Raw genomic sequence first — 40,454 nt, 5'->3', positions numbered from 1 at the left:
CGTGCAAGGACGGGGCCACCCCCACACGGCCGACACATCCCACAGCAGGACAGCAAGGCGTCGGTCAGGCGGAGAGTCAGACCACCAGGGGTGACCCCGTCCCCTCACATCCTCACTGTCAGGCGGGGTGGCGGCGTCGCGTGCGTGGGCGGGGGCGTCAGGGGACGACGCGGTGCAGGCGCCACCACGTCCGCACGGCGGACGCGAGGGCGAACCGGCTCGGCGCGGCGAGGGGGAGCAGGAACACCGTCCGGCCGGCGAGCCGACCCATGACGGCGCCCCGTCCCTCGAGGCCGGTGGTGAGGACGACGGACACCCCGGCGCTCGGGCTCCACCCCGGCGCCCATGCCGACGCCGATGCAGGCCAGCACGGGACCGAGGTGGACCAGCACCTGGAGCAGCGGTCCCTCGCCGGACAGCGACGGCGGTGCCCGGAGGCGAGTTGCACGCCCCAGCCGTGGGGCCGTTCGAGTATCGCGAGCACCGTCGGCGCGACTCCGCCGGCCCGGGCCGGCGGCCATGGCGGAGGGCGTCAGTCGGGTGAACACCTCGCCGGTCGCGCGGCAAGCCCTACGGTGACCGGTGTGGCCGACCGTGCGCTCCGCCCGTTCCGGATCGAGGTTCCCGAGGCCGATGTGGCGGACCTGCGGCGCCGGCTGGAGGCCACCCGGTGGCCGGAGCCGGCCACCGTCGACGACTGGTCCCAGGGGGTGCCGCTGCGCGCGCTGCAGGACCTCTGCGCGCACTGGGCCACGGGCTACGACTGGCCCGCCCGCGTCGGGCTGCTCGGCGCTCACCCGCAGTTCCTCACCGAGGTCGACGGCCTGCCCGTCCACCTGCTGCACGTCCGGTCGCCGCACGAGGATGCGCTCCCCCTGGTGCTCACGCACGGCTGGCCGGGGTCGGTGTTCGAGTTCCTCGACGTCCTCGGCCCGCTGACCGAGCCCGAGGACCCGGCCGACGCCTTCCACCTCGTCGTCCCCTCGCTGCCCGGGTTCGGGTGGAGCGGCAAGCCGTCCGCTCCCGGCTGGGGCCTGGCCCGGACCGCCGACGCGTGGGCCGAGGTGATGGCCCGCCTGGGGTACGGGCGGTTCGGGGCGCAGGGCGGCGACATCGGCGCCCTGGTCGCGGCCAACCTCGGCGCCCGGCACCCGGACCGCGTGGTGGGCCTGCACGTGAACATGGCGGTCAACCCGGCACCGGCGGGCCTGGCCGACCCGGACCCGCGCGAGCAGCGGGCGCTGGACCGCGAGCGGCACTACCGGACCGTGGACTCCGCCTACAACCAGCAGCAGCGGACCCGTCCGCAGACCCTCGGCTACGGGCTGACCGACTCCCCCGCCGGCCAGTGCGCGTGGGTGCTGGAGAAGTTCTGGTCGTGGACCGACAGCGACGGGGACCCCGTCGGGCTGCTCGGGCCGGACCGCATCCTCGACCACGTCTCCACGTACTGGTTCACCCGGTCGGCGACGTCCTCCGCTCGCATGTACTGGGAGATGGCCCGCGACCCGGCCGCCCGGCTCCCGACGGTCGCCGTCCCGGCGGGGGTGTCGCTGTTCCCCGCGGACATCTACCAGCCCACCCGCGCGTGGGCCGCCGCCCAGTACACCGACCTGCGCCTGTGGCGGGAGCACGACCGGGGTGGGCACTTCGCCGCGATGGAGCAGCCCGGGCTGCTCGTGGCCGACGTCCGGGAGCTCTTCCGGCCGCTGCGCTGAGCGGCGGCAACCCCGTCACACGGCTGGTCCACGGTCCCGGCACCCGAGCCCCGGAGGCCACCGCGGGTCACCACCGACCACGTGCTCGAGGGGCGCGAGGGCGTCCTCACGCCACGGAGCGGGTGCTCCTCGGCCGCGCCGGGGAGGAGCCCGGGCGGTGGACCGGCACGACAGGGGTGGTGCGGGCCGGTCGGCCGCTGCTGCACACCACGGCCGACCCGGGCCGGGGAGCGCCGGCCTGGTCGCCCCCGATGACCCCGCGCGGCTACGCGTCCACGGTGCAGCTGGGGCAGGCTGCGGGGGTGCTGACCGCCGACGACGCCGTCCGCCTGCCGCTGCCCGGCGGCTGGGTGGCCCCCGCCTGGGGCGACCGCCTGCACCACGTCACCGCCACGCTCGCCCGGCTCGGCCCCGGTCCGGGCGAGGAGGCCGCGTGACCCTCGTCGTCCGCGCCCGGCGCGTGGTCACGCCCGAGGGGGAGCGGCCGGCCGCCGTGCACACCGCCGGCGGCCGGATCACGGCGGTCACCGCCTTCGACGACGCGCCGCCCGGAGCGGTCTCCCTGCCCGACGACGAGGTGCTGCTGCCCGGTCTCGTGGACAGCCACGTGCACGTCAACGAGCCGGGCCGCACCGAGTGGGAGGGCTTCGCCTCCGCGACCCGGGCCGCCGCGGCCGGGGGCGTCACCACGATCGTCGACATGCCGCTGAACTCCGTCCCGCCGACCACCACCGTCGAGGCGTTGCACCTGAAACGGCAGGCCGCCGAGGGTCAGGTGGCCGTCGACGTCGCCTTCTGGGGCGGCGCGGTGCCCGGCAACGCGGACCAGGTGCGGCCGCTGCACGAGGCCGGGGTGGTCGGCGTCAAGTGCTTCCTGCTCGACTCCGGCGTCCCGGAGTTCCCCCCGCTGGACGACGCCGGCCTGCGCGCCGCGCTGGCCGAGGTGGCCGCCGTCGACGGGCTGCTCGTCGCCCACTGCGAGGACGACCGGGTCGTCGCCGCCGCGCCGGCACCCGCGGGCACCAGCTACGCGGCCTTCCTCGCCTCCCGCCCCCCGGCGGCGGAGGAGACCGCGATCGGCCGGCTGGTGGCCGCGGCCCGGGAGACGGGGGCGCGGGTGCACGTCGTCCACCTGGCCGACGCCGACGCCCTGCCGCTGCTGCGCCGGGCCCGGGCCGAGGGCGTGCGGGTCAGCGCCGAGACCTGCCCGCACTACCTGACCTTCGCCGCCGAGGAGGTGCCCGACGGCGCGACGTCGTTCAAGTGCTGCCCGCCCATCCGGGAGTCCGCGCACCGGGAGGCGCTGTGGGCGGCGCTGGCCGACGGCGACGTCGAGCTGGTGGTCAGCGACCACTCGCCGTGCACCCCGGAGCTCAAGCGGCTCGACGTCGGCGACTTCGGGCTGGCCTGGGGCGGCATCGCCTCGCTGCAGGTCGCGCTCCCGGTGGTGTGGACCGGGGCGCGGGCGCGCGGGCTGACGCTCGGGCACCTGGCCCGCTGGATGGCCGAGGCCCCGGCCCGGCTGGCCGGGCTGCCGGGCAAGGGGGCGATCGCCGCGGGCCGGGACGCCGACCTGGTGGCCTTCGCGCCCGAGGAGCGGTGGACGGTCACGGCCCTGCTGCACCGCAACCCGGTCACGCCCTACGCCGGGCGCCGGGTGACCGGGGCGGTCCGCCGCACCTGGCTGCGCGGCGAGCCGGCGGGCGGGGCACCTCGCGGCCGGCTGCTCAGCCGGGGGGTGCCCTGAGCCCTGGCTGCGCTGCCCGCCCTCCTCGCGGGCGGCCTGGTCCACGGTGCTCGCCACGGCCCCCCTGCGGGGTCCCACCGCGAGCTCCGGCGGCCCCGTCCGGAGGCCCCCGAGCCTCCACGTCCCGTGCCAGAGTGACTCCCCCCGCACCGAGGAGCCCGATGACCGACCCCGCCCGGCCGGCCGACCCCACCCGGCTGCCCGATCTCGCCTCCCGCGCCCTGGGCGGTGCCGTCGTCGCCGCCGACGACGAGTTCTTCGCCGCCAAGGAGAACCTGCTGCTGCCGCACCCGGCGCAGGCCCGCAGCGACTTCGGGCACCGCGGCAAGGAGTACGACGGCTGGGAGACCCGCCGCCGCCGGTCGCCCGGCAGCGACCGGGCGGTGGTGCGGCTGGGCGCCCCGGGCGTCGTGGCCGCCGTGGTGGTCGACACCGCGCACTTCACCGGCAACTACCCGCCCCGGGCGTCGGTGGAGGGCGCCGCGGTCGAGGGCCACCCGGCGCCGGCCGAGCTCCAGCGCGCCGACTGGCGGCCGCTGGTGCCGCTGTCGGACCTCGCCGGCGACACCGCGAACGTCTTCGCCGTCGAGCCGGACCGGCGGGTCACCCACGTCCGGCTGACCATCCACCCCGACGGCGGGGTGGCCCGGCTGCGGGTGCACGGCACGCCGCTGCCCGACCCGCGCCTGCTGGACGCCGGGCCCCTCGACCTCGCGGCGACCGAGAACGGCGGCCTGGTCACCGGGGTCAGCGACGAGTTCTACGGCCGGCCGCAGCAGCTGCTCGCCCCCGGCCCGGCCCGCTCGATGGGGGAGGGCTGGGAGACCCGGCGGCGCCGCGACGACGGCAACGACTGGGTGGAGCTGGCCCTGGCCTGCGAGGGCGTGGTGACCCTCGCCGAGCTCGACACCTCGTGGTTCCTGGGCAACGCGCCGGCCTCGGCGGCGCTGACCGGGACCGGCCCGGACGGCGACGTCGTCGTCCTGCCCCGGACGCGGCTGCAGCCCGACACCCGCCACCGCCTCGTGCCGGCCGGCGGGCCCGCGGTGCACCGGGTGCGGCTCGACGTCTTCCCCGACGGCGGGATGGCCCGGCTGCGGCTGTGGGGCCGGCCCACCGCGGCCGGCCGGGCGGCGCTGGGCCGGCGCTGGTTCGACGCGCTGCCCGACGTCCCGGCCATCGAGGTGCTGCAGGCCGCGGGCGTGCCGGCCGCCGAGGCCGGGCGGCTCGTCGGGTCCCGGCCGCTGGGGGACGACCTGCCGCCCGCGGTGGCACGCCTGGTCCTCGGCGGCTGACGGCAGCCGGCCGGTGTCCCCCACCCGAACCCTCCCCACCGCGAGATCAGGAGGCCCCCGTGTCCCTCGCCGTCCGCCGTCCCGGCCCGCCGGCCGCCGTCCTCCTGCTCTGCCTCGCCCTGGCCGGCTGCGGGTCCGGCATCGAGCAGGCCGAGCTGGAGGACCTGGTCTCCCGCACGCTGGAGAGCGAGTTCGACGCCGTGGCCGAGGTCTCCTGCCCCGACGGCGGCCTGGAGGCCGAGGTCGACGCCACGACCGAGTGCACCGCCGTCGACCCGGGGACCGGCGAGGAGCGGACCCTGCGGGTCCGGGTCGCCTCGGTCGACGAGGACACCGCGGAGTTCGAGATCGTGCCCGTGGAGTGACCGCAGGGGGAGCGGTGCGGGCGCGGCCCGGCAGGATGCCCGCCATGGAGACCGCCGACCTGCTCGTGCACGACGCCGAGCTGCTGGCCACCGTGGACGCCGGCCGCCGGGAGCTCGCCGGCGGCTGGGTGGCGGTCACCGGCGGGGTGGTGACCGGCGTGGGCGGGCCCGGGCACCCCCCGCCGGCGGCCGCCCGCCGGGTCGACGCCCGCGGCTGCCTGGTCACCCCGGGGCTGGTGAACACCCACCACCACCTGTACCAGAACCTCACCCGGGCCTACGCGCCCGCGCTGACCGGCGGGCTGTTCGACTGGCTGGTCACCCTGTACCCGCTGTGGGCCCGGCTGGACGAGGAGGCGGCGCACGTCAGCGCGTGGGTCGGCCTCGCCGAGCTGGCGCTGTCGGGGTGCACCACCTCCACCGACCACCTCTACGTGCACCCGCGCGGCGCCGGCGACCTCATCGCCGCCGAGGTGGCCGCGGCGCGCGACCTGGGGGTGCGCTTCCACCCCACCCGCGGCTCGATGTCGCTGTCGGTCGAGGACGGCGGGCTGCCGCCGGCCTCCGTCGTCCAGGACGACGACGAGATCCTGGCCGAGTCCCAGCGGCTGGTGGCGGCGCACCACGACCCCTCGCCGCACGCCCTCACCCGCGTCGCGCTGGCCCCCTGCTCGCCGTTCAGCGTCTCCCCGGCGCTGATGACCCGGACCGCCGAGCTGGCCGAGGCCCTCGACGTCCGGCTGCACACCCACCTCGCCGAGACCCGCGACGAGGACGCCTTCTGCCTGGCCACCTTCGGCCGCCGCCCGGTCGACCACCTGGCCGACGTCGGCTGGCTGGGCGAGCGGGTGTGGCTGGCCCACGCGGTGTGGCCCTCCCCCGACGAGGTGGACCGGCTGGGGGCGGCGCGGGTGGGGGTGGCGCACTGCCCGTCGTCCAACATGGTGCTGGGCAGCGGGCTGGCGCCGGTCGCCGAGCTGCGGGCGGCGGGCGCGCCGGTCGGGCTGGGGGTGGACGGGTCGTCGTCCGCGGACGCGGCGTCGCTGTGGCTGGAGGCCCGGACCGCGATGCTGCAGGGCAAGCTCCGGCACGGCGCGGCCGCGATGTCGGCCCGGGACGCCCTGGAGATGGCCACCCGCGGCGGTGCGGCCTGCCTGGGCCGCACCGGCGAGATCGGCGAGCTGTCGGTCGGCGCGTGCGGGGACCTCGTCGTCTGGCCGCTGGACGGGGTCCGGTTCGCCGGCGCGCTGTCGGACCCGGTCGAGGCGTGGCTGCGCTGCGGGCCGGTCGCCGCGCGGCACACGGTGGTCGCCGGGCGGTTCGTGGTGGAGGACGGCGTCCCCGTGCACCCGGGGCTGGCCGAGCAGCTCGCCGTCCACCGCCGGGTGGCGGCGGGGATCCAGGCCGCCCTCTGACCCCGGGGGACGCGGGAGACGAACCTCTGCCCCCGTCGGGGGCCGCCCGCCGGGGGTGGAGGCTCCCTATGCCCGGGGCAGGGCCGCGGCCAGGGCCTCCAGGTCGTCGACCGTGGCGTCCAGGTGCGGGGAGACCCGCAGCACCGGGCCGGTCATCTCACCCGGTGCCCGCTCGCGGCCGATGGCGGTGGTGACGATGCCCTGCTCGGTGAGCAGCCGGGCCCGGGTGGTGACGACGTCCACCCCCTCCGGCGGGCGCAGCGTCGTGGTCGCCGTCGGCTCGTCCACCGGCTCGACCGCCCGCCAGCCCGTGACGCCCTCGAGCACCTCCCGCGTGGCCCGGCCCAGGCCCGCCAGCCGCGCGCGGACCCGCTCCGGACCGGCCGCCAGGTGCTCCCCGACGGCCAGCACCAGCCCGACGCGCCCGGCGACGTGCGCCTCCCCGGACTCGAACGCGCGCAGCGGCGGCAGGTCCGCCGCGCCGGCCAGCACCGGCACCAGCTCCCCGGCGACCGTCGGCCGCACGCACAGCACCCCCACGCCGCGCGGGCCGGCCAGCCACTTGCGGGAGGTCGAGTAGACGACGTCGGCGCCCACGTCGGTGTCCACGTGCCCCAGCGACTGCGCCGCGTCGAGGACCAGCGGGACGCCTGCGGCCCGGCACAGCGCGGCCACCTCCGCGGCCGGCTGCACGAGGCCGCGGTGGCTGCCGATGTGGGTCAGGTGCACCACCCGGGGCGGGTCGGCGGCCAGCAGCCGGGCCAGCCCGTCGAGGTCCACCCGGCCGAGCCCGTCGACCGGCAGGGGGCGCGGCGCGAGCCCGGCGGCCCGCAGCAGGGCGGTGTTGGGCGCGTACTCACCCGGCAGGCAGGCCACCGCGGCCCCCGGCGGCAGCCGCCAGCCGGTGAGCAGCGCGGCCAGGGCGGCCTGCGCGGACTCGACGAAGACCACGTCGGCGGCGGCCATCCCGACCAGCCCGCCGAGCACCGACCGGCCCTGCTGGAGCAGGTGCTCGGCGGTGGCCTCGGCGACGTAGCCGCCGAGCTCGGCCTCGTGCCGGGCGTGGTGCGCCACCGCCTCCAGCACCCGGTGGCTCTGCCGGCTGCAGGCGGCGCTGTCGAGGTGCCGGCCGGCCGGCCGCGGGCGGGCCGAGCGCCAGGCGGCGCCGAGGTCGTCGTGGGCCGGGTCCACCACCGGGCCGGTCGGGGCGTGCGTCACCGGGCCTCAGGACTCGAGCACGCCACGGGCGACGGAGTCGCCGGAGTGCGACGGGTCGCCGTCCAGCGGCTCGACGGAGACGTCGACCACCGGGTACTCGCCGATGTCGATGCCGGCGGGCAGGGTGAGGCTGGCCTCGTCCCCGCCCTGGACGACGCCGACCGGGACCAGCCGGGACACCGCCTCGTCGAGCAGCCACACCTCGTAGTAGCCGTCCGGGACGTCCGCCGCGTCGAGCTGCAGCTCCAGGACCCGGCTGCCGTCCTCCCGCTCGACGACGGTGGCCTCGCCGGTGGCGCCGCGGTCGTCGAGCGGCGCGAGCGCGGCGGCGGCCACCTCCAGGCCCTCGTCCCCGTCGGCGGTGCCGAGCACGACCGCGGCGGCCCCGACCCCGATGCCGACCACCAGCGCGGCCGCGGTCGCCAGCAGGAGGCGGGAGAAGCTCGGCCGCACCACGGACCCGCCGGACGACGGCGACCGCGGGCCGGGCGGCGGGGGAGCCGGTGCCGGCCGGGGCCCGGGACCCGCGGGCGGCGGCGCGTCGTCCCGGGCCGCGGCGCGGTGGGCTGCGGCGTGGGCCGCTGCGACATGGGGCGCTGCGGCGTGGGGCCCTGCGGCGCCCGCGGCCACGAGCTCGGGCCGGGGCGCCACCGAGACGCCGGTGGCCCCGGCGATCGCGGCCCAGACGGCCGGCGGCGGCGCGACCGACCCCTGCGGTGCCGCCAGCTCGGGGACGGCGAGGGCGTCGACCCCCCGCTGCAGGGAGGCCACCTCCGCCCGGCACCGGTCGCACCCGGCGAGGTGGGCCGCATCGCCCTCCGGCAGCGGCTCGCGGAGCGCGGCCAGCGCCAGCTGCTCAGGCGTGCAGTGCGGCACCGTCCACCTCCAACCGCGTCCGCAGGCGCTCCAGTGTGCGCCTGATGTGGCTCTTGACCGTCCCCAGGGGCAGACCCGTGCGGTCGGCGATCTGCGCGTGGGTCAGGTCCTCGAAGAAGGCCAGCTCGATGATGCCCCGCTGGGGCTGGCCGATCTGCTCCAGCTCGCCGAGCAGCAGCACGCGGTCGGCCACGGTGCTGTCGACGGTCGCCGCGGCCGGCCCGGTGGCGGCTTGCGCCTCGGCCAGCGCGGCCTCGGTGGCGCGGCGCTGCCGGTCGCGGCGGGCCCACGTGTCGGCGATCTTGTGGCGGCAGATGCCCACCAGCCAGGCGGGCAGGGGGGCCTGGTCCGGGCGGAAGCCGGCGCGGCCGGTCCAGGCGGAGACGAAGACCTGCTGGGTGACGTCCTCGGCGTCCGGGCCCGGACCGAAGGCGCGCACGGCCATGCCGTGGACCTGCCCGGCGAAGCGCTCGTACGCCCAGGCGAGGGCCTGCTCGTCCCCCGCGGCGAAGCGGCGGCCGATCTCGGCGTCGTCCGGCCAGGGCGAGCCGGGCGGCAGGCCGTCGTCCGGGGTCACGCCCGCGACCCTAACGCGACGGCCGTCCCGCTCGAGGAGCTCGGTCACGGCAGGGGCTCCGCGACGACCACGACGTTGTCCCGGTAGCTGCCGTGCTCCAGCAGGAACGGCCCGCCGCAGGTGATCAGCACCAGCCGTGGTGGGCCCTCCCGGGCGAAGAGCTGTGCCAGGGGCAGCTCCTGCTTGTGCAGGACCTCCCGGGACACCACCCGCCAGCGGGTCGCCGTCCCGGCGGTGTCGGTCACCTCGACCTCCGTGCCGACCGCGGCGCCGCGCAGGGGGGCGAGCTCGCCGAGCCCCTGCTCGGCGTCGTCGACGTGCCCGGCGAGGACCGCCGAGCCCGCGCCCCCCGGCTCCGGGCCGAAGCGGTACCACCCGACCCGGGAGACGTCCTCGGGCAGCTGCATCTGGCCGTCGGCGGCGACGCCGACGGGGTCGACCGGCGCGTCGACGCCGAGCGCGGGCACCACCAGGCGGGCCGGGGCGGGGGCGTCCGCGGGAACGGTGGGCGCGGCGTCCCGGACCGGCACCGGCGGTAGGTCGGCCGGCCCCGGCGCCGCCGGGGGCGGTGCCGGGGCCGGCGCTGCGGGGAGGACCTGCTCCACCGGCGCGCCCGCCGCCGCCGGCTCCCGGGTCAGCTGCCAGGCCGTCGGCACCCCGACGGCCACGGCCAGGCCCAGGACCGCACCGGCGGCGGCGGGTCGCATGGTGGTCCTCCCTCGCGGACGGGTCAGCGGCGGGCGGTCGCCATCCGGCCGGCGGCGATCCCGGCGGCGGCGAGGCCGGCGAGCGACAGCGCGACCAGCGGCGCCGGCATGCCGTCGTCCTCGGCGGCCAGGCCCGCCGAGCCGCCGGGGACGCCGGACGGCGCGGACTGGCTGCCGCTGATCGACTGGACGGCCAGCTCGTACCCGGCGTCCTGCGAGCCCCACGCGTAGACGATCGTGGTGCCGCCCTCCGCCAGCTCGAGGTCGGCCGGGCCGATCACCGGGTCGGTCCCGCCGTCGGGCACGACCGAGGCGCTGATCGTGCCGGCGGGCACGGTGAGGGTCGCCTCGTCCGGGTTGCTGAGGTTGTCGACGACGACCTGGTCACCGGCGAGGACGTCGACCGCCGGGGCCGCCGCGACGTGCCGCACGGTGACCCGCGCCTGACCCGCCTCCACCGCCGAGGTGTCGTTGACGAACGGCGTGAGGGCCGGGTTGCCGCCGGCGTCGAGGTGCGCGGCGACGGTGGCGTTGGCCCCCGCGGGCACCGACACGCCGCTGGCCGACAGGAGCGGGTCGCCCGAGTCGTCGGCCGCGTCGGCGGGATAGAGCGCCAGGTCGTAGGTGCCGCCGGGCACCTCGAGCGGGCCGGCGAGGGTGCCGGGCTCGAAGTCGTCGATCAGCCGCTCGCCGTTGGCGTACACGTCGACCGGGGTGTCCGGGACACCGTGCAGGACCGACACCGTCGCGGTGTGGTTGTCGGCCAGCGCGGGCGCCGCGCCGAGGCAGAGGAGCGCGCCGGTGGCGCCGGTGGCGAGGACGACGGTGGTGCGGGTCCGGGTCATGGGGTGGCGTTCCTTCCGTGGTGTCTGACTGCTCTGTCACCACGTCCTTCCGGCGTCCCCGCTGGTCCGGATGCAGCCCGGCGTGGAATTCCTGGCGGGCCATCCTGTCGCGCCCCGCCGGCGCGCACCTCCCGCGCTGCAACCCTCGTCGGGTCCTACGTCTCTGGGTGCTATGGCACTCAGAGACGTAGGACCCGAGGCCCGTGGTGCACCCGGTAGGGGCGGGCCCCGCGGTACGGCCCCGTCCCGGGCCCGCCCCGGTCGGGCGAGCGGTGAGGCGGGGTCCTCCGTGAGGCGGGGTCCTCCGTCAGGCGGGCACGGAGAGGGAGACCGCGAAGTCGCCGTCGGGGTCGGTCCACCAGGCCACCGTCCGCAGCCCGGCCGCGGCGAGCTCCGCCTCGACCCGCTCCCGGCGGAACTTCGCCGACACCTCGGTGCGCATCTCCTCCCCGGCGGCGAAGGGGACGTCGAGGTCGAGGTCGGCCACCCGCACCACCTGGTCCACGCGGGAGCGCAGCCGCATCTCGATCCACTCCTCCGCCGGGTCCCACAGCGCCACGTGCTCGAAGGCCGCCGGGTCGAAGCCGGCGTGCAGCCCCCGGTTGAGCACCGCCAGCACGTTGCGGTTGAAGGCCGCGGTCACCCCCGCCGCGTCGTCGTAGGCGCGCACCAGGCGGCCGGCGTCCTTGACCAGGTCGGTGCCGAGCAGGAACGAGTCGCCGGGGGACAGCGTGCCGGCCAGCTCGGCGAGGAACGCCGCCCGGGGGCCGGGCTCGAGGTTGCCGATCGTCGACCCGAGGAAGGCCACCAGCCGGCGCCCCTCGCGTGGCAGCTCGCCGAGGTGCCGGGTGAAGTCGCCGACCACCGCCCGCACCTCGACGCCGGGGTACTCGCGGGTCAGGGCCTCGCCCGCGGCCTGCAGCACCGACGGGTCGACGTCGCACGGCACGAACCGCCGCAGCGTGCCCGCGTCGCGCAGCGCGGTGAGCAGCAGGCGGGTCTTCTCCGACGTCCCGCTGCCGAGCTCGACGAGCACGTCGGCCCCGGAGAGGGCGGCGATCTCGCCGGCGCGCGCCTCCAGCACCGCGCGCTCGGCCCGCGTCGGGTAGTACTCGGGCAGCCGGGTGATCTCGTCGAACAGCTCGCTGCCGCGCTCGTCGTAGAACCACCGCGGCGGCAGCGACTTCGGCGTGGCGGTCAGCCCGGCGAGCGCCTCCGCGCGCAGCGCCGCGGCCGCGTCACCGGGGGCGAGGTGGGAGGTCAGCGAGATCGTCACGGGGCTCCTCGGGTCGGGGGGTGCAGGGGGCCTCAGGAGGTCAGGGGGCTCAGGAGGTCAGGCGGCTCACGGGGTCAGCGCGGTCACGGTCAGCCCGTCGGGGGTGACCTCGACCAGCGACCGGTCGGGGAGGTCGGTCCACGCCGGGTCGTCGTCCCACGGCTCGCTGGCCAGGGCCGTCCCCTCGGGCGTGACCAGGGCCGAGAGCGTGTCCCCCCACGTGGTGGCCAGCAGCCGGGTGCCGTCGGCGGCCAGCAGGTTGAGCCGGGCCGCGGGGTCGGCGGCGGCCACCTCCCGCACCGTCGTCCCCAGGGCGTCGAGGCCGCGCGCGAAGACGAGCGCGGCCAGCAGGGCGCTGTCCACCGTCGACTCCACGTCCCGCACCGGCGGGAGGGCGCCGCGGTCGACCCGGCCGTTGTGCGACAGCAGCCACCGGCCGTCGGTGAACGGCGCCGCCGCGCTCTCCTCCAGCGGCATGCCGACCGTCGCCGAGCGGACGGCGGCGACCACGCAGCCCGAGGACAGCACGGGCGCGACCGAGGCGAACGACGGCTCGGCCCACAGCGGCCGCGGTGAGCGCCAGCGGGCCGGCTCCGCGCGGCCCGGGGTGAAGAAGCCGACGCCCCAGCCGTCGGCGTTCACCGTGCCGTGGCGCTGCCGTCGCGGCGCCCAGGACTGCACCAGCAGCGAGGACGGCGGGTCGAGCACCAGCGACGCCAGCGTCCGGGGCCGGCCCAGCCAGCCGAGGTGGCGGCACACGGCTCAGGCGCCCGGCTCGTCGACCGACCAGGCCAGCCGGAACCCGGCGAAGACCTGCCGGCGGTACGGGTGGTCCCAGTTGCGGAAGCTCGGCCGCAGGATCGAGGGCCCCACCACCCAGGAGCCGCCGCGCAGCACCCGGTGGTCGCCGCCGAAGAACGGCGCGGAGTAGTCGGCGTAGAGCATCGGGACGAACCCGGGCCAGGGCTCGAAGGGCGACGACGTCCACTCCCACACGTCGCCCATCAGCTGCTCGGCGCCGCACGGGGAGGCGCCGGCCGGGTAGGCGCCCACCGGCGCCGGGCGCAGCGCCGCGCCCCCCAGGTTGGCCAGCGCCGGCGTCGGCTCGGAGTCGCCCCACGGGAACCGCCGGCGGCGGCCGGTGGCCGGGTCCCAGACGGCGGCCTTCTCCCACTCCACCTCGGTGGGCAGCCGCGCACCGGCGGGGACGGCGCCGGTGCCGCCGGCCCAGGCCGCGTACGCCTCGGCCTCGAAGGCGGTGACGTGCTGGACCGGTTCGTCCGGGGGGAGCTCCTCGACGACGCCGAACCGGGTGCGGGTGCCGTCGGTGCCCCAGAACTGCGGCCGCTCCAGCCCGGCCTCGACCCGGTGCGCCCAGCCCCGCGGCGACCACCACCGCCGCTGGTCGTACCCGCCGTCGGCCACGAAGGCGGCGTACTCGGCATTGGTGACCGGCACCCGGCCGATCCGGAAGGCCGGCACGTGCACGCGGTGGGCGGGTCGCTCGTTGTCCAGCGAGAACGGCTCGTCGGCGGCGTCCACGCCCAGCAGGAACTCGCCGCCCGGCACGGTCACCGCGGTGCCGGCCACGCCCGGGCGGCCCGGGGGCAGCGGGCCGCCGGCGCCCAGCAGCGGCGGGCCGGCGCGGACGCCGAGCGCCTGCAGCATCGTCTCGTCGTGCTGCTGCTCGTGGCTGACCACCATCGCGAAGGGGAAGGGGTCGCCGTCGTCGTCCCGGCCGAGGCGCTCGAGCCGGTCGAGCACCCGGCCGCGCACCTCGGCGCAGAAGGCGCGCGCCTCCACCGGCGGCAGCAGCGGCAGCCGGGCGCGCCCCGCCCGCGGGTGGGTGAACGCGTCGTAGAGGGCTTCCACGTCCGGTGGCAGCAGCCCCCGGCAGGCCGCGTTCCCGCCCCGCAGCAGCCAGAGGTCCTCCTGCTGGCCGACGTGCGCGAGGTCCCAGACCAGCGGGGACAGCAGCGGGGTGTGCTGGCGGAGCAGCTCGGGTTCGTCGTGGTCGGTGAGCAGCAGGGTGCGCGCCCGGGCGGCGGCCAGCTCCCGGGCCAGGTGCTCCTGCGGCGTCATCGGTCGTCCTCCGGGGTGCGGGCGGCGGTCAGCAGGGCGGCGACCGGCCCGCCGGCGCGCGCGGCGGCGCGCAGCTCGTCGCCGGGGCAGGAGCCGCGGTCCACGGACTCGGCCAGCGCGGTGAGCTCGGGGCGCAGGGCGGCGGGGACGGCGTCCAGCGCGGCGGCCAGGCAGGCCCGGGCCGCGGCGTGCAGCGCGGGGTCGCCCAGCCCGCGGCGGGCCGCGCGGTCCCAGGCACCGGCGACCGGTGCGCTTGCCTCGGCGGCCCGCCCGGCCGCGACCGGGTCGTCGAGCAGGACGGTGGTGAGCGCGGCCAGGGCGGGCCACCAGGGCTCCGGCGCGGCGTCCAGGTAGCGGATCTCCAGGAAGCCGCGCGGCCGCACCGGCGGGAAGAGCGTGGTCAGGTGGTAGTCGAGGTCGGCGAGGGTGGGCCGGCGCCCGCCGAGCGGCACCGCCCCGGTCACCCAGTCGAGGAAGCGCACGCGGGACCGGACCGCGTCCGCCCGCCCGGAGGGCGTGTCGCGCACCAGCATCACCGGCGCGGTCAGTGCGTACTCCGCCCACTCCGACGCCGGGTCCGCGCCGCCGAGCAACGGGCCGCAGCGGGCCTGGTCGAGGTCGCCCCACACCCGCTGCCGGGTCGAGACCCAGCCGGTCGCGCGGCCGGACGACAGCGGGGAGCAGGCCGACACCGCGACCAGCACCGGGCCCAGCTGGTGGGCCAGCGACACCCGCTCGCTCCACCCGCCGCACGGCCCGGCCTCCAGGTTGACCTGCAGGGAGGCGGTCGAGGTCATCATCGCCGTGCCCGCCGCGGCGCAGCCCACCGCGGCGAAGTGCTCCTCCATCGCGGCGTACCGCGGCGCCGGGTTGACCCGGGCCGGCGGCCGCAGCGGGTCCGCGCCGCAGGGGGCCGGCGCCAGCCGATCGGCGGCCAGCGCGCCGGCGAGCACGTCGCGGTCGCGGCGCAGCGCGGCGACCGCCGCTGCCACGTCGGGCAGCGGGGGACCGGAGAGCTCCACCTGCCCCCCGGGCTCCAGGGTGACCCGGCTGCCGCCCGGCAGCGGCGGCAGCGCGGCGACCGCGCGGGCCACCCGGGCCCACGGCACCCGCGCCGCCGGGGCGTCCCGGTCCACCAGGTGCGCCTCGAGCTCCAGCCCCACCGCGCCGACCGGCCCGGGGCGCAGCGCGGCCGCGATGCAGTGGGCGACGGCCTCGTCCCGGCCCAGTTCGGCCGCGCGTTCCTCGATCACCGGGGCCACGGGCCCCACCCCCTCCAGGTCCGGACCGGTCGACGTCGACCGCGGGTCGGTGCGGGGGCGGCCCGATCGTGCCGGCCGTCCTCGCTCCCATCGTGCCCGCACCTGCCGACAGGACGCATCCGTCCGGAACGGCGGTCACCGGCCCGGCGCGCCAGGATTCCCGGGTGGACACTCCTCCCGACCCCGATCGAGCCGCCGGGCGAGACGCCGATCGCGACCGCGACGCCGAGGGCCGTGCCCGCAACGCCCGGCCGCGCGACGCGCTGGGCCGGCCGCTGCCGCACGGCACCCCGGGGGTCGAGCGCGCGCCCGAGGGGGTCCTCCGGACGCCGGCGGTCGCGCTCGCCGAGGCGCAGCGGCTGCTCGACGCCGGCCGCCCGTTCCACGCGCACGAGGTGCTGGAGGACGCGTGGAAGACCGCGCCCGAGGCCGAGCGGCAGCTCTGGCGGGGCCTGGCGCAGCTGGCCGTCGGGCTCACCCACGCCGCGCGCGGCAACGCCCGGGGGGCCGCCACGCTGCTCGACCGCGGGGCCGGCAACGTCGCCGGGTACGCCGCCGACCCGCCGCACGGCATCGACGTCCCCGGGTTGGTCGCCTGGGCCCGGGAAGCCGCGGCGGAGGCGGCCGAGGGCCGGCTCCCGCGTGCAGCCCCGCCGCGGCTGGGTACCGGAGGGCGATGAGCCAGCCAGCCGCGAGCGACGGCACGGGACGGACGGACGGCCTGCGGGCGGGCGCGGTGGTGGCGGCCGCGGTCGCGCAGGTCGTGGGCAGCCCCCTGGGCACGGCGCTGGCCGGGCGCAGCGTCGGCGAGGTCAGCGACGCGACCCGCTCGCTGATCACGCCGGCCGGCTACGCCTTTGCCATCTGGGGTGTCGTCTTCGCCGGGGCCCTGGCGTGGGCCGTCTGGCAGGCCCTCCCCGGCCAGCGCATCCGGGAGGTGCACCGGGCCACCGGGTGGCCGCTGGCCGCCGCCTTCGCCGGGAACGCCCTGTGGGAGGTGCTCTTCCCCCTGGTGGGCGAGCGCTGGCCGGTGCTGCCCGCGGTGCTGCTGGCCGCCATCGTGCTGGCCGCCGCCACCGCCTGGGCCCGCCTGCAGCGGCTGCCCACCTCGGGCGCGGCCCGGGTGCTGCCGTCGGCGGTGACCGGCCTGCTGCTGGGGTGGGTGTCGCTGGCGATGACCGTCCAGGTGGCCAGCGCCGGCGTGGCGCTGGGCGCACCGGCGGAGGGCCCCGCCGCGCGCGCGTGGGCGGTCGCCGCCCTGGTGGCCGTGGCCGGCGTCGTCTCGGTCCTGGTGCTCACCGCGCGGGTCGCCGCCGGCCCGCTCACCGCCGCGGCCGCCTGGGGGCTCGTCGCGGTCGCGGTCGCCGGCCCCCCGCTGCCGGTGGTGGTCGCGGCGCCGGCGGCGGCCGGTGTGGTCCTGGCCGCGCTGGCGCTCCGCTCGGCCGGTCTCGGCCGGGTCGGCCGCGCCGAGGGTGGCCCCGCCCGGTCCCGCGGCCGGACGGCCCTCCTCGTCGGCTGACGGGCTTCCGGAGGGCTGTGACCGGGAGCACACTGCTCGTCATGGCTGCCCCCTCGACGAGCACCGCCACCGACCGGCTGCGCGAGGTCTGGGCGGCGGGCGACTACCAGCGGGTCGGCGTCCGGCTGCTGCCGGCCAGCGAGCAGCTGGTGGTCGACCTCGCCGTGCGACCGGGTGACCGGCTGCTCGACGTGGGCGCCGGCACGGGGAACACCGCCCTGGCGGCGGCCCGGCGCGACGCCGACGTCGTCTGCAGCGACCTGGTGCCGGAGCTGCTGGAGCTGGCCGGCCGGCGCGCCGAGCTGGAGGGCCTGCAGTTCGCCACCGAGGTCGCCGACGCCTGCGCGCTGCCCTTCCCCGACGCCTCCTTCGACGTGGTCGTCTCGACCTTCGGCGTGGTCTTCGCCGCCGACGCCGAGCTGGCCGCCCGGGAGCTGCTGCGGGTGCTGCGTCCCGGCGGCCGCCTGGGCCTGACCGCCTGGCGCCCCGACGCGCCGGGCGGGCGGCTGCTCGAGCTGGTCGCCCGGCACGCCCCTGAGGAGACGCCCGGCGAGCCGCTGCGCTGGGGGACGCCCGAGGGCGTGACCGGCCTGCTCGGCCGCGGCGAGGTCACCGCCGTCCGGTTCGCCGAGCGCACGGTCGACCTCACCGCGCCGTCCGTGGCGGCCCAGTGGCAGCGCTACCGCGACTGGTTCGGCCCGGTGCGCGTGGCCTGGGAGCGGCTGGACGAGGCCGGCCGCGGCCGGCTCGAGGCCGACTTCACCGACCTGTGGGCGAGGTGCACGCGAGGGGGTGGAGGCGGCATCGTGGTGCCCAACACCTACCTGCAGGCCACCGCCGTGCGCGCCGGATGAGGGGACAGCGATGAGGAGCTACGAGGCGGCCACCCGGATCGACGCCGCCCCCGAGGACGTGTGGGCGCTGCTGGTCGACGTCGGCAGCTGGCGGGACTGGAACTCCGGTGTCGACCGGGTCGAGGGGCGGGTCGCGCTCGGCGAGCGGCTGACCCTGGTGGCCACGATGATCCGGAACAAGCCCTTCACCGTCACCGTCACCGAGCTGCGCCCGACCGAGGTGATGCGCTGGCAGGCCGGCCTGCCGCTGGGCCTGGCGGCGATCGACCGCACCTACCGGCTGGACGCGCAGGAGGACGGCGGCACGGTGCTCACCGTGCGCGAGGACCACACCGGGCCGCTGGCCGCCCTGCTGGACCGCAGCACGCCGGACCTCAACCCCTCGTTCCGGCAGTTCTGCGCCGGGCTGAAGGCCCGGGCCGAGGGCCGCGTCTCCCGCCCGCCCACGTGACCCGCCGCGCAGCGGCGACCGCTGTGACCGCAACGCGGCCGGCCCGGCCCGGGATGGGACGATGGGGCCCGCCATGAGCACCGACACCGTCCCGTCCCGCAGCCCCGACGACACCACGCTCGGGGAGCCGACCCCGCCGCCCGCGCCGCAGCGCGGCCCGGTGACGTCGGCGTCCTACTCGATCACCGTGCGGCTCACCGCCGACGGCGACCCGGCCTCGATCGGCCGCATCGCCACCGCGGTCGGCTCCGCCGGCGGCGCGGTGACCGCGATCGACGTCGTGGACTCGCGCTCCGACGGGCTCACCGTCGACGTCACCTGCTCGGCCGCCGACGCGTCGCACTCCGAGGAGATGGTCGACGCACTCCGCGCCGTCCCCGGGGTGACCGTCCGCAAGGTCAGCGACCGGACCTTCCTGCTGCACCTCGGCGGCAAGCTCGAGGTGGCCTCCAAGGTCCCGTTGAAGACCCGCGACGACCTGTCGATGGCCTACACCCCCGGCGTGGCGCGGGTGTGCCTGGCGCTGGCGCAGAACCCCGAGGACGTGCGCCGGCTGACCATCAAGGGCAACACCGTCGCGGTGGTCACCGACGGCTCGGCCGTGCTCGGTCTCGGCGACATCGGCCCGGGTGCGGCGATGCCGGTCATGGAGGGCAAGGCCGTCCTGTTCAAGCGGTTCGCCGACATCGACGCCTGGCCGATCGCGCTCGACACCCAGGACGTCGACGAGATCGTGCGCACCGTGGAGCTGCTCGCCCCGGGCTTCGGCGGCATCAACCTCGAGGACATCGCCGCCCCGCGCTGCTTCGAGATCGAGCGCCGGCTGCGCGAGAAGCTCGACATCCCGGTCTTCCACGACGACCAGCACGGGACGGCGATCGTCGCGCTGGCCGCGCTCCGCAACGCGCTGCGGGTCGTGGACAAGCGGCTGGAGGACGTGAAGATCGTCGTCGCCGGCGGCGGCGCGGCCGGGACGGCGATCGTGCACCTGGTGCTGAAGGCCGGTGCGCGCCAGGTGCTGGTGTGGGACCGCGAGGGCATCCTCTCCCCGGACGACGAGCGGCTGTCCCCGGCCAAGCTGGACCTCGCACAGCGCACCAACCCGGAGTGCGTGCGCGGTGAGCTGCCCGAGGCGCTCGAGGGCGCCGACGTGTTCATCGGCGTCAGCGCCGGCAACGTGCTGCCGGTCGAGGCGCTGGCGCGGATGGCCGACGACGCGGTGGTCTTCCCGATGGCCAACCCCACGCCCGAGGTGGACCCGGTGCGCGCCCGGCAGCACGCCGCCGTCGTCGCCTCCGGCCGCTCGGACCTGCCGAACCAGATCAACAACGTGCTGGCCTTCCCCGGGGTCTTCCGCGGCCTGCTCGACGCCCGGGCCACGGAGATCAGCGACGGGATGCTGCTGGCGGCGGCCGAGGCGATCTCCGCGGTGGTCCGCGACGACCAGCTCAACGCGAACTACATCATCCCGAGCGTGTTCGACCCCGCGGTCACGCAGGCCGTCGCGGCGGCGGTGGCCGAGCAGGCCCGGGCCGAGCCCGGGGCGACCGCGCAGGTCACCGAACGGACCGGCCTCACCGCCTGAGCGGCGGCCGGGGGGGCGGTCCCGCTACTCGGCGGTGAACGCCTCCCGGCCGCCGCGCCACACCCGCTCGACGGCCCGGGCGTCCGTCACGTCCCGTCCCGGGTCGCCGCGGACCAGCAGCAGGTCGGCCCGCAGCCCCGGGGCGATCCGCCCCCGGTCGTGCAGCCCGAAGGCGGCGGCCGGTGCGCTGGTCGCGGCGGCCAGGGCGTCGACGGGGGGGAGGCCGGCCGAGACCAGCAGCGCCAGCTCGTCGTGCAGGCCGGCGCCGTGCGCGGTCCCCGGGCTGCCGGCGTCGGTGCCGGCGAGCAGCGGGACGCCGGCCTCGTGCAGCCGGGCGGCGGTCGCCGTGGCGGAGGACAGGTCGGCCCGTGCTCCCGGCCCGGCGGGGAACGCCGTCTCCAGCAGCGACCGCTGCGGGGGGTCCAGCCGGGGCCCGATGCGCGGGTCGGCGGCGAGGGCGCGGCCGCGGGGGTGCCCGGCCCGCGCCGCCAGCGAGGTCAGGGTGGGGACGACGAAGGCGCCGGAGCGGACGGCGGCCTCGACGAACCCCGGCGAGGGCGGCCGGTCCAGGAACAGGTGGGCGAGGCCGTCCACGCCGGCGTCCAGCGCGAGGAGCGCGTGGGCCCGGGTGAGGGTGTGCGCGACCGCCCGCAGCCCGCGCTCGTGCGCGGCGCGGACGAGCGCCCGCACGGTGTCGCCGTCCAGGCACGGGACCGGGCGGCCCGTCGTCGTCCCGTCCTCCAGCACCACCTTGAGGTGGTCCGACCCCTCCGCGACCCGCGCGGCCACGAAGGCCGCTGCCTCCTCCGGGCCGCCCACCGTGGGGAACGGTGGGAGCAGCCCCTGGGAGACGAGGCGGGTGGGGTGGCCGCCGGGGGCCGTGGCCCCGATCCCCGCGGAGCGGAGGTCGGCCGTGGCGGGGTCGGTCGCGGCCTCCTCCTTGGCGGACCGGACGGCGGCGGGGTCGGCGAACATGTCGACCACCGTGGTGACGCCGAAGCGCACGGCCGCCCGCAGCGCGCCGGGGGCCAGGTGCACGTGCGCGTCCACCAGGCCGGGCAGGAGGGTGGCGCCCTCGGCCCGGACGGCGGGCAGGCCCGCCGGTGCTCCGAGCCGGTCGCCGAGCGCGGCGATCCGCCCGTCGAGCACCAGGACGGTCGTCGGGGCCAGCAGGCGGTGCCCGTCGAAGACCCGGGCCCCCTCGACCAGGACGCCGGCCGGTGTGGTCCCCACCGCAGCCCTCCTCACCCCGCGGCCCCACGCTGCCACCGGTGCCCGTCCGGTGCCAGGTCACCGGTCCTCCCGGGCGGGTCCGCGGGACCACCCGTTCGGGGACGACGGCCGGCGCCCGGGCGGGGGATCATGACCGGGTGCCCGAGTTGCCCGAGGTGGAGGCGCTGACCGCCTTCCTGCGCGAGAACGCCGTGGGCCGGGTGGTCACGCGGGTCGACCTGGCCGCGGTCCAGGCGATCAAGACCTACGACCCGCCGCTGTCCGCGCTCGCCGGGCTGGAGGTCACCGGGGTCGCCCGGTACGGCAAGTTCCTCGACCTGGACGTCTCCGGCCTGCACCTCGTCGTCCACCTGGCCCGCGCCGGGTGGCTGCACTGGCGCACCGGCCTGCCCGCGGCCCCGCCGAAGCCGGGCAAGGGGCCGCTCGCGGTGCGGGTGCACCTGGATGGCGGCGACGGCTTCGACCTCACCGAGCAGGGCACCCGCAAGGGGCTGGCGGTGTACGTCGTCCGGTCGCCGGCGGAGGTGCCGGGCGTGGCGCGGCTGGGGCCGGACGCGCTCGCCGTGGACCGGGAGACCTTCGCCGCCCTCCTGGCGGGGCGTACGGGGCAGCTGAAGGGCACCCTCACCGACCAGACCGTGCTGGCCGGCATCGGGAACGCCTACTCCGACGAGATCCTGCACGCCGCGCGGCTGTCGCCGTTCAAGGCGGCCGGCCGGCTCACCGACGACGAGGTGCTCCGCCTGTACGAGGCGGTGCGTGCCACGCTCACCGACGCCCTCGAGCGCCAGGTGGGGCAGCGGGCGGCGACGATGAAGAGCGAGAAGCGCTCCGGGCTGCGGGTGCACGCCCGGACCGGGCTGCCCTGCCCGGTGTGCGGCGACACCGTCCGCGAGGTCAGCTTCGCCGACACCTCGCTGCAGTACTGCCCGACCTGCCAGACCGGCGGCAAGCCGCTGGCCGACCGGCGCCTGTCCAAGCTCCTGCGCTGAAGCGGCGTGGCCGGGGCGCAGAATCCGCGCCGTGGCACTCCAGCTGGTCACCTTCGACCTGTTCAGCGCGCTCGTGGACTCCCGCAGCGGCGGCTCGGCCGCGCTGGCCCGGATCACCGGCGGGGACGGCGGGGCCCTCTACGACCGGTGGGACGCGCACAACAAGGCCTCCCAGCGCGACGAGCCCGCCTGGGTGCCGTTCACCGAGCACTGCCGCCGGGCCCTGGCCGCCACCTACGCCGAGCTCGGGATCGGCCGGGACGCCGACGCCGACACCGCCGAGCTGCTCGCGTCGGTGGGGGACTGGCCGCTGTGGCCCGACGTCCCGGCGGGGCTGCCCGCGCTGGCGCAGCGCCGGCGGGTCGGCGTCCTGTCCAACGTCGACGACGCCGTGTTCGCCCGCACCCGCGTCGCCCCGCTCGTCGACGACACCGCCGTGCTCACCTCCGAGCGGCTGCGGGCCTACAAGCCCGCCCCGGAGCTGTACCTGCGCGCGCGGGAGCGGGCCGGCGGCCGGCTGGTGCACGTGGCGACGTCGGCGCGCGACGTGCGCGGCGCGCTCGAGGCCGGCCTGGACGTCGTCCGCCTGCGCCGCCCCGGGCACCGGCTCGACCCCTCCGGCCCCGTACCGCACCGCGAGGCGGCAGACCTGCCGGGGGTCGCCGCGCTGCTGGGCTGAGCAGGCCCAGCGGAGTGCCCGGTGCGAGAGGACCTCGCACCGGGCACTCCCCTAGTCGACCTGGCGGCGGGCCAGCAGCCAGGACGCGGCGCGGGCGGCCACGGAGCTGCCCACCCCGGCGTCCCCGGCGGCGTCGGGCTCGTCGACCAGCGACCCCACCGCGCTCCACCAGTCCCGGACCGGGGGCGGGGCCAGCGCGTCGACCCGCTCGCCGGGCCGGGGCACCGCCACCCGGACGCCCGTGCGCTCGGCGGCCGCGCACAGCCGCTGCACCGGCTCGGCCCAGCGGTGGAAGGCCAGGTTGAACGTCGCCCAGTGCACCGGGACGAGCAGGTCCCCGCCCAGGTCGCCGTGCGCGCGCACCGCCTCCTCGGGGTCCATGTGGACGTGCTTCCAGGCGTCGTTGTAGGCCCCGACGGGCAGCAGCGTGAGGTCGAAGGGGCCCAGCCGCGCCCCGATGCCGGCGAAGCCCGGGGTGTAGCCGGTGTCCCCGCCGAAGAACACCCGGTGCCGCGGCCCGGCCACCACCCACGAGGACCACAGCGTCGTGTCACGGGTCAGGAACCGCCCGGAGAAGTGCCGGGCCTCAGTGCAGGTCACGGTGAGCCCCGCGACCTCGGTCGCCTGCTCCCAGTCCAGCTCGACGACCCGCTCCTCCGGCACGCCCCAGCCGCGCAGGTGCGCCCCCAGGCCGACCGGCACGAGGAACGGCGCCGTCTGCGTGCGCAGCAGCCGGCGCACCGTGGGCAGGTCGAGGTGGTCGTAGTGGTCGTGCGAGACCAGGACGGCGTCGACCGGCGGGAGCTCCTCCAGCGGGCCGGGCACCGGGTGCAGCCGGGTGGGCCCGATCAGCGGGGACGGCGACACCCGGTCCCCCCAGACCGGGTCGACCAGCACGCGGCGGCCGTCGACCTCCAGCAGGGCCGACGAGTGCCCGTACCAGGTGACCGCCAGCTCCCCGGCCTCGGCCGGCGGCTCCGGGCGCACCAGCGGCACCGGCCGGGCGGGCAGGCCGGTGTGCCGCTCCTCGTGCATCTGCCGCAGCAGGCCCCGCCGGGCGCTGGCCGGCGGCAGCGCGGGGGTGGCCACCCGGTTGTGGAACCGGCCCTCGGCGAACTGCGGGGAACCCGCGGCCCAGGGCCGGATCTCGCGCCGGCTGGCGCCCAGCGCGGTGGGCAGGCCCCAGGCGGCCCGGGCGAGCCAGACGGCGGGTCCGGCGAGGGTGGCGGCGACGGCGAACGCGGTACGGCGGGCAGGAGCGGACGGCACGCCCGCCAGCATCCCAGCCGGGGAGGGTCCGGTCAGTTGTCCGACGTCGGGTCCTGCGGGGTGTCGAACTCCCCCTCGCCGGGCGGCTCGGCGGCCACCATGGCCTCCATCGTCACCTCGCCGGCGTCCTCGAAGACGAAGGTGACCTCCAGGGATTGCGACGAGCGCAGGTCCTGGTCGACCCCGAGCAGCGTGACCGCCGGTGGACCCTCCGGCTCCAGGTAGGCGGTGTTGTTCGACGGCACCGGGATCGACCCCTCGCTGCCGTCCGGGGCGACCAGCCGGGCGTCCTCGAAGGACTCGCCGACCACGTCGAGGAGCTGGTCGTCGGTCGTGCCGTTGTTGGAGAGCGCCGCGTAGAGCGGCACGTCGCTGCCGGCCTCGATCAGCCCGTCCTCCGGGTAGTCCAGCTGCAGCGAGGCGACCGTGACGCTGCCGCTGACCTGCTCGTCGGGCTGGGCGTTGCCGCCCTCGACCTCCTCGGCGGAGTCCGCCAGCGGGTTGTCCTCCTCGTCGCTGCACCCGGTCAGGACCAGTGCTCCGGCGAACAGGGCGGCAGGGATCAGCTGGCGTCGGCGCAGGGGCCGGGGGGCGGGCATGGCGTCTCTCCAGTCCGTCGCGTCCAGGGACCTGCTCCGGCTACCCGTCCGTGCCCGGCCGGAAGCCCGCCGTCACCGTTCCGCAACACGGCGCCGCTCAGGCCGCCCGGGGGAGGCCGCGGACCCGCACGGCGAAGTCGCCCAGCGCCCGCCGCAGCGCCACCCCGGGGCGGTCGGCGCGCACGTGCACCTCCTCCCCCGGGGCGAGGGGCAGGCCGGCGGAGGGCAGCAGGGCCTGCAGGGCGAGGTCCTCGGCGAGCACCCGGCGCTGGAGGGCGACCTCCCGGGCGACGTCGTCCGGCCACGGCAGCCGGGCACCGGGCCCCGCGGAGACCAGCAGCCGGGCGTAGACGCGGGTCGAGTCGGCGTCCTCCGGCTGCAGGAAGCACAGGACGGTGGTGCCCGCCCCGCTCTCCGCGGAGTCCAGCCGCAGCGCGAGCTGGAACGGCACCCGGTAGGTGTAGGCCGCCCGGCGCCGGACCGGCGGCCCCGGGAGCCCGCCGGGGTGGTGCGGGGTCTCGTAGGCGCGCTCCAGCTCGGCCCGGAAACCGCCGTCCTCGGCGGTGACGGCGAAGGCGGGGATCCCGGCGGCGTCCGGCGACCCGCCGATGTCGCGGTGCACGAACGGTGCGTGCGCGACGTCGAGGAAGGTGTCGGCCAGCGGCCCGGCCGGGCCGGGGGAGCGCGCCGGCGGCAGCCAGGTGCCGACGAACCGCCGGTCGCCGTCCTCGGGCACCTCCAGGGGGACGTCGGAGGGCTCGGCCGGGGCCAGCCAGACCAGGCCCAGCCGCTCGCGGACCGCCCACGGCGTCGGCTCGGCGGCCAGGCCGCCGTCCGTGCGCCGCATCGTCCAGGTGCGGCCGAGCAGCCGCACCTGCAGCCACCCGCCGGGCCGCAGCTCGCTCGACAGCGCCACCGGGTGCCAGGCGTGCTCGAGGGCCGGGTGCAGGTTGCCGAGCACCGGGCCCGACGGCGCCGGCGGCTCGGGGGCCGGCTCGGGGACCGGCTCGCGGGCCCTGCCGCCCGACGGTCGCGGGGGGACCGGGCGGGCGGTGCGCTCGGGGGCGATCCAGACCCAGCCGTACCGCTCCTCCACCGCCCACGGCACCGCCAGGTCGGCCCGGGGCGGCGGCGTCCCCTCGGGCCCGAGCGAGGGGATGTGCACGCAGCGGCCGCCGGCGTCGAACCGCCAGCCGTGGTGGGCGCACTGCAGCCGGCCGTCCACGACGCCCGCCGCGGCCAGCGGGACCAGCCGGTGCGGGCAGCGGGCGGGGAACGCGCTCACCTCCGCGCCCGGGCGGAGCCGGACCACGACGTACGCCCGGCCCGCCGCCCCGACCGGGAGCGGCCGCGTCCCCACCTCGGCGGCACGCGCCACCGGGTACCAGCCCGTCGTCTCCTGCCGCACGCCCCCAGTGCAGCGCGCCCGCGTTCCCGGACGGTTACCGGCGGCGAAAGGTCGCGCGACACGAATCCGTCCCGAACCGCAGACGTCGGGGTCGACAGGTCCCTAGAGTGACCGCGGTCACCGGATGCGGTGACGGGGCCCGACCGACAGGGGAGCACACCGTGACACCACCGGCCGAACGCAGGCTGCTGACACCCGAGGAGTACCGCCAGGCGCAGGCCTCACCCGAGTTCGCCGAGCTCAAGGCGCGCTTCCGGCGCTTCGCCTTCCCGATGACCGTGGCGTTCCTCGCCTGGTACCTGCTCTACGTCCTGCTCTCGACCTACGCGTCGGACTTCATGTCCACCGACGTGTTCGGCAACGTCAACGTCGGGGTCCTGCTCGGCCTCGGCCAGTTCGTGTCGACGTTCGCCATCACCCACCTCTACGTCGCGCACGCCAACCGCCGCACCGACCCGATCGCCGACGAGATGCGCGAGCGCCTCGAGGCCCACGACTACGCCCCCGGCCACGGGGGTCACGGCCACGCCCCCGCTCGCGGCGCCTCCACCCGGAAGGGGTCCACCCGTGATTGACGTCCTCTCCGCCGAGAGCGCCACCATCGGCGAGCCGGCCCTCAACATCTCGATCTTCGGGGTGTTCGTGCTCATCACCCTGGCGATCACCTTCCGGGCCAGCCGGAACAACAAGAGCGCCGCCGACTACTACGCCGCCGGCCGCAGCATCACCGGGCAGCAGAACGGCCTGGCGATCGCCGGCGACTACCTGTCCGCAGCGTCGTTCCTCGGCATCGCCGGCGCCATCGCCATCTACGGCTACGACGGCTTCCTGTACTCCATCGGGTTCCTCGTCGCCTGGCTGGTGGCGCTGCTGCTGGTCGCCGAGCTGATGCGCAACACCGCCCGGTTCACGATGGCCGACGTCCTGGCCTTCCGGATGCGCCAGGGGCCGGTGCGCACCGCCGCGGCGATCTCCACCCTGGCCGTGTCGCTGTTCTACCTGCTGGCGCAGATGGCCGGCGCCGGCGGCCTGGTGGCCTTGCTGCTCGGTGTCAGCGGCGCGGTCGCCGAGGCCGTGGTCGTGATCCTCGTCGGGGCGCTCATGATCTTCTACGTCCTCGTCGGTGGCATGCGCGGCACCACGTGGGTGCAGGTCATCAAGGCCACCCTGCTCATCGCCGGCGCCGGCGTGATGACGATCTGGGTGCTCGCCGAGTACGGGTTCAACCTCTCCGCGCTGCTCGGCGGCGCGGCCGAGGTCGGGACGGACGCGGTGCTGCGGCCCGGCGCCCAGTACGGCCTCAGCGACACCACCCGGCTGGACTTCATCAGCCTGGCGCTGGCCCTGGTGCTGGGCACCGCCGGCCTGCCGCACGTGCTCATGCGCTTCTACACCGTGCCCACGGCCAAGGCCGCGCGGACGTCGGTGGTCTGGGCGATCTGGCTGATCGGCATCTTCTACCTGTTCAGCCTGGTCATCGGCTACGGCGCCGGGGCGCTGGTCGGGGCCGAGCGGATCACCGCCGCCCCGGGCGCGGTCAACTCGGCGGCGCCGCTGCTGGCCTTCGAGCTCGGCGGCACCGTGCTGCTCGGCATCATCGCCGGCGTCGCGTTCGCCACGATCCTCGCCGTGGTGGCGGGCCTGACGATCACCGCGTCGGCGTCCTTCGCCCACGACGTGTACGCCTCGGTGATCAAGAAGGGTGACGTCCCGCCGAACGGGGAGGTCCGGGTCGCCCGCATCACCGCCGTGGTCATCGGCGCGGTGGCGATCCTGCTGGGCATCTTCGCCCTGCGGGCCGGGCTCAACATCGCCTTCCTCGTGGCGCTGGCCTTCGCGGTGGCCGCCTCGGCGAACCTGCCGACGATCCTCTACACGCTGTTCTGGAAGCGCTTCACCACCCAGGGCGCGCTGTGGTCGATCTACGGCGGGCTCATCGCCTGCGTGGGTCTGATCCTGTTCTCGCCGGTCGTGTCGGGCACCGAGACGTCGATGTTCCCCGGCGTCGACTTCGCCTGGTTCCCGCTGCGCAACCCCGGGCTCGTGTCGATCCCGCTGTCGTTCCTGCTCGGCTGGCTGGGCACGGTGCTCACCAAGGAGCGGCCGAACGAGGAGAAGTGGGCCGAGCTCGAGGTGCGGGCCCTCACCGGCATCGGGGCGGAGAAGGCCGTCCAGCACTGAAAGGACCTCCCCGCCCCCCACCGCTCGCACGCTCGCGGCGGGGCCCTGCAGGGAGGCCGTCCCAGCACCTCACCGGGTCCTGCAGGAGGCCGTGCCAGCACCTCACCGGGCCCTGCGGTGCGGCCCGCGACCCGGTGATCAGGTCACCTGGTCGTCGCCGGTCCTGGCTCACGACCGGTGCTGAGCCAGGACCGGCAACGGTGAACCAGGACGGCGGTGCGTGCGGGGCGGGGTGATCAGGCCGCCCGCGCCGGGGCGGGGGCCGGTTCGGCGGTGAGTGCGGGGGCCGGGTCGGGAACGGGGACGGTCAGCCGCCCGGCGCGGCGGCTGCGCACCACCCAGCGGGCGACCAGCCCGGCGAGGACGACGGCGCCGGCCAGGGCGTGCCCGCCGGCGACCGCGACGGCGACCGCGGTGGCGTAGACGACCGTGAGGAGCACCGCGGGGAGGGGGACGTGCATCGAGGACCTCCGGGAGAGGCGCTGCGCCGGCCGGGAGCCGGGCCACGGCGGGCCCGGCCCCCGGCGCGGCGACGGCGCGGGGTGCGGTCAGCTCAGGTGAGCATGTCCTTGGCCTTCTGCAGCAGGCCGTGCGCCTCGGTCTGCGGCGTGCCGTAGAGGCGCGGGTCCGGCGGCGCCAGCACCGGGGCGTCGCCGGTCGCCTCGATCGCCCGGGCGGTGAACTCGCCCTTGCCGTCGGGCATCGGACCCCGCGCCCACCGCCCGGCCGCGGCCTCGGCCCCGTCGGAGGCCTGGATGAACGCCCGGCCGTAGTCGCCCGGCTCCTCGTCGAAGGGGAAGGCCTCGGGCACCGGGAGGCCCTCCAGCCCGTCGTCCTTGAGCTCCTCGATCGCCGCCAGCCACTGGTTCTGGTGCATGTGGTCGCGGGCGATGAGGAACCGGAGCATGTCCTTGACCCCGGGGTCGTCGGTCATGTTGTAGAGCCGGGCGACCTGCAGCCGGCCCTGCATCTCCGCGGTGGCGTTGTAGTGGAAGTCGGCCATGAGGTTGCCGCTGGCGGTCACGTACCCGCCGCTCCACGGCAGGCCCATGCTGTCGCGGTAGTAGGCCCCACCCCCGTTGACGATCGCGTGCTGCGGGTTGGTGTTGCCGAAGCCGGCAGCCGCCTCCTTGGACCGGTCCGCGGCGTCGGGCTTGAGCGGCTGGTGGTCGAGCAGCCGGTCGATCATCGTCACGATCATCTCGACGTGCGCCAGCTCCTCGGTGCCGATGGCCAGGAGCATGTCCTTGTACTTGCCGGGCAGCCGGCAGTTCCAGCCCTGGAGCAGGTACTGGGTGGCGACGGTCATCTCGCCCCACTGGCCGCCGAGGATCTCCTGCATCCGGCGGGCGAAGGCCGGGTCCGGACCGTCCGGCTTGGCCTCGTACTGCAGTGCCTGGGTGTGGGTGAACACAGCGGTCTCCCTCGCGTCGTCGTGCCGCCACCGCTGCGGTGGCACCAGGGGGGTGCCCGCCCCCGCTGGCCCGCCCGTGCCGCCCGCTGGCCCACCCGTGCCAATCGGAGGACGGGGCCGTCAGCGGTCGGGGAGCTGCACGGTGAGCGTCAGGGCGGTGCCGTCGTCGTCCCACACCACGCGGCCCCCGAGCTCCCGGGCCTGCCGGCGCACCGACCACAGCCCGAGGCCGGTGAGGTCCGCCGGCGGGACGTCGGTGCGCAGGTGCCCCACCACCCGCTCGGGCCGGTCCACCGCCTGGGTGAGCGCGAGGTCCACCCAGCCCGGCCGGCACCGCACCAGCAGCCGCACCGGGGCGCCGTCGCCGTGCCGGTGGGCGTTCTCCAGGAGGTTGGAGAGGATCCGCTGCACCCGGGCGTCGGCGACCCACACGTCCCCGGCGCAGCCGCGGACCTCGAGGGTGAGCTGCTCCGCCGGCAGCCCGCAGCCGGTCACCGCCGCCCGGACGACGTCCCCGAGCCGGCGGTCGGTGTGCCGGGGCGGGGCGCCGCCGGTGGCGGCCGCGGTGCGCAGCATCGAGGAGAGGTGGGCGGCCTGCGCGCGGGCCAGGTCCAGCACCTCGGCCGGGGGGAGCCCCGGTCGCCCGAGGGCGGCCAGCAGGGACTCCAGCGAGGCCAGCGGGCTGCGCATGTCGTGGCACAGCGCCCGGACGACGGCGTCCTCGGGCGTCGGCGCGGCCCGCCGCGGGCGCCGGCGCAGCCCCCGGCGCAGCAGCGCGCCGAGGTCGGCGATCAGGTGCGGTCGGTCGGGAGGGGACAGGGGGTTGGCGACCAGGGTCATGGGCACCTCCGGGGGCGGTCCGGTCTGAAGCGCCGGCCGGTGCTGACCGACGAGGGGGATTCCGTGACCGACGCCGGGTTCCGGCGCCGACCCGAGGTCGACGTCCTGCTCGTGGACGACCACCCGCTGTTCACCCGCGGGCTCGCCCTCCTGCTGCCCGAGGTGAGCGACGGGCGGGTGCGCGTCGTGGGGACGACGGACGACGCGTCGGCCGCGGCCGCGCTCGTGCGCCGCCAGCACGCGGACGTCGCGGTCGTGGACCTGCACATGCCACCGCCGGGCGGGACGCGGGCCATCGCCGCGATCCGCCGCGCCGACCCGCTGGCCCGCGTGGTCGCGCTGTCGGGGCTGGCCGAGCCCGCCGCCGCCCTGGACGCCCTGCGCGCCGGGGCGTCGGGCTTCCTGCCCAAGACCGCCGACCCCGAGGCGCTGGTGCGCCCGCTGCTGGCCGTCCTCGACGGCTGGTCGGTGCTGCCCGAGGCGCTGCTGCGGCAGCTGCTCGACGACGCCACCCCCGCCGGGGACCAGGCGGTCGCCGACCGGCTGAGCGCCGAGGAGCGCCGGCTGTGGCGGCTGGTCGCCGACGGGGTGAGCACGGTGGAGATCGCCACCACGCTGCACGTCTCCGAGCGCACCACCAAGCGGATGGTCGCGGCGCTGCTGCGCACGCTGGGGGTCTCCACGAGGGTGGAGGCCGCCGCCCTGGCCGGGCGGGTGCACCTCGGCGACGGGCAGGGCTGACCGGTCATACGGAACCGGCGCGTCACCCATCGCCGCGCAGCTACCCAGGTCGGAGATCAGCACACGCCGTCTACGGTGCTCCGGTGACCGGGGTGGCGTGCGTCGACATCGGGTCGACCTGGACCAAGGCGGCGCTCGTGGAGCTGCCGGACGGCCGGCTGCTGGCCACCGCGCAGGCACCGACCACCCTCGACGACGTCGTGGCCGGGGTGCTGTCGGCGACCGCGGGCTGGGACGCGCCGGTGCTCGCCTGCTCGAGCGCCGGGGGCGGCCTGCGGCTGGCGGTCGTCGGCTACGAGGAGCTCATCAGCGCCGAGGCCGGGCACCGCGCGGCGCTCTCCGCCGGCGCCCGGGTGGTGCACGTGGCCGCCGGCCGGCTCGACGGGGCGGCGCTGGCCGGGCTGCGGGCGGCCGCCCCGGACGTCGTCCTGCTGGTCGGCGGCACGGACGGCGGGGAGGCCTCGGTGCTGCGGCACAACGCGGCCGCACTGGCCGCTCCGGCCCCGCCGCAGGGTCCCGGCGCGAGCGGGGGCGTGCCGGGGGGCGGCGGGGTCCCCCGCCGGCCCGTCCCCGTGGTGCTGGCCGGCAACGCCGCGGTCCGGGAGGAGGTGGCGGCCACGCTGGCCGCCGGCGGGGTCCCGGTCACCGTGGCCGACAACGTGCTGCCCGACATCGGCCGGCTCGAGCCGGGGTCGGCGCGGGCGGCGATCCGGGCGGTGTTCCTCCGGCACGTCATCGGCGGCGACCGGCTCTCCACCGACCCCCGGCTGGCCGGCTGGGTGCGCACGGTGACCCCGGACGCCGTCCTCGCCGGGGTCACCGAGCTGGCCGCGACGCGCTCGGGCCGGCCGGCGCCGGGGGTGGTCGTGGTGGACGTGGGCGGGGCGACCACGGACGTCTACTGCGTGCCCGACCCCGACGCCGAGCAGGCCGCGCTGGGCCGCGAGGCGGTCGGCGTCCCCGCCGCCCGGCGCACGGTGGAGGGCGACCTGGGCGTGGCCTCCAGCGCCGGCGCGCTGCGCGCGGCGGCGGCCGCGGAGGGCGTCCCGCTCGACGGGGACGCGCCGCTGGACCTGGGCGCCGCGGCGGTGACGGTCGCGCTGCGCCGGCACCTGCGCGGGGAGGCCGCCTACGGCCCCGGCGGGGCCGGGGTGCGCACCTGCGGTCTGGTCGTGCTCTCCGGCGGGGTGTTCCGGCACGCGTCCGGGGCGGCGCTCGCGGACGCCGTGGCCCGCGTGGCCGCCGACCGCGGGGGCGCCGGGGCGGTCCTCGACGGTGCCGCGCTGCTCGTCGACCGGCGGTACGTCCTCGCCGCGGCGGGCCTGCTGGCCGGGGAGCACCCCGGGGCCGCGGCGGGGCTGCTCGCCGACCTCGGCGAGGAGGCCGGCGGCGCGGGGGTCAGCGGGGGGCCAGGGTGCCCGCCCACGGGCCCGAGGCTGCCGCGGTGAACCCCGGGACCTCGCCGGCGGCCATGTCCACCGCCGCGTAGCCGCCGCTGCCGGCCCCCACGCACGCGGTCACCGTGGCCAGCCCGGCCCCCCGCTGGAACGGGCTCTGCCGCACCTGCCACCCCACGACCGCCCGGCGCTCCAGCACCGCCTGCTCGCGGACCAGCCACCCGCTGCGGACGGCGAGGCTGCGCGGCCCCGCGGCGTGCCCCAGCGCGGCGTAGCGGCCCAGCCCGATCGGGACGCCGAGCAGGGTGAGCACCACCCCGGCCGCCAGCGGCACCCACCAGCCCAGCGCGGCCAGGGCCACGGCACCGAGCGCGGTGAGGGCCAGCCCGGTGCCCAGCGCGCGCACCAGCCGCCGGCGGCGCGCGGCCGGGGGGTGCGGCCGCAGCGGGCCCGGGTCGTCGACCAGCCGGCCGAGCAGCGCGGTGGCCTCGGTGCGCGGGCCCAGGGGCAGCAGCTGCCCCCGCCGGCCGGCCTGCCCGAGCCCGGTGACCAGGGCGGTGACCCGGGCCGCCCGCACCCAGCGCATGCCCAGACCCTCGCTGAGCGTCCCGCCGCGGATCCGGTCGACCTCCAGCTCGGTCTGCCGCCGGGTGACCAGCCCGCGCTCGGCGACCAGCGAGCCGCCCCGGCGCACCAGCCGGAACCGCCAGTTCACCAGCGCGGCCCCCACCACCGCGGCCGCGGCCAGCAGCGCGAGCCCGGCGAGCGCGCCGAGGACGAGCACGAGCACGCGGACCTCGCCCAGGTCGGGGCCGGCGATGTCCGGGCGCAGGGCCCGGGGCAGCTCGTCGAGGACGCGGAACAGGGCGCCGAGGGCGGCCAGCGGGACGACGAGGTAGCTGCCCACCAGCGGCGCGTACAGCAGCCAGCGGGTGTCGAGGCGGGCCACCACCTCCTCCTGCGGGGGGCCCGGCGCGGCCTCCCCGGGGGTGGGCGTGGCGCCGGCCGGCCGGCGGGCCAGCAGGTGGGCGCGCAGCCGGTCGCCCTCGGCGCGGGTCACGCCGTCGACGAGCAGCTCCTCTTCGTCCGTGCCGACCGCCCCGGCCGCCGCGTCGACGCGCACCCGCACCAGCCCGAGCAGGCGGTGCAGCAGCGGCGTCTCCACCTCGACGCCGCGGATCCGGTCGTTGGGCACGGTGCGGACCGAGCGGGTGAGCAGCCCGCGGGTGACCACCATCGACGTCGGCCCGTCGAGGTAGGAGAAGCGCCACCAGGAGAGGGCGGCCGCGGCCAGCGACAGCGCCGTGATGACGACGGCGAGGAGGACGACCGTGCCCATCCCGTCGAAGCCGGTCACGGCGGCCACCGGGATGAGCGCCGGCACCAGCTGACGGGCCTGCCGGAAGGTGATCGTGTGCGCCAGGACGACCCGGGGGGACGTCCGGCGGGGTCCGCCCGGTCCGCCGTCGGCCGGTCCGCCGTCCGCGGGGCGGGCGACCCCCGGGGCTCCCTCCACCGGCGCGCCGTCCCGGCTCCGGGCCTCGCCGACGTCGCTCACGTGGCCTCGTCGTTCACGTGGCCTCGTCGTTCACGTGGCATCCGTTCACGTGGCATCCGTTCACGTGGCCTCGTCGCGGACGGCCTCGGCGCGGAGGGCGAGGTCCTCGGCCACCCGCTGGGCCACGTCGTGCTCCAGGTGCCAGATGCGCACCGTGCCCTGGCTCGACGCGGTGAGGACGGCGACGGTCGCCAGGCCGAAGAGCTGCTGGAGCACGCCGCGGGTGACGTCGACGGTCTGGATGCGCGAGATCGGCACCAGGGTCCAGGTCTGGCTGAGCCAGCCGGTGCGGGTGAACACCGCCTCGCCGGTGACCTCCCACCGGTACACCCGGTGCTTGAACCACGGCCGGATGCCGATCGCGACCACGGCGTAGGTGAGGAACCCGATCGGGACCAGCCAGCGCAGCAGCGGCAGCGGCGTGCCCGGCTCGCCGGGGACGAACACCAGGAACGCGGCGACGGCCACCCCGAGGAACAGCGAGCTGATGACGCTCTCGGTCACCCAGAGCCCGATGGCCGAGCGCGACAGGGACCACGCCGGGTCGCGGACGGGCGGCAGGGCGGTGCTCATCGCCCCCATCCTCCCCCGGCGCCGGCGGGGGAGCGGTGCGACCCGGCGGCCGCCGCGGTGACGCTGGCACCATGGGCCGGGTGATGCCCCAGCAGGTCCCGACCGTGCCCGCCGCCGACGTCCCCGAGGACGCCGTCGTCCTCGACGTCCGCGAGGACGACGAGTGGGTGCACGGCCACATCGACGGCGCGACGCACATCCCCATGGGCGAGGTGCCGGCGCGGCTCGACGACCTGCCCGACGGCGACCCGGTGCACGTGGTGTGCCGCAGCGGCGGCCGCTCGGCGCGGGTCGCGGCGTGGCTGAACGCCAACGGCTTCGACGCCGTCAACGTCGCCGGCGGCATGGGGGAGTGGGAGGCGGCCGGCCGGCCCCTGGTGAGCGAGACCGGCCAGGCCCCCTTCGTCCGCTGAGCGGAGTGCCGGGGACGCCTCCTCCGCGCCCCGGCACTCCGACTCACCCTCGGGTCGGGTACTCGGCGAAGCGGCTGCGCAGGTCCTTCTTGGAGAACTTGCCGACGCTGGTCTTGGGCACCTCGTCGATGAACTCCACGGCGTCGGGCAGCCACCACTTGGCCACCTTCGGCTTGAGGAAGTCCAGCACCTCGTCCTCCGTCATCGTCTCGCCCTCCTTGAGGACGACGCAGGCCAGCGGGCGCTCGTCCCACTTGGGGTGCGGGATGCCGACGACCGCGGCCTCCTTCACCTTCGGGTGGCTCATCAGCACGTTCTCGAGGTCCACCGAGCTGATCCACTCACCGCCGGACTTGATGAGGTCCTTGGTGCGGTCGGCGATCCGGATCGAGCCGAAGGAGTCCATCGCGGCGACGTCACCGGTGCGCATCCAGCCGTCGTCGGTCGTCAGGGTCACGCCGGCGTCCGGGTTGTAGTAGTCCTGCGCGCACCACGGCCCGCGCACCTGGAGCTCCCCGGTGGCCTTGTCGTCCCACGGCTGCGGCTCGAAGGTCTCGGCGTCGACGATGCGTGCCTCCACGCCGAGGAACGGGATGCCGGCGCGGGCCCGCTGGTCGGCCTTGCCCTCGTCGTCGAGGTCGTCGAAGCGCGGCGGCAGGATGCCGGAGGAGGCGACCGGGTGGGTCTCGGTCATGCCCCACGCCTGCAGGATCGGCAGGCCGACCTGCTCCCGGTAGGCCTCGGACAGCGCCTTGGGCACCGCCGAGCCGCCGCAGCCGATGTCGCGCAGCTTGTGCGGCCGGCCGGCCAGGTGCGGCAGCACGCCCTGCCAGATGGTCGGGACGCCGGCGGTGAAGGTGACGCCCTCGTTCACGATCAGGTCGGCGAGCGCCTGCGGCTGCATCATCGCGCCGGGCATGACCAGCGAGGCCCCCGCGGCGGGCGCGGCCTGGGCGATGCCCCAGGCGTTGGCGTGGAACATCGGCACGACCGGCATGGCGACGTCCCGGATCCCCAGGCCGAAGGCGTTGGGCATCAGCACGCCCATCGTGTGCAGGAACGTCGAGCGGTGCGAGTACACGACACCCTTCGGGTTGCCGGTGGTGCCGCTCGTGTAGCACATCGAGGCCGCGCGCCACTCGTCGTCGACGTGGAAGTCGACCGGGGAGGCCTCGGCCAGCAGCGTCTCGTAGTCGAGCACCCGCGGGTCGTCGGGGATCTCGTTGTCCCCGCCGTCGTCCATGACCACGACCTGCCGGACCGTCTTCATGGTGTCGATGAGCGGCCACAGCAGCGGCAGCACGCTGCGGTCGGCGAAGACGACCTCGTCCTCGGCGTGGTTGGCGATGTAGGTGAGCTGCTCCGGGAACAGCCGGATGTTGAGCGTGTGCAGCACCCGCCCGCTGCTCGGGGCGGCGAAGTACAGCTCCAGGTGCCGCTGGCTGTTCCAGCCGAAGGTCGCCACCCGCCCGTCGGCGCTGATGCCGAGGGTGTCGAGCACGCCGCCGAGCCGGCGGGTCCGCTCGGCCCACTCGGCGTAGGTCACCCGGGTCACCCCGCCCGGGCCGGCGGTGGCGATCGTGCCGTCGCCGTAGTGCTGCTCGACGTGCCGGAAGATCGCATCGATGGTCAGGGGGTAGTCCTGCATCAGGCCACGCATGGCGTGATGGTGCCAGTGACCTGCCCCACGCTCCACCGGTGCGTTCCCCGGTCCTCCGCTCCCGGCCGGCGGGGCGGCCGCTGCAGCTCGCGCGGGGCGTCGGCGCCGACCCAGCGGGCCCCGCGCCGGCCCGACCGGGGTTCCTGCGCCGTCCCGACCGCGCGGGCGCGGAGGCCGGGGCTGCGCTCGCCGATCCGCCGCAGCGCCCAGCCGGCGCCCTTCCGCACGATCGGCCGGTCGTCCGCGGCCCGCTCGACGAACGGCTCGGGCCGCGCGCTCCACCCCAGCGCCTCGGCCCCGGCCAGCGGGGTGTGCCGCACCGGGTTCCGGCAGACCTGGTCGCACAGGTCCCACGAGTCGAAGGCGGCGGCCCACGCGTCGAGCTGGCGCCCGTCGACCGCGGCGGGGTCCTCGACCACGCCGGCGAGGATCCGGGCCTCGTGGACGCCGGAGTCCCACAGCAGCCCCGCGGCCGGCTCGTGCGAGCGGCCCAGCTCCGCGGCCGGCCCGCGCAGCTCGGCGACCGTCACGCCGAGCACGTCCGCGCCGCCGATGCCGTAGCGGGCCGTCCCCGCCCGCCGCGCCGGGTCGGCCGGCCCGCGCAGCCGGGCGAGCACCGCGGCGGCGCCGGTCACCACCGCGCCAGGACGACGGGCAGCTCGGCCAGGCCGCGGATGACGAACTCCGGGCGCCTGCGCGGGGGCGCGGCCAGCTCCAGCCGCGTCGTGCGCTCCAGCAGCGCCCCGAACGAGGCCTGCAGCTCGACGCGGGCCAGCGGCGCCCCGATGCAGAAGTGCACCCCCGCCCCGAAGGAGATGTGCGGGTTGTCCGCTCGGCCGACGTCCAGGGCGTCCGGGTCGGCGAAGACGGCGGGGTCGCGGTTGGCCGCGCCGAGCAGGGCCGCGACCTTCTGCCCCTCGCGCACGGTCACCCCGGCGAGCTCGACGTCGGCGGTGGCCGTGCGCTCGAACAGCTGCAGCGGGGAGTCGTAGCGCATCAGCTCCTCGACCGCCGTGGGCAGCAGCGCCGGCTCCGCGCGCAGCCGCGCCAGCTGGTCGGGGTGCTCCAGCAGGGCCAGCAGCCCGTTGCCGCTCACGTTCACCGTCGCCTCGTGGCCGGCGTTGAGCAGCAGGATGCACGTGGTGACCAGCTCGTCCTCGGTCAGCCGGTCCCCCTCGGCGTCGCGCACGGTGACCAGGTGGCTGACCAGGTCGTCGCCCGGGGCCCCCCGGCGCTCGGCGGCGAGCTCCCGGAGGTAGGCGACGAACTCGGCGGCGGCTCGCTCGGCGGCGTCCTCGACGGCCGTCGTCCGGCCGTACTCGTACATCTTCACGATGGCGTTGGACCACGGCCGCAGCAGCGGCCGGTCGGCCTCCGGGACGCCGAGCAGCTCGGCGATGACCGCCACCGGGAGCTGCTCGGCCATGCCGGAGAGGACGTCGACCGGCTCGCCGCCGCCCGAGCGCTCGACCAGGCCGTCGACCAGCTCCCGGGCGAGGTCCTCGACCCACGGGCGGAGCCGCTCGACGTGCCCCCGCGCGAAGGCCGCGCTGACCAGGCGGCGCAGCCGGGTGTGGTCCGGCGGCTCCATCTCCAGGAGCGCGTTGCGGTGGATCAGGTTGAACTGCCCGAACCGCTCGGCGGGGGTGCGGTCCCGCCAGATGCGCCCGAGCCGGCGGTCCCGGAGCACCGCGTTGCTCCCGGCGTGGGTGAACGCCAGCCACAGGCCGAGCCCCTCGTGCCACTGCACCGGCGCCTGCTCCCGCGCCCGGGTGAAGGCCGGGTAGGGGTCGGCGACGACAGCGGGGTCGGTGAGGTCCAGCGGAGGAGCCGAGGTCATGTCCGCGCAGCCTAGGAGTGCCCCCGGCACGGCACGGGAGTGGACGACGCCGGAGCCGGCCCCCGCCGTCTCCCGCGACAGCTCCTCGGGCCGGCCGCCGTCGGGTTCGCCGCGGCGGTCGGCGCGCGGCCGGGGGGCGGGCATGCCGACGGGCCGGTCGGCGTTCCTGCCGTGTGACCCACCGCACGCCGAACCGGAGGAGATCACGATGAGCCGATCCGCCGGCAGCGCCGCGCCGCGCGGGGCCCTCCCCGCGCCGGGCACCCACCGGATCGACCCCGCCAGCAGCACGGTGCGCCTGCACGTCACGCACCTCTTCGGGCTGGGCACCGTGCACGGCACGGTCGACCTCGTCGACGGCGAGATGGTCGTCGCCGACCCCGTCGAGTCGTCGACGGTCCGGGCGACCGTCGACACCGGCTCGTTCGCGTCCGGCAACCGCCGGCGGGACCGCGACGTCACCGGCCCCGACCTGCTCGACAGCGCCACCCACCCCCGGGCGCGGTTCACCGGCCGGGCGGTCCGGCCGGACGGCGCGGACTGGCTCGTGCACGGCGAGCTCGAGGCCCACGGCATCACCAGGGACGTGACCCTGCGGATCGACCGCGTGGAGGTGGCCGACGGGGTCACGCGCCTGCACGCCACCGCACGGCTGGACCGCACCGACTTCGGCATCACGAAGAAGCGCGGCATGGTCGGCCGCACCGCCGACGTGGAGCTCGACCTGGTGGCCGAGCGGGCACCCCTCTGACCCGCGGGCGGCGGGGGCCGGGCCGGACGTGCCACCTACGCTCGTCCCCATGGCCCGCTCCGCGACCCGCAAGCGTCCCGCTGCCCCCGCCACCGACCAGGGCGGCGTCAACCCGAAGGCGCCGTGCCCGTGCGGCTCGGGCCGCCGGTACAAGCACTGCCACGGCTCCGGGTACGCCCCGCCGGTGACCCGGCCGTTCGAGGGCCTGCCGGGGGAAGCGCACTGGGTGGCGCTGCGGGAGCTGGTCCCGGCGGCGACCGTCCCGCTGCGCACCGCCGACGGCCGCGAGGTCACCCTCGCCAGCGTGCTCCCCGGTGGCGCGCCGGCGCTGGTCCGGGCCAACGGGGAGATCCTGCTCGGCGTCCAGCTGCAGGCCTCCTCCGACGACGTCAGCCGCGACCTCGGGACGGCGCTGGCCGCCGCGCTCGAGGCCCCGAAGGGCGCCCCGGTCGACCCGGGCCCGGTCGGCGGCGCGGGGTCGGCCGGCCCCCGGCTGCAGGAGCTGGTCGACCTCGAGGCGCCGTTCGAGGTGACCGTGCACCCCGACTTCGCCTTCTGGCTGGAGGGCACCGAGCCCTCGGCGGCCGCCCGGGCCGGCCTGGAGCAGGCCAACCAGGCCGTGCTGCCGACCGAGCTGCTGCCCGGGCTCGGTGCCGCCTACTGGGTGCGGCCGGGCAACGAGCGGGCGCACCTGCGCTGGGTGCGACCCGAGCCGGAGGAGCGGCTGCTCGACGCACTGGCCCGGCTGCGCGCCTCGGGGGAGGTCCTCCTCGGGGAGGGCACCCGGTACGCGGGCGCGTTCCGGGCGCACGGCCTGCTCGTGCCGGTGTGGGACCTGCCCGCCGACACCCCGGCGGCCGACTGGGCCGCGCCGGCCGCGCAGTTCCAGGAGCGCCTCGAGCGGGCGCTGGAGGCGACCGACCCGCTGACCGCCGACGAGCGGCGGGCCCGGGCCGGCCTGCTGTCCCGGCAGATCACCCTGCGCTGAGCCCCGGCCCCCGCCGCCGCCCCCGCCCCCCTCCGGGGGGGGGGTGGGGGTGGGGGGGGGGGGGGGGGGGCGCGCGGGGGGGGGGGGGGGGGCGTGCCGCCGCTGGGGCCGGTGCGGGGGGGGGGG

42 protein-coding genes are annotated in these 40,454 nt (G+C 77.4%); 20 read left to right on the top strand and 22 right to left on the bottom strand.

Features of this window, described 5'->3' with window-relative positions:
- Positions 1-157 precede the first annotated feature (157 nt).
- A complete protein-coding gene (locus ACI8AC_RS20690; RefSeq protein ID WP_456899720.1) occupies positions 158-316 on the bottom strand; it encodes a hypothetical protein in 159 nt (52 codons plus the stop codon).
- Positions 317-584: 268 nt separating this feature from the next.
- Between ACI8AC_RS20690 and ACI8AC_RS20685 the strand changes: the two genes are divergently transcribed.
- From ACI8AC_RS20685 to ACI8AC_RS20660, 6 genes are all read left to right on the top strand, one after another.
- Entirely contained in the window at positions 585-1,718 is a 1,134-nt protein-coding gene (locus ACI8AC_RS20685) for an epoxide hydrolase family protein (RefSeq protein WP_456899719.1), read from the top strand.
- Between the two features lie 122 nt (positions 1,719-1,840).
- The gene (locus ACI8AC_RS20680; RefSeq protein ID WP_456899718.1) at positions 1,841-2,155 is read left to right on the top strand and encodes a hypothetical protein; all 315 of its coding nucleotides are present in this window, start codon (positions 1,841-1,843) and stop codon (positions 2,153-2,155) included.
- Positions 2,152-3,465: an allantoinase AllB gene (gene allB / locus ACI8AC_RS20675; RefSeq protein ID WP_456899717.1), complete on the top strand. Its 1,314-nt coding sequence runs from the start codon at positions 2,152-2,154 to the stop codon at positions 3,463-3,465. Before ACI8AC_RS20680 ends, allB begins: the two co-directional genes overlap by 4 nt.
- A 161-nt stretch (positions 3,466-3,626) precedes the next feature.
- Positions 3,627-4,760 carry an allantoicase gene (gene alc / locus ACI8AC_RS20670; protein WP_456899716.1) on the top strand — a complete coding sequence of 378 codons (1,134 nt, stop codon included), beginning with the start codon at positions 3,627-3,629 and terminating at the stop codon, positions 4,758-4,760.
- Between the two features lie 59 nt (positions 4,761-4,819).
- Positions 4,820-5,125 (top strand): DUF4333 domain-containing protein, encoded by a 306-nt coding sequence (locus tag ACI8AC_RS20665; protein WP_456899715.1) that lies wholly within the window; start codon positions 4,820-4,822, stop codon positions 5,123-5,125.
- Positions 5,126-5,169: 44 nt separating this feature from the next.
- Entirely contained in the window at positions 5,170-6,540 is a 1,371-nt protein-coding gene (locus ACI8AC_RS20660; RefSeq protein ID WP_456899714.1) for an 8-oxoguanine deaminase, read from the top strand.
- Between the two features lie 66 nt (positions 6,541-6,606).
- Here ACI8AC_RS20660 and egtE read toward each other — a convergent pair whose 3' ends face one another.
- From egtE to egtA, 9 genes are all read right to left on the bottom strand, one after another.
- Positions 6,607-7,758, bottom strand: a complete 1,152-nt coding sequence (egtE, locus tag ACI8AC_RS20655) for an ergothioneine biosynthesis PLP-dependent enzyme EgtE (protein ID WP_456899713.1) — start codon at positions 7,756-7,758, stop codon at positions 6,607-6,609.
- 6 nt (positions 7,759-7,764) lie between these two features.
- Entirely contained in the window at positions 7,765-8,634 is an 870-nt protein-coding gene (locus tag ACI8AC_RS20650; RefSeq protein ID WP_456899712.1) for an anti-sigma factor, read from the bottom strand.
- Complete coding sequence (locus ACI8AC_RS20645) at positions 8,615-9,211, bottom strand: RNA polymerase sigma factor (protein ID WP_456899711.1); 597 nt, start codon at positions 9,209-9,211, stop codon at positions 8,615-8,617. Before ACI8AC_RS20645 ends, ACI8AC_RS20650 begins: the two co-directional genes overlap by 20 nt.
- A 44-nt stretch (positions 9,212-9,255) precedes the next feature.
- Entirely contained in the window at positions 9,256-9,918 is a 663-nt protein-coding gene (locus ACI8AC_RS20640; protein WP_456899710.1) for a class F sortase, read from the bottom strand.
- Between the two features lie 23 nt (positions 9,919-9,941).
- Positions 9,942-10,763 (bottom strand): DUF4397 domain-containing protein, encoded by an 822-nt coding sequence (locus tag ACI8AC_RS20635; protein ID WP_456899709.1) that lies wholly within the window; start codon positions 10,761-10,763, stop codon positions 9,942-9,944.
- A 307-nt stretch (positions 10,764-11,070) separates the two neighbouring features.
- Positions 11,071-12,039 (bottom strand): L-histidine N(alpha)-methyltransferase, encoded by a 969-nt coding sequence (gene egtD / locus ACI8AC_RS20630; RefSeq protein ID WP_456899708.1) that lies wholly within the window; start codon positions 12,037-12,039, stop codon positions 11,071-11,073.
- Between the two features lie 66 nt (positions 12,040-12,105).
- The gene (gene egtC / locus ACI8AC_RS20625) at positions 12,106-12,798 is read right to left on the bottom strand and encodes an ergothioneine biosynthesis protein EgtC (protein ID WP_456899707.1); all 693 of its coding nucleotides are present in this window, start codon (positions 12,796-12,798) and stop codon (positions 12,106-12,108) included.
- Between the two features lie 3 nt (positions 12,799-12,801).
- The gene (gene egtB, locus ACI8AC_RS20620; protein WP_456899706.1) at positions 12,802-14,121 is read right to left on the bottom strand and encodes an ergothioneine biosynthesis protein EgtB; all 1,320 of its coding nucleotides are present in this window, start codon (positions 14,119-14,121) and stop codon (positions 12,802-12,804) included.
- The gene (gene egtA / locus ACI8AC_RS20615) at positions 14,118-15,383 is read right to left on the bottom strand and encodes an ergothioneine biosynthesis glutamate--cysteine ligase EgtA (RefSeq protein WP_456899705.1); all 1,266 of its coding nucleotides are present in this window, start codon (positions 15,381-15,383) and stop codon (positions 14,118-14,120) included. Before egtA ends, egtB begins: the two co-directional genes overlap by 4 nt.
- Positions 15,384-15,547: 164 nt before the next feature.
- Between egtA and ACI8AC_RS20610 the strand changes: the two genes are divergently transcribed.
- From ACI8AC_RS20610 to ACI8AC_RS20590, 5 genes are all read left to right on the top strand, one after another.
- Positions 15,548-16,063, top strand: a complete 516-nt coding sequence (locus ACI8AC_RS20610) for a DUF309 domain-containing protein (RefSeq protein WP_456899704.1) — start codon at positions 15,548-15,550, stop codon at positions 16,061-16,063.
- Positions 16,060-16,902: a hypothetical protein gene (locus tag ACI8AC_RS20605; protein WP_456899703.1), complete on the top strand. Its 843-nt coding sequence runs from the start codon at positions 16,060-16,062 to the stop codon at positions 16,900-16,902. The genes ACI8AC_RS20610 and ACI8AC_RS20605 overlap by 4 nt, the downstream gene beginning before the upstream one ends.
- Before the next feature lie 41 nt (positions 16,903-16,943).
- Positions 16,944-17,756, top strand: a complete 813-nt coding sequence (locus ACI8AC_RS20600) for a class I SAM-dependent methyltransferase (protein WP_456899702.1) — start codon at positions 16,944-16,946, stop codon at positions 17,754-17,756.
- Between the two features lie 10 nt (positions 17,757-17,766).
- A complete protein-coding gene (locus ACI8AC_RS20595; RefSeq protein ID WP_456899701.1) occupies positions 17,767-18,207 on the top strand; it encodes an SRPBCC domain-containing protein in 441 nt (146 codons plus the stop codon).
- A 73-nt stretch (positions 18,208-18,280) separates the two neighbouring features.
- Positions 18,281-19,792, top strand: a complete 1,512-nt coding sequence (locus tag ACI8AC_RS20590; protein WP_456899700.1) for a malic enzyme-like NAD(P)-binding protein — start codon at positions 18,281-18,283, stop codon at positions 19,790-19,792.
- A gap of 24 nt (positions 19,793-19,816) precedes the next feature.
- On the opposite strand, the gene ACI8AC_RS20585 is transcribed toward ACI8AC_RS20590, so the two are convergent.
- Entirely contained in the window at positions 19,817-21,025 is a 1,209-nt protein-coding gene (locus ACI8AC_RS20585; RefSeq protein WP_456899699.1) for an amidohydrolase family protein, read from the bottom strand.
- Positions 21,026-21,162: 137 nt separating this feature from the next.
- On the opposite strand from ACI8AC_RS20585, the gene ACI8AC_RS20580 reads away from it, so the two are divergent.
- The gene (locus ACI8AC_RS20580) at positions 21,163-22,017 is read left to right on the top strand and encodes an Fpg/Nei family DNA glycosylase (RefSeq protein WP_456899698.1); all 855 of its coding nucleotides are present in this window, start codon (positions 21,163-21,165) and stop codon (positions 22,015-22,017) included.
- A gap of 31 nt (positions 22,018-22,048) precedes the next feature.
- Positions 22,049-22,696, top strand: coding sequence for an HAD family hydrolase (locus ACI8AC_RS20575; RefSeq protein ID WP_456899697.1), 648 nt, complete (start codon positions 22,049-22,051; stop codon positions 22,694-22,696).
- A gap of 51 nt (positions 22,697-22,747) precedes the next feature.
- On the opposite strand, the gene ACI8AC_RS20570 is transcribed toward ACI8AC_RS20575, so the two are convergent.
- From ACI8AC_RS20570 to ACI8AC_RS20560, 3 genes are all read right to left on the bottom strand, one after another.
- On the bottom strand, positions 22,748-23,965 hold the full coding sequence (locus tag ACI8AC_RS20570) for an MBL fold metallo-hydrolase (RefSeq protein WP_456899696.1): 1,218 nt from the start codon (positions 23,963-23,965) through the stop codon (positions 22,748-22,750).
- A 32-nt stretch (positions 23,966-23,997) separates the two neighbouring features.
- A complete protein-coding gene (locus ACI8AC_RS20565; RefSeq protein ID WP_456899695.1) occupies positions 23,998-24,564 on the bottom strand; it encodes a hypothetical protein in 567 nt (188 codons plus the stop codon).
- A gap of 97 nt (positions 24,565-24,661) precedes the next feature.
- Complete coding sequence (locus tag ACI8AC_RS20560; protein WP_456899694.1) at positions 24,662-25,972, bottom strand: Rieske 2Fe-2S domain-containing protein; 1,311 nt, start codon at positions 25,970-25,972, stop codon at positions 24,662-24,664.
- A gap of 161 nt (positions 25,973-26,133) precedes the next feature.
- On the opposite strand from ACI8AC_RS20560, the gene ACI8AC_RS20555 reads away from it, so the two are divergent.
- A complete protein-coding gene (locus ACI8AC_RS20555) occupies positions 26,134-26,547 on the top strand; it encodes a DUF485 domain-containing protein (RefSeq protein ID WP_456899693.1) in 414 nt (137 codons plus the stop codon).
- Positions 26,540-28,153, top strand: a complete 1,614-nt coding sequence (locus tag ACI8AC_RS20550) for a solute symporter family protein (RefSeq protein WP_456899692.1) — start codon at positions 26,540-26,542, stop codon at positions 28,151-28,153. Before ACI8AC_RS20555 ends, ACI8AC_RS20550 begins: the two co-directional genes overlap by 8 nt.
- A 236-nt stretch (positions 28,154-28,389) precedes the next feature.
- On the opposite strand, the gene ACI8AC_RS20545 is transcribed toward ACI8AC_RS20550, so the two are convergent.
- The 3 genes from ACI8AC_RS20545 to ACI8AC_RS20535 all read right to left on the bottom strand — a co-directional run bounded on the left by ACI8AC_RS20545 (position 28,390) and on the right by ACI8AC_RS20535 (position 30,407).
- Positions 28,390-28,614 (bottom strand): hypothetical protein, encoded by a 225-nt coding sequence (locus tag ACI8AC_RS20545; RefSeq protein WP_456899691.1) that lies wholly within the window; start codon positions 28,612-28,614, stop codon positions 28,390-28,392.
- Between the two features lie 92 nt (positions 28,615-28,706).
- Positions 28,707-29,567 carry a manganese catalase family protein gene (locus ACI8AC_RS20540; RefSeq protein ID WP_456899690.1) on the bottom strand — a complete coding sequence of 287 codons (861 nt, stop codon included), beginning with the start codon at positions 29,565-29,567 and terminating at the stop codon, positions 28,707-28,709.
- Between the two features lie 120 nt (positions 29,568-29,687).
- Positions 29,688-30,407 (bottom strand): sensor histidine kinase, encoded by a 720-nt coding sequence (locus tag ACI8AC_RS20535; protein WP_456899689.1) that lies wholly within the window; start codon positions 30,405-30,407, stop codon positions 29,688-29,690.
- 63 nt (positions 30,408-30,470) lie between these two features.
- Here ACI8AC_RS20535 and ACI8AC_RS20530 point away from each other — a divergent pair, with 63 nt between their 5' ends.
- Together ACI8AC_RS20530 and ACI8AC_RS20525 are read left to right on the top strand one after the other, a co-directional pair.
- The gene (locus tag ACI8AC_RS20530) at positions 30,471-31,148 is read left to right on the top strand and encodes a response regulator (RefSeq protein ID WP_456899688.1); all 678 of its coding nucleotides are present in this window, start codon (positions 30,471-30,473) and stop codon (positions 31,146-31,148) included.
- Between the two features lie 83 nt (positions 31,149-31,231).
- Positions 31,232-32,596 (top strand): glutamate mutase L, encoded by a 1,365-nt coding sequence (locus ACI8AC_RS20525; RefSeq protein ID WP_456899687.1) that lies wholly within the window; start codon positions 31,232-31,234, stop codon positions 32,594-32,596.
- Here the strand turns inward: ACI8AC_RS20525 and ACI8AC_RS20520 are convergent.
- Together ACI8AC_RS20520 and ACI8AC_RS20515 are read right to left on the bottom strand one after the other, a co-directional pair.
- Positions 32,547-34,103 (bottom strand): PH domain-containing protein, encoded by a 1,557-nt coding sequence (locus tag ACI8AC_RS20520; RefSeq protein ID WP_456899686.1) that lies wholly within the window; start codon positions 34,101-34,103, stop codon positions 32,547-32,549. The two genes, ACI8AC_RS20525 and ACI8AC_RS20520, sit on opposite strands and share 50 nt — an antisense overlap.
- 60 nt (positions 34,104-34,163) lie before the next feature.
- A complete protein-coding gene (locus ACI8AC_RS20515) occupies positions 34,164-34,676 on the bottom strand; it encodes a PH domain-containing protein (protein ID WP_456899685.1) in 513 nt (170 codons plus the stop codon).
- A gap of 83 nt (positions 34,677-34,759) precedes the next feature.
- Here ACI8AC_RS20515 and ACI8AC_RS20510 point away from each other — a divergent pair, with 83 nt between their 5' ends.
- Complete coding sequence (locus tag ACI8AC_RS20510; protein WP_456899721.1) at positions 34,760-35,089, top strand: rhodanese-like domain-containing protein; 330 nt, start codon at positions 34,760-34,762, stop codon at positions 35,087-35,089.
- Positions 35,090-35,132: 43 nt separating this feature from the next.
- Here the strand turns inward: ACI8AC_RS20510 and ACI8AC_RS20505 are convergent, their stop codons facing one another.
- Genes ACI8AC_RS20505 through ACI8AC_RS20495 form a run of 3 tightly spaced genes read right to left on the bottom strand, consistent with a single transcriptional unit; the run spans position 35,133 to position 38,589 of the window.
- On the bottom strand, positions 35,133-36,749 hold the full coding sequence (locus ACI8AC_RS20505; protein ID WP_456899684.1) for a long-chain fatty acid--CoA ligase: 1,617 nt from the start codon (positions 36,747-36,749) through the stop codon (positions 35,133-35,135).
- Entirely contained in the window at positions 36,737-37,387 is a 651-nt protein-coding gene (locus tag ACI8AC_RS20500; protein WP_456899683.1) for a DNA alkylation repair protein, read from the bottom strand. The genes ACI8AC_RS20505 and ACI8AC_RS20500 overlap by 13 nt, the downstream gene beginning before the upstream one ends.
- On the bottom strand, positions 37,381-38,589 hold the full coding sequence (locus tag ACI8AC_RS20495) for a cytochrome P450 (RefSeq protein WP_456899682.1): 1,209 nt from the start codon (positions 38,587-38,589) through the stop codon (positions 37,381-37,383). The genes ACI8AC_RS20500 and ACI8AC_RS20495 overlap by 7 nt, the downstream gene beginning before the upstream one ends.
- A gap of 208 nt (positions 38,590-38,797) precedes the next feature.
- On the opposite strand from ACI8AC_RS20495, the gene ACI8AC_RS20490 reads away from it, so the two are divergent.
- A complete protein-coding gene (locus ACI8AC_RS20490) occupies positions 38,798-39,340 on the top strand; it encodes a YceI family protein (RefSeq protein WP_456899681.1) in 543 nt (180 codons plus the stop codon).
- Between the two features lie 49 nt (positions 39,341-39,389).
- Positions 39,390-40,328, top strand: a complete 939-nt coding sequence (locus tag ACI8AC_RS20485) for a DUF5926 family protein (RefSeq protein WP_456899680.1) — start codon at positions 39,390-39,392, stop codon at positions 40,326-40,328.
- Positions 40,329-40,454 lie beyond the last annotated feature (126 nt).

It is taken from the genome of Geodermatophilus sp. SYSU D00758 (genome assembly GCF_054049955.1).
The sequence above is the reverse complement of the archived record's forward strand: the minus strand, read 5'-3'. Positions and strand labels throughout refer to the sequence as shown.

Excerpts from the sequence above, each read along its gene's own strand:
- ACI8AC_RS20590 (WP_456899700.1), top strand. The coding sequence starts at position 18,281 with ATGAGCACCGACACCGTCCCGTCCCGCAGCCCCGACGACACCACGCTC.
- ACI8AC_RS20485 (WP_456899680.1), top strand. The coding sequence starts at position 39,390 with ATGGCCCGCTCCGCGACCCGCAAGCGTCCCGCTGCCCCCGCCACCGAC.
- ACI8AC_RS20605 (WP_456899703.1), top strand. The coding sequence starts at position 16,060 with ATGAGCCAGCCAGCCGCGAGCGACGGCACGGGACGGACGGACGGCCTG.
- ACI8AC_RS20490 (WP_456899681.1), top strand. The coding sequence starts at position 38,798 with ATGAGCCGATCCGCCGGCAGCGCCGCGCCGCGCGGGGCCCTCCCCGCG.
- ACI8AC_RS20635 (WP_456899709.1), bottom strand. The coding sequence starts at position 10,763 with ATGACCCGGACCCGCACCACCGTCGTCCTCGCCACCGGCGCCACCGGC.
- ACI8AC_RS20640 (WP_456899710.1), bottom strand. The coding sequence starts at position 9,918 with ATGCGACCCGCCGCCGCCGGTGCGGTCCTGGGCCTGGCCGTGGCCGTC.
- ACI8AC_RS20515 (WP_456899685.1), bottom strand. The coding sequence starts at position 34,676 with ATGAGCACCGCCCTGCCGCCCGTCCGCGACCCGGCGTGGTCCCTGTCG.
- ACI8AC_RS20660 (WP_456899714.1), top strand. The coding sequence starts at position 5,170 with ATGGAGACCGCCGACCTGCTCGTGCACGACGCCGAGCTGCTGGCCACC.
- ACI8AC_RS20535 (WP_456899689.1), bottom strand. The coding sequence starts at position 30,407 with ATGACCCTGGTCGCCAACCCCCTGTCCCCTCCCGACCGACCGCACCTG.
- ACI8AC_RS20495 (WP_456899682.1), bottom strand. The coding sequence starts at position 38,589 with ATGACCTCGGCTCCTCCGCTGGACCTCACCGACCCCGCTGTCGTCGCC.
- ACI8AC_RS20600 (WP_456899702.1), top strand. The coding sequence starts at position 16,944 with ATGGCTGCCCCCTCGACGAGCACCGCCACCGACCGGCTGCGCGAGGTC.
- ACI8AC_RS20545 (WP_456899691.1), bottom strand. The coding sequence starts at position 28,614 with ATGCACGTCCCCCTCCCCGCGGTGCTCCTCACGGTCGTCTACGCCACC.
- ACI8AC_RS20595 (WP_456899701.1), top strand. The coding sequence starts at position 17,767 with ATGAGGAGCTACGAGGCGGCCACCCGGATCGACGCCGCCCCCGAGGAC.
- ACI8AC_RS20565 (WP_456899695.1), bottom strand. The coding sequence starts at position 24,564 with ATGCCCGCCCCCCGGCCCCTGCGCCGACGCCAGCTGATCCCTGCCGCC.
- egtB (WP_456899706.1), bottom strand. The coding sequence starts at position 14,121 with ATGACGCCGCAGGAGCACCTGGCCCGGGAGCTGGCCGCCGCCCGGGCG.
- alc (WP_456899716.1), top strand. The coding sequence starts at position 3,627 with ATGACCGACCCCGCCCGGCCGGCCGACCCCACCCGGCTGCCCGATCTC.
- ACI8AC_RS20505 (WP_456899684.1), bottom strand. The coding sequence starts at position 36,749 with ATGCGTGGCCTGATGCAGGACTACCCCCTGACCATCGATGCGATCTTC.
- ACI8AC_RS20510 (WP_456899721.1), top strand. The coding sequence starts at position 34,760 with ATGCCCCAGCAGGTCCCGACCGTGCCCGCCGCCGACGTCCCCGAGGAC.